50 protein-coding genes, 1 tRNA gene and 1 other RNA gene (2 of these 52 only partly in view) are annotated in these 57,671 nt (G+C 45.4%); 35 read left to right on the top strand and 17 right to left on the bottom strand.

The window, feature by feature from the left end:
* Positions 1-1,322, bottom strand: the 5' portion of a protein-coding gene (creC, locus tag ACTXGE_RS02725) for a two-component system sensor histidine kinase CreC (protein ID WP_443541698.1). It extends 406 nt beyond the left edge of the window; only the first 1,322 of its 1,728 coding nucleotides appear in the window; the start codon lies at positions 1,320-1,322; its stop codon lies beyond the left edge, outside the window.
* On the bottom strand, positions 1,322-2,101 hold the full coding sequence (locus ACTXGE_RS02720) for a response regulator (RefSeq protein WP_443541696.1): 780 nt from the start codon (positions 2,099-2,101) through the stop codon (positions 1,322-1,324). Before ACTXGE_RS02720 ends, creC begins: the two co-directional genes overlap by 1 nt.
* 277 nt (positions 2,102-2,378) lie before the next feature.
* Between ACTXGE_RS02720 and ACTXGE_RS02715 the strand changes: the two genes are divergently transcribed.
* The 4 genes from ACTXGE_RS02715 (at position 2,379) to ACTXGE_RS02700 (ending at position 6,863) form a co-directional block, all read left to right on the top strand.
* Positions 2,379-3,050: an alpha/beta hydrolase gene (locus ACTXGE_RS02715; RefSeq protein ID WP_443541695.1), complete on the top strand. Its 672-nt coding sequence runs from the start codon at positions 2,379-2,381 to the stop codon at positions 3,048-3,050.
* A 172-nt stretch (positions 3,051-3,222) separates the two neighbouring features.
* The gene (locus tag ACTXGE_RS02710; RefSeq protein WP_317199767.1) at positions 3,223-3,669 is read left to right on the top strand and encodes a hypothetical protein; all 447 of its coding nucleotides are present in this window, start codon (positions 3,223-3,225) and stop codon (positions 3,667-3,669) included.
* A 104-nt stretch (positions 3,670-3,773) separates the two neighbouring features.
* Positions 3,774-4,152, top strand: a transfer-messenger RNA (tmRNA) gene (ssrA, locus tag ACTXGE_RS02705).
* A 200-nt stretch (positions 4,153-4,352) separates the two neighbouring features.
* Positions 4,353-6,863, top strand: coding sequence for a penicillin acylase family protein (locus ACTXGE_RS02700; protein ID WP_443541693.1), 2,511 nt, complete (start codon positions 4,353-4,355; stop codon positions 6,861-6,863).
* 72 nt (positions 6,864-6,935) lie between these two features.
* Here the strand turns inward: ACTXGE_RS02700 and ACTXGE_RS02695 are convergent, their stop codons facing one another.
* Entirely contained in the window at positions 6,936-8,132 is a 1,197-nt protein-coding gene (locus tag ACTXGE_RS02695) for an amino acid aminotransferase (RefSeq protein WP_443541691.1), read from the bottom strand.
* Between the two features lie 253 nt (positions 8,133-8,385).
* On the opposite strand from ACTXGE_RS02695, the gene ACTXGE_RS02690 reads away from it, so the two are divergent.
* Positions 8,386-8,988, top strand: coding sequence for a class I SAM-dependent methyltransferase (locus ACTXGE_RS02690; protein WP_443541689.1), 603 nt, complete (start codon positions 8,386-8,388; stop codon positions 8,986-8,988).
* A 52-nt stretch (positions 8,989-9,040) separates the two neighbouring features.
* Complete coding sequence (locus ACTXGE_RS02685) at positions 9,041-9,940, top strand: HpcH/HpaI aldolase/citrate lyase family protein (protein ID WP_443541687.1); 900 nt, start codon at positions 9,041-9,043, stop codon at positions 9,938-9,940.
* 46 nt (positions 9,941-9,986) lie between these two features.
* On the opposite strand, the gene ACTXGE_RS02680 is transcribed toward ACTXGE_RS02685, so the two are convergent.
* Positions 9,987-10,997: a GlxA family transcriptional regulator gene (locus ACTXGE_RS02680; RefSeq protein ID WP_443541685.1), complete on the bottom strand. Its 1,011-nt coding sequence runs from the start codon at positions 10,995-10,997 to the stop codon at positions 9,987-9,989.
* 148 nt (positions 10,998-11,145) lie between these two features.
* Here ACTXGE_RS02680 and ACTXGE_RS02675 point away from each other — a divergent pair, with 148 nt between their 5' ends.
* The 3 genes from ACTXGE_RS02675 to ACTXGE_RS02665 all read left to right on the top strand — a co-directional run bounded on the left by ACTXGE_RS02675 (position 11,146) and on the right by ACTXGE_RS02665 (position 14,669).
* Entirely contained in the window at positions 11,146-12,966 is a 1,821-nt protein-coding gene (locus ACTXGE_RS02675) for an acyl-CoA dehydrogenase (protein WP_443541684.1), read from the top strand.
* A gap of 89 nt (positions 12,967-13,055) precedes the next feature.
* Positions 13,056-13,859 carry an SDR family NAD(P)-dependent oxidoreductase gene (locus ACTXGE_RS02670; RefSeq protein WP_443541682.1) on the top strand — a complete coding sequence of 268 codons (804 nt, stop codon included), beginning with the start codon at positions 13,056-13,058 and terminating at the stop codon, positions 13,857-13,859.
* Positions 13,860-13,907: 48 nt separating this feature from the next.
* A complete protein-coding gene (locus ACTXGE_RS02665; protein ID WP_317199822.1) occupies positions 13,908-14,669 on the top strand; it encodes an SDR family oxidoreductase in 762 nt (253 codons plus the stop codon).
* A 152-nt stretch (positions 14,670-14,821) separates the two neighbouring features.
* On the opposite strand, the gene ACTXGE_RS02660 is transcribed toward ACTXGE_RS02665, so the two are convergent.
* A complete protein-coding gene (locus ACTXGE_RS02660) occupies positions 14,822-16,981 on the bottom strand; it encodes an FAD-dependent oxidoreductase (RefSeq protein ID WP_443541680.1) in 2,160 nt (719 codons plus the stop codon).
* Between the two features lie 364 nt (positions 16,982-17,345).
* Between ACTXGE_RS02660 and ACTXGE_RS02655 the strand changes: the two genes are divergently transcribed.
* A complete protein-coding gene (locus tag ACTXGE_RS02655) occupies positions 17,346-17,768 on the top strand; it encodes a tetratricopeptide repeat protein (protein ID WP_443541679.1) in 423 nt (140 codons plus the stop codon).
* 462 nt (positions 17,769-18,230) lie between these two features.
* Positions 18,231-19,757 (top strand): acetyl-CoA hydrolase/transferase family protein, encoded by a 1,527-nt coding sequence (locus ACTXGE_RS02650; RefSeq protein WP_317199825.1) that lies wholly within the window; start codon positions 18,231-18,233, stop codon positions 19,755-19,757.
* A gap of 105 nt (positions 19,758-19,862) precedes the next feature.
* On the opposite strand, the gene ACTXGE_RS02645 is transcribed toward ACTXGE_RS02650, so the two are convergent.
* On the bottom strand, positions 19,863-20,804 hold the full coding sequence (locus ACTXGE_RS02645) for an acyltransferase (RefSeq protein ID WP_435950760.1): 942 nt from the start codon (positions 20,802-20,804) through the stop codon (positions 19,863-19,865).
* Between the two features lie 346 nt (positions 20,805-21,150).
* On the opposite strand from ACTXGE_RS02645, the gene arfB reads away from it, so the two are divergent.
* The 3 genes from arfB to ACTXGE_RS02630 are packed head-to-tail and all read left to right on the top strand — an operon-like array spanning position 21,151 to position 23,529.
* Positions 21,151-21,564, top strand: a complete 414-nt coding sequence (arfB, locus tag ACTXGE_RS02640; RefSeq protein WP_435950761.1) for an alternative ribosome rescue aminoacyl-tRNA hydrolase ArfB — start codon at positions 21,151-21,153, stop codon at positions 21,562-21,564.
* A gap of 36 nt (positions 21,565-21,600) precedes the next feature.
* A complete protein-coding gene (locus ACTXGE_RS02635) occupies positions 21,601-22,329 on the top strand; it encodes a cupin domain-containing protein (protein ID WP_443541677.1) in 729 nt (242 codons plus the stop codon).
* Between the two features lie 54 nt (positions 22,330-22,383).
* On the top strand, positions 22,384-23,529 hold the full coding sequence (locus tag ACTXGE_RS02630; RefSeq protein WP_443541675.1) for a flavin monoamine oxidase family protein: 1,146 nt from the start codon (positions 22,384-22,386) through the stop codon (positions 23,527-23,529).
* 29 nt (positions 23,530-23,558) lie between these two features.
* Here the strand turns inward: ACTXGE_RS02630 and ACTXGE_RS02625 are convergent, their stop codons facing one another.
* Positions 23,559-24,386 carry an enoyl-CoA hydratase gene (locus ACTXGE_RS02625; protein WP_443541673.1) on the bottom strand — a complete coding sequence of 276 codons (828 nt, stop codon included), beginning with the start codon at positions 24,384-24,386 and terminating at the stop codon, positions 23,559-23,561.
* A 222-nt stretch (positions 24,387-24,608) separates the two neighbouring features.
* On the opposite strand from ACTXGE_RS02625, the gene ACTXGE_RS02620 reads away from it, so the two are divergent.
* The 7 genes from ACTXGE_RS02620 to ACTXGE_RS02590 all read left to right on the top strand — a co-directional run bounded on the left by ACTXGE_RS02620 (position 24,609) and on the right by ACTXGE_RS02590 (position 30,950).
* On the top strand, positions 24,609-25,298 hold the full coding sequence (locus ACTXGE_RS02620) for a hypothetical protein (RefSeq protein ID WP_443541671.1): 690 nt from the start codon (positions 24,609-24,611) through the stop codon (positions 25,296-25,298).
* Between the two features lie 228 nt (positions 25,299-25,526).
* Positions 25,527-25,985: a hypothetical protein gene (locus ACTXGE_RS02615; protein ID WP_443541669.1), complete on the top strand. Its 459-nt coding sequence runs from the start codon at positions 25,527-25,529 to the stop codon at positions 25,983-25,985.
* Positions 25,986-26,463: 478 nt separating this feature from the next.
* Positions 26,464-27,783, top strand: coding sequence for a short-chain fatty acid transporter (locus tag ACTXGE_RS02610; RefSeq protein ID WP_443541667.1), 1,320 nt, complete (start codon positions 26,464-26,466; stop codon positions 27,781-27,783).
* Between the two features lie 73 nt (positions 27,784-27,856).
* On the top strand, positions 27,857-28,504 hold the full coding sequence (locus tag ACTXGE_RS02605; RefSeq protein WP_443541665.1) for a glutathione S-transferase: 648 nt from the start codon (positions 27,857-27,859) through the stop codon (positions 28,502-28,504).
* Between the two features lie 80 nt (positions 28,505-28,584).
* Entirely contained in the window at positions 28,585-29,292 is a 708-nt protein-coding gene (locus ACTXGE_RS02600; RefSeq protein ID WP_435950771.1) for a DarT1-associated NADAR antitoxin family protein, read from the top strand.
* Positions 29,293-29,441: 149 nt separating this feature from the next.
* A complete protein-coding gene (gene rluF / locus ACTXGE_RS02595; RefSeq protein ID WP_443541663.1) occupies positions 29,442-30,425 on the top strand; it encodes a 23S rRNA pseudouridine(2604) synthase RluF in 984 nt (327 codons plus the stop codon).
* Between the two features lie 81 nt (positions 30,426-30,506).
* Positions 30,507-30,950 carry an SRPBCC family protein gene (locus ACTXGE_RS02590; RefSeq protein WP_435950773.1) on the top strand — a complete coding sequence of 148 codons (444 nt, stop codon included), beginning with the start codon at positions 30,507-30,509 and terminating at the stop codon, positions 30,948-30,950.
* 71 nt (positions 30,951-31,021) lie between these two features.
* Here ACTXGE_RS02590 and ACTXGE_RS02585 read toward each other — a convergent pair whose 3' ends face one another.
* The gene (locus ACTXGE_RS02585; RefSeq protein WP_435950774.1) at positions 31,022-31,345 is read right to left on the bottom strand and encodes a DUF1244 domain-containing protein; all 324 of its coding nucleotides are present in this window, start codon (positions 31,343-31,345) and stop codon (positions 31,022-31,024) included.
* 260 nt (positions 31,346-31,605) lie between these two features.
* Between ACTXGE_RS02585 and ACTXGE_RS02580 the strand changes: the two genes are divergently transcribed.
* On the top strand, positions 31,606-33,264 hold the full coding sequence (locus ACTXGE_RS02580) for an isovaleryl-CoA dehydrogenase (RefSeq protein ID WP_443541660.1): 1,659 nt from the start codon (positions 31,606-31,608) through the stop codon (positions 33,262-33,264).
* A 281-nt stretch (positions 33,265-33,545) separates the two neighbouring features.
* Positions 33,546-33,824 (top strand): peptidylprolyl isomerase, encoded by a 279-nt coding sequence (locus tag ACTXGE_RS02575; RefSeq protein ID WP_443541658.1) that lies wholly within the window; start codon positions 33,546-33,548, stop codon positions 33,822-33,824.
* A 272-nt stretch (positions 33,825-34,096) separates the two neighbouring features.
* Here the strand turns inward: ACTXGE_RS02575 and ACTXGE_RS02570 are convergent.
* A tRNA-Gly gene (locus tag ACTXGE_RS02570) sits at positions 34,097-34,171 on the bottom strand.
* 254 nt (positions 34,172-34,425) lie between these two features.
* Here ACTXGE_RS02570 and ACTXGE_RS02565 point away from each other — a divergent pair.
* Both ACTXGE_RS02565 and ACTXGE_RS02560 read left to right on the top strand, forming a co-directional pair.
* Positions 34,426-36,084: an alpha-keto acid decarboxylase family protein gene (locus tag ACTXGE_RS02565; RefSeq protein ID WP_443541657.1), complete on the top strand. Its 1,659-nt coding sequence runs from the start codon at positions 34,426-34,428 to the stop codon at positions 36,082-36,084.
* 172 nt (positions 36,085-36,256) lie between these two features.
* Positions 36,257-36,592 carry a GlpM family protein gene (locus ACTXGE_RS02560; RefSeq protein ID WP_443541655.1) on the top strand — a complete coding sequence of 112 codons (336 nt, stop codon included), beginning with the start codon at positions 36,257-36,259 and terminating at the stop codon, positions 36,590-36,592.
* Positions 36,593-36,957: 365 nt separating this feature from the next.
* Here ACTXGE_RS02560 and ACTXGE_RS02555 read toward each other — a convergent pair whose 3' ends face one another.
* Both ACTXGE_RS02555 and ACTXGE_RS02550 read right to left on the bottom strand, forming a co-directional pair.
* Positions 36,958-37,737 carry a sulfite exporter TauE/SafE family protein gene (locus tag ACTXGE_RS02555; protein ID WP_443541654.1) on the bottom strand — a complete coding sequence of 260 codons (780 nt, stop codon included), beginning with the start codon at positions 37,735-37,737 and terminating at the stop codon, positions 36,958-36,960.
* 57 nt (positions 37,738-37,794) lie between these two features.
* On the bottom strand, positions 37,795-38,733 hold the full coding sequence (locus ACTXGE_RS02550; RefSeq protein ID WP_443541652.1) for a LysR family transcriptional regulator: 939 nt from the start codon (positions 38,731-38,733) through the stop codon (positions 37,795-37,797).
* Positions 38,734-38,959: 226 nt separating this feature from the next.
* On the opposite strand from ACTXGE_RS02550, the gene ACTXGE_RS02545 reads away from it, so the two are divergent.
* The 8 genes from ACTXGE_RS02545 to ACTXGE_RS02510 all read left to right on the top strand — a co-directional run bounded on the left by ACTXGE_RS02545 (position 38,960) and on the right by ACTXGE_RS02510 (position 49,104).
* Positions 38,960-39,349 (top strand): RidA family protein, encoded by a 390-nt coding sequence (locus ACTXGE_RS02545; protein ID WP_443541650.1) that lies wholly within the window; start codon positions 38,960-38,962, stop codon positions 39,347-39,349.
* 65 nt (positions 39,350-39,414) lie between these two features.
* A complete protein-coding gene (locus ACTXGE_RS02540; RefSeq protein WP_443541649.1) occupies positions 39,415-40,890 on the top strand; it encodes an aldehyde dehydrogenase family protein in 1,476 nt (491 codons plus the stop codon).
* Positions 40,891-41,057: 167 nt separating this feature from the next.
* Entirely contained in the window at positions 41,058-42,047 is a 990-nt protein-coding gene (locus tag ACTXGE_RS02535; RefSeq protein WP_443541647.1) for a membrane dipeptidase, read from the top strand.
* A 183-nt stretch (positions 42,048-42,230) separates the two neighbouring features.
* Positions 42,231-43,901 (top strand): BCCT family transporter, encoded by a 1,671-nt coding sequence (locus ACTXGE_RS02530; RefSeq protein ID WP_443541645.1) that lies wholly within the window; start codon positions 42,231-42,233, stop codon positions 43,899-43,901.
* A gap of 161 nt (positions 43,902-44,062) precedes the next feature.
* Positions 44,063-45,826, top strand: coding sequence for a hypothetical protein (locus ACTXGE_RS02525; protein WP_443541643.1), 1,764 nt, complete (start codon positions 44,063-44,065; stop codon positions 45,824-45,826).
* A complete protein-coding gene (locus ACTXGE_RS02520; RefSeq protein WP_443541641.1) occupies positions 45,823-46,548 on the top strand; it encodes a DUF3726 domain-containing protein in 726 nt (241 codons plus the stop codon). Before ACTXGE_RS02525 ends, ACTXGE_RS02520 begins: the two co-directional genes overlap by 4 nt.
* A gap of 117 nt (positions 46,549-46,665) precedes the next feature.
* Positions 46,666-47,865, top strand: a complete 1,200-nt coding sequence (locus ACTXGE_RS02515; protein WP_443541639.1) for a low temperature requirement protein A — start codon at positions 46,666-46,668, stop codon at positions 47,863-47,865.
* A gap of 252 nt (positions 47,866-48,117) precedes the next feature.
* Complete coding sequence (locus tag ACTXGE_RS02510) at positions 48,118-49,104, top strand: energy transducer TonB (protein ID WP_443541637.1); 987 nt, start codon at positions 48,118-48,120, stop codon at positions 49,102-49,104.
* Between the two features lie 137 nt (positions 49,105-49,241).
* Here ACTXGE_RS02510 and ACTXGE_RS02505 read toward each other — a convergent pair whose 3' ends face one another.
* The 6 genes from ACTXGE_RS02505 to ACTXGE_RS02480 form a co-directional block, all read right to left on the bottom strand.
* Positions 49,242-50,390 (bottom strand): HupE/UreJ family protein, encoded by a 1,149-nt coding sequence (locus tag ACTXGE_RS02505; RefSeq protein WP_443541636.1) that lies wholly within the window; start codon positions 50,388-50,390, stop codon positions 49,242-49,244.
* Positions 50,387-51,577, bottom strand: coding sequence for a tetratricopeptide repeat protein (locus tag ACTXGE_RS02500; protein ID WP_443541635.1), 1,191 nt, complete (start codon positions 51,575-51,577; stop codon positions 50,387-50,389). The genes ACTXGE_RS02505 and ACTXGE_RS02500 overlap by 4 nt, the downstream gene beginning before the upstream one ends.
* A 75-nt stretch (positions 51,578-51,652) precedes the next feature.
* On the bottom strand, positions 51,653-51,934 hold the full coding sequence (locus tag ACTXGE_RS02495; RefSeq protein ID WP_443541633.1) for a hypothetical protein: 282 nt from the start codon (positions 51,932-51,934) through the stop codon (positions 51,653-51,655).
* Positions 51,935-51,961: 27 nt separating this feature from the next.
* The gene (locus ACTXGE_RS02490) at positions 51,962-53,494 is read right to left on the bottom strand and encodes a DUF4331 domain-containing protein (RefSeq protein ID WP_443541631.1); all 1,533 of its coding nucleotides are present in this window, start codon (positions 53,492-53,494) and stop codon (positions 51,962-51,964) included.
* A gap of 339 nt (positions 53,495-53,833) precedes the next feature.
* Entirely contained in the window at positions 53,834-54,661 is an 828-nt protein-coding gene (locus tag ACTXGE_RS02485; RefSeq protein ID WP_443541629.1) for an IclR family transcriptional regulator, read from the bottom strand.
* A 36-nt stretch (positions 54,662-54,697) separates the two neighbouring features.
* A complete protein-coding gene (locus tag ACTXGE_RS02480; RefSeq protein ID WP_435950832.1) occupies positions 54,698-55,852 on the bottom strand; it encodes an acyl-CoA dehydrogenase family protein in 1,155 nt (384 codons plus the stop codon).
* Between the two features lie 254 nt (positions 55,853-56,106).
* Here ACTXGE_RS02480 and ACTXGE_RS02475 point away from each other — a divergent pair, with 254 nt between their 5' ends.
* Both ACTXGE_RS02475 and ACTXGE_RS02470 read left to right on the top strand, forming a co-directional pair.
* The gene (locus ACTXGE_RS02475) at positions 56,107-56,883 is read left to right on the top strand and encodes an enoyl-CoA hydratase (protein ID WP_435950833.1); all 777 of its coding nucleotides are present in this window, start codon (positions 56,107-56,109) and stop codon (positions 56,881-56,883) included.
* Positions 56,884-56,928: 45 nt separating this feature from the next.
* On the top strand, positions 56,929-57,671 hold the 5' end (the start) of the coding sequence (locus tag ACTXGE_RS02470; RefSeq protein ID WP_435950834.1) for a 3-hydroxyacyl-CoA dehydrogenase. Its footprint extends 844 nt past the window's final position; the window shows 743 of its 1,587 coding nt (coding positions 1-743); the start codon lies at positions 56,929-56,931; the stop codon falls past the right edge of the window.

Genomic DNA, 57,671 nt, shown 5'->3' with positions numbered 1-57,671 from the left:
AAAGATTGCACCAGCCAAAACCGATCGGCATATACGGTCGTTTGTGCAAGCATATCAGCAGATAACTTTGTACCACCATCCAAATTCTTATCGTTTATATAAAGGTTAATAGCCGCTAATTGCTGCTGTTGCACCTTAACGGTGTTATCTTTCATTAGGCTTTGCAACATAGGAAGCAAGGCTATCGGTTGCCGGCTCAGCTTAAAGGTAGGTTGCTGGACTTTGGCCAGTAGCAGTAACCTATCAATCAGTAGCTGCATCTTGATACTTTGCTCACCGACGGTTTGAATAAGCATCTGCTTATCTTCGGCGTCAAGTCCGTCGTCTTCTAATAGCTCGCCGCTGGCACGAATAGCGGTCAATGGGCTTTTTAGCTCATGAGTCAAGGTATGGACATAGTCGCTGACATAGGCCTTGTTCTCTAAGCGATGCTTCATGGTTTCGATAGTATCGGTCAAGGTATTAAGCTCATGCCCCAGATAAAAATACGGCTTTTGCGTGTCCTCTGCCAGCGTTCCTGTGTATCTAGTGACCAGAGTAATGCTTTGTTTGAGCCACCATGCCACTAATCCTGCGAGCATAAGCGCGACGATACTGACCAGCAAAGCGGTAATGAGCATACGCTCACGAGTATTATCTAAATAGGGTAATACGCTAGCGACAGGCTTACCCACGCTGACCACGCCAATAGTTTGACCTGTATCATCGGTTATGGGCTGCGCGACATACATGACAGAGCTATCGCGCTTGCGGTTATCGCGTACCGTACTTCTAACGCCGTACTGTCCGCGCAAGGTTAAGTAGATATCATTCCAGCGACTGTAGTCTTCGCCCTCAGCATTGTCAGGCGCCGGTAGCGAGTCATATATGACCCTGCCGTTATTGTCCGTGACATAAATACGAAAGCTGCTATAGGTTTTTTTATCGTAAGTCTTGCTGATATTACTGTCGAGTGGCTGACCTACAAAAGCCTTGTCAAGATCAGCTTGATAAGCCTTATCGTATAGCGCTCCTGACTGTAGCGGCTCTTGTAAGCTTGCTGCCATAAGCTTACTGGTATCGAGCAGTGTGTCTTCGATGACTTGCTTAACAGTAGGTTTGACGTAGCTAAAGAGCTGCGTAAAGACGACAATGCCGCAGATAATAAGCACCAGTGCGACCGCCAACCAAATGCGAAAAAATATACTTAAATTAAGCGGACGCTTGGGATCTTCAATCTGTTGATCGGTACCGATAGGATGCAATTTGGCATACCAATTACTTTGGTTGATTTTGGTATTTTTTGAGTGGGTATGATGTGACTTGTGCTTCAACTTAGACATTAGGCAGGAAACAATCCATAACCAAGGCCGCGATGGGTATAGATGACATCGAGGCTCTCATCAACTTGCGCTAACTGCTTACGAATCGATTTGACATGGCTGTCTATCGTACGTGCTAGGCGATGATCGGGATAATCACTGACCGCATTAAGCAGCTGCTCGCGACTAAAGACCTGATTGGGTGCTTGCAATAGGGTCAGAAGGATTTTGCGCTCGGTATTACTCAACTCCAACTTTTGCTCTTGCCACGTTAATGAGTAATTGAGCGGCTGATAGTGCCAAATTCCTGACTGGCACTCAAAGCTCAAGGCCTGCTCTGATAAAGGATTGATTGCTAGGTTATCTGAGTTATCTGCTAGGTTCGCTTTTTGAGCCGTTTGTTCTAACAATAGCTGCTCACGTCGCCAAATGGATTTGAGCCGAGCGACTAATTCGCGCGGGCTAAAGGGCTTGGCACAATAGTCATCGCCGCCCATCTCAAGGCCCAAAATACGATCGACCTCATCGCTGCGAGCGGTCAGAAATACGATAGGCGTATTCTTTAACTGTTTGATGTCAGGCGTATGGCGAATCTGCTGACACAGGCTGAGTCCATCGCCATCAGGCAAGCCGACATCTAAGATAATAGCGGATAAATCCTTTGCCGCATCGCTACGCAGCATCGGCAAGACGCTACTGGCGTTATCGAGCCAAGTTATCTGCCAGCCTTCGCGCTTGCAAGTTACCTTGAGCGACATGGCAATAGCGGGATCGTCTTCTACTAGTAAAATATGAGTCATAAGGTATACAGCGTCAGGTAATAGAGGAAGGATCATTAAGCTCAGTGTTGAAAAAAACAGATTGAGCATCATAAAGCAGGCAGCGGCAAAGGCTATAATGTCGCTAAATATATACCTTTATGATAAAACTATCCTAGCATGTAAGGTTTGTAAAATGATGCAAAACCTAAGCAAAGGGTATGAAAAATTGATGAATAATAACAACCCAAGGTATTTTACTAAAACGTATAAACTAGCCAGAATGCATAAACTTTACTTTTAATTTGAGGCAAATCCTATGAGTACTTATTTAGATGTCGTCACCGTAGAGCATAATCCGTCAAGCAAACCTATAGACCGTGCGGTTATTTGGTTGCATGGTCTAGGCGCTAGCGGTCATGACTTTGAACCTGTGGTTCCGCAATTGGGCCTAAGTCAAGATATGGCAGTGCGCTTTATTTTCCCGCATGCGCCGCAGATTCCAGTAACTATCAACGGCGGTATGGTGATGCCTGCTTGGTATGACATTTTAGAGATGAGTCTGGATCGTAAAATTGATGTCACCCAAATTGAGTCCTCCTCTCAAAGCATCCGTGATCTAATCGCGCGTGAGATTGAGCGCGGTGTCAAACCTGAACATATCGTTATCGCAGGGTTCTCGCAGGGCGGGGCAGTGGCTTATCATGTCGCACTCGGTCATCCTGAGCGTTTGGCAGGGCTGATGACGTTATCTACTTATCTTGCGACCAATGATATCCTTGACTATAGCGAAGCCAACAAAGATATTCCGATCTTGATTGAACATGGCACCCAAGACCCTGTCGTCCCCGTAATCTTGGGACAACAAGCGCAGCAGGTCTTAGCGAATAAAGGCTATAACGTGGATTATAATACTTATCCAATGGCGCACCAAGTCTGTATGCCGCAGATTCAAAACATCGGTCAATGGTTAAATAAAGTACTAAGCTAAGCCGTCTAACATTAAAAGTTGAATGCTATTATTTCCAAAGCCAGTCGTTCGATACGACTGGCTTTTTTATAGGAATGAATTATCAATTATTCAGGCATTGCTGTATATTTATATTAATAGATATAGATTTTGATTCTACTACTCGCTATAAGAAGACATTTGGAGGTTTAAGGTGCAATCTACCTACTTAGCTTTTTATATTGCTGAGCACGGAAAGGCATTAGACAAGATCATTAGTGCTATAGATCGATCGCCTTATAGTCATTGTGAGCTTATTATTAATGAGCTTGGCAACCAGCATTATGACTGTATCAGCTCAAGTCACCGTGATGGCGGACTGCGGCGTAAGGTCATAGATATGACGAGCGGTCACTGGGAGTTAGTATCTGTGCCATGCGATATCGATTATGCCGTGCGTTGGTTCAATAAGCGCCAAAGGTTTAAATATGATTACTTAGCACTCATTAGAACCGTTGTTCCTGGGTTTTATAACCCTGAACATCGAGTATTTTGTTCTGAGGCTTGCGCTGATATGCTAGAGCTAGTAGATCCTGCTAGTTATGGACTTAGAAAACTGTATCGCTGGGCAAAAAATACAGCTGCGCTAGAGAACGAATAAACCCTGTCCATGCTATATACAGCATGAGCTGTAAAGTTGTGTAATACAGAACAGTTATAGGTTGAAGTAGAGCCTACAACTACTATATAATAGACAGTCTTCTTGGGGATGTTCTGGCTTCGACGCTGGTGATGAAACTCAATGATGCATGTCGAGAGTATATGTCCTCTCGTTAATCCAACATATATTGTTATAGTCGCAAACGACGAAACTTACGCTCTAGCAGCTTAAACCCAGTTTACTTGGTTTAAACCCTGCTTACTTGGTTGCTGATCACCTACAGTTGGTCAACTAAGTTGAAGCGTCCGCATGTAGGCTCGCCACAAGGGATTGTCTCAATCGCTTGGGTTCAAAAGTAGAGAATCGTCCAATCCATCCTGACTGTCGGATCGGTGCGGATTAAAGCCAAAGACAGAAACTAAACATGTAGATTCATGAGCGTAATGCTGGCGGACGCGGGTTCAACTCCCGCCATCTCCACCAAATATTAAAAAACCGATCACTTTAAGTGGTCGGTTTTTTTGTTTTATTAAGTTGTACTGATTATATCACTAGCAAATAGATCTCATAATGTTATATGATGAATATATGCTCCCAAAGCATTGTTGATAAAAGGAATTTATCTCAGACTAAAGCTGTTTTCAGTTTTAGTTAAACATAATCAACCATGGATGGTGAATATTATGACAACTCAAGCAGCAGGAAAAAGTGTAGCTAGACTTACGCTGATAACTATAGCGGTGTCATTGGGATTATCTGGTTGTTCAGATAATGATGTTAATTTTGATAGTAATGCTAAACCTGAGCCTAAGCCTGAATTTTCGGCTACTATCCAGCGTACTGAGTTCGGTATCCCTCATATAACAGCTGATGACTACAAAGGTTTAGGTTATGGTGTCGGCTATGCTTTTGCTGAGGATAATTTCTGCTCACTTGCGCGTGAAGTTGTCGTCGCTAGAGGGGAGAGCATGCTTTATTTAGGCGATCAAGGGAATGAAGCAAGCGATGTTTTTTATACCTGGTATAACTCCCCTGAGAGACGCGCTGAGTTTTTAGCGGCTCAAGACCCAGAAACTATCGATGCGGTGACAGGCTATGCGGCAGGGTTTAGCCGTTATCTACGCGATACAGGGGCAGCTAATATTGATCCTGCTTGTGCTAACGCTGAATGGGTACGTGAGATTACCCTTGATGATTTGTTGACTGTTTACGGTAAGGCCAACCTACGCGGCGGACTCTCCAACTTTGTTAGAGCGATTGTTGCGGCCGCCCCTCCTGCTGATCCTGATTCTGCAACTATTGGTATTCAAGATAGCTCGAGAGCCAGTAGTTTAGCGCCTGTCGACCCTGTGGTAGAGTCAGCCCCTGAATTTAACATGGAAACTATCAATGTCTTAAACGGTGGTAGTAATGCCTATGCCTTTGGTAGTGACTATACAGGGACTGATAGCGGTGTTATGTATGGCAATCCACACGAACCATGGGAGGGCGTACAGCGCTTTTATGAATTTCATACTACGATACCAGGTGAGCTTGATGTGATGGGCTCCGCTCAGCAAGGACAACCTTTTATTAACATCGGCTTTAACAAAGACGTGGCTTGGAGTCATACCGTATCGACTGCTAAACGCTTTACGCTTTATCAGGTGAGCCTAGTCAATAATAATCCTCTAAAATACAACTATATCAATAGCGCAGGCGCAGTTGAACAGCTTGATATAGAAGAAGTTGAAGTCATGGTTCAAATGCCAGATGGTCAAGACCCATTGGTTCGCAGTATCTACGTTTCAAAATATGGACCGATGATAAATGCTAAAGCGCTCAATCCTGGCTTACCAGCATGGGGTGATGCCAACAACGTAGCTTATACTATTCGTGACGCTGCTTCCGAAAATCCGCGCGCTCTTAACCAGTGGCGCAGTATGAACATGGCTACTAGTGTTGAAGATCTCGTTGATAGAATGCAGACTATTTTAGGTCTAGGGTTCGTCAATACGATTGCGACAGATCGTAATGGTAAAGCACTATACGCTGATATCTCGACCGTACCTAATGTCACAGCTGAAAAGCTAGCGGCTTGTAGTGCTAACGCAGGCGCCGCTCTTCCTCTTTTGATAGAAAGAAACTTACCCGCACTCAACGGCAGTACTGCTGCCTGTGAATGGGGTAATGATGCCGATTCACCGCAAGCGGGTATCTTTGGGGGTTCAAACTTACCTTTTATCATTCGTGATGATTATGCGCTCAACTCTAACGATAGCTATTGGCTTAGTAATGCAGAACAGCCGTTAACCAGGTTTTCACCTTTGTTAAGACGCGAGTTGTTACCTTTCTCTGAGGATGCTGCGCCGTTATCTCTACGTACTCGTATGGCCTTTACACAAATATTTGACCGAGTAAGCAATGACGACGGTTTAGGAGGCAATACCTTTAATCTTGATAAAATGGAGAAAGTAGTCTACAGCAATCGCAGTTATGGCGCTGAACTCGTACTTGATGACGTTCTAGCAAACTGTCAAGCTAACCCGACATTGCCTTTAACTAGTGGCAGCACTATTGATGGCACTCAGGCTTGTAATGTTTTAAGTAACTGGGATCGTCGTAATAATCTTGATAGTAAAGGCGCTCATGTCTTTAGAAAATTCTGGACTAATCTTAATGTCAATAATTATGCAAGATTTAGTACTCCTTTCGATAAGACCAACCCTATTAATACGCCGCGTGACCTAATTATCAATGACAGTACTCGTAGAGCTTTGGGTGATTCCATTGCTTATTACAATAGTAAGAACATTGCACTCGATGCGCCTTTGGGTAGCTTGCAATTCGTTTTTGACGCGAGTAAAAATAACGACAAAATCTCTATGCATGGCGGCTTTGGTGGTGAAGGGGTATTCAACGTTGCAAGCTCAAGTCAAAACGACGATGGCACCTATGGTCCAGTAACTAATGGTCCAACGTACATGCAAGCGGTGACATTCGATAGAAATGGCCCTGTTGTAGATGCGCTACTAGCGTTCTCGCAAGCGGGTGATACGACTCGTCCATTCCATCGTGATCAGACCCGTCGCTACTCAGATAAAGAGTGGATTCGTCTGCCATTTAGTGCCAGCGAGATTCAAAATAAAGCAATAGGTAGCAAGCTTGAGCTTCAAGAAGACTCAGATCAATCTCAAGAAAGCTTAAATCAGTAATGTTAAAGGCACGAAAAAGCTGAGCGATCGCTCAGCTTTTTCGTGTCTATCCGTTGTAAAAACTACCAGCAATTAGTCTTTTAGAACCTCAGCCATAGCATTGGCAACATAGTCGATATTGCTAGTATTTAGACCAGCAACGCACATACGCGAATTGGATACCATGTATATACCAAACTCGCTTTGCAAACGCTCAACCTGCTCGGGCGTAAGTCCTGTAAAGCTAAACATGCCGTTTTGATCCGTTAAGTAGTCAAAATTGCGGCTAGGGACGTTGGTCTCTAGTACTGATTTAAGCTTTAGGCGCATAGATTTGATACGGTCGCGCATGGCATACACTTCGCCAACCCACTGCTCATGCAACTCATCATCGTTCATCACGATATCGACGACGTGTCCACCGTGTGATGGTGGGCTTGAATAGATACGGCGTACAGTGAAGGCCAGCTGACCAAAGACACGTTCAGTCTCGTCAGGTGTCGGGCAAACGACCGATAGACCACCGACGCGCTCACCGTATAATGATAAGTTTTTAGAGAACGAGTTACTAACAAATAATGTCAGACCCATATCAACTGCCTTACGAATCGCATAGGCATCGCTATCCATGTCTTCACCAAAGCCTTGATAAGCGATATCCATAAATGGAATCAGCTCCTGCTCTTGAATCACATTGAGTAGCGTATCCCACTGCTTACGTGTCAAATCGACACCAGTAGGGTTGTGGCAGCATGGATGCAACAGCACAACGTCGTTTTTGTTCAACGTCTTAAACAGTGCAATCATCTCATCGAACTTGAGACCGCCCGTGGCTTTATCGTAGTATGGGTACTTTGCCACTTCGACATCACTGCCTTCAAAGATGGCAATGTGGTTGCCCCATGTTGGATCGCTGACATAGCATTTTGATTGCGGGAACCACTCATTGATAAATTCAGCGCCGACTTTTAGCGCCCCAGAACCACCGATAGTGGCGATAGTAGCGACCAGACCGTCTTTTAGTACTTGCGCGTCCTTGCCAAATAACAAATCTTGACACGCTTTACGGTGCCCAGGTAAACCTTCCATAGGCAAATAAGGGCGCGGAGAGACCGAGTCTGCTATGCGTTTTTCAGCAATTTTTACGCACTCAAGTACGGGCAGTTTACCATTCTCGTCATAATAAACACCAACGCCTAGATTGACTTTGTTTGGGTTGTTGTCAGCAACGAATTTGTCTTTTAGCCCTAAGATAGGATCGCCTGCGTAATAGTCGACACGTTCAAACATATTTTTTCCTTTAAAATAAAACCGCTAAAAGCATAAACCAGATTGGCACTGAACTCAACATGATCGTTGAGGTTCATATAAAGAGATTGAGGTAAACATACAGATGGAGCAATTATACTATAGTGGCAAAATTTTCTGAGGGTAATATAAGTTTGCTTACAATAAGATGATGGCAATAACTCTATTCTATGTTAAATATCAAGCTATCAACATTTGCTAATCCATCTTTAATTTACAAGCAAGGAGACTAACTGTGTGGGATCAACGTTATAGCGAGCCAGGGTTTGCTTATGGAACCGAGCCTAATGATTTTTTGCTGGAGACTTATCAGCATATTCCAGCAGGCGGGCGTGTCTTATGCTTAGCTGAAGGCGAGGGTAGAAATGCAGTTTTCTTAGCTCAAATGGGCTATGAGGTCACGGCTATGGACTTATCTGAGGTCGGACTAAAAAAGGCGCAGCAGTTTGCTTGTGATAAAGGCGTGACAATAACGACACAACTGGCAGATCTGGCAGATTATCCATTTGGCGAGCAGCAGTGGGACGGCATTGTCTCCATTTGGGCACATACGCCTAAAGAAATACGCCAACATGTCCATGCTCAAATAAGTACAGCGCTAAAGACCAACGGAGCGTTCATTCTTGAAGCTTATACCCCTGAGCAACCTTCAATGTCAGGCGTGGGTGGTCCATCTGCCACGCAGACAGGCATGTTTATGTCGCTAGATTTACTACGCTCTGAGCTTAGCTCCCTAGACGAGATCGTTGCTATCGAAAAACACCGTAACGTTATGGAAGGATCAAGTCATCAAGGTATGAGCGCCGTCGTTCAGTATGTCGCGCGCAAAAAGGACTGATTTTATACTGCTATGATTATCTTGAATATTTTTTAAACAAAAGGGTAAGACCATGCTGCCATCCTCAACCTCTGCTGATACGCTCCCATCTAATAATGAAAATCCAAGTAAACAAAACAAGCGTACTAGGCTAGCAAGCAAAAAAGCATGGCTATTCGTTCCAGCCACAAGAATGGATCGCGTGCCCAAAGCCTTTGCTAGCAGCGCCGATGCGGTCATTGTGGATCTAGAGGATACCGTAGCTGTAGTGGACAAAGTCAAAGCTCGTAATGATCTACAGACCTACCATGACAGCGCTGATTATCAACCCGTGTGGGTGCGTATCAATAGTGCAAACAGTCATGAATTTACCAAGGACTTGGCATGCTGTCAGCAATTGCCAAACCTAGCCGGTATCCTCTTATCAAAGGCAGAAAACGCTGCAGATATAGAGCAGGTATACAAGGTCACTGGACTATCAGTCATTGCGCTGATAGAGACGGCAAAGGGCCTACATAATCTCGATGCTATGGCAAAAGCATCAGGCCTATTAGCGTTAAGCTATGGATTTTTGGATCTTTGTAATGACCTACAAGTGCAAGTGGGCACGCAGGCCGCTGATATTGTCGCTAATCAGATTCGCTATAATCTGCTACTAGCGTCCGCCGTGCATCAGCTAGCTGCGCCTATCGATACTATATATCCAGATTTTAACGATGATAATGGTCTACGCGATCGTGTCCAGCTTTGGTCACACATGGGGCTATCCGGAATGCTCTGTATTCATCCCAAACAAGTCGCTGTCGTCAAACAAGCCTTGCAGCCCAGCGCTGATGACATTGCGTTTGCTAAAAAGGTCGTTGAGGCGTACGAGCATAGCGGACAAGCGGTATTTAAGGTAGATGGCAATATGATCGACGCTCCTGTCATTAAGCGTTGTCAGCAACTGCTTATGCAAATCAACGTAGAGTAGGGCTATGTTTTATCAAATAATACATAGTGTTAAGTAAGAGAAAATTTCAGATCACCATACGCGAAAACTTGTTTTGATATTCTTTTGGCGTCAGCTGGGTCGCTCGTTTAAACAAACGGGTAAAGGAGGAGATATCGCTATAGCCCACTTGGTAAGCGAGCGATTTGATCGTCACTTGCCCAGACTCCAACAGACGCTTGGCCTGCTCAATCCTGACTGCCTGAATGTATTCAATAGGGCGCATCGCTATGCAAGCCTGAAAACGCCTATTCAAGGTGCGCGGCGTGACGTTAACCATCGCTGCCAAATCGCTCACCTGTAGCGGCTCATTAAAGCTGCTTTCGATAAATTCCTGTACGTGCTTGACGAGCGTATCGGCATGCGACTTGTGAACCGTCACATTGGTATAGCTATTTTGACTACCGCGTTTACTATCGATAATTTGCGTCTTTGCCACTTGCGTTGAGACCTCGCGCCCGCAGTAGCGCTCGATCAGTAGCAGCGCCAAATCATAAAAGGCACTGCCGCCTGCCGCGCAAAATATATTGCCTGATTGAGTGACAAATTGGTTTTCTTGTAAATCAACGCGTGGGTATTCGCTTTTAAACTTACTAGCATAACCCCAATGCGTTGTGGCGGTTTTGCCATCTAGTAGTCCAGCCGCCGCTAGAAAAAAAGCGCCACTACAGTTACTGGCGATATCGGCCTCAGTGCTGGCAAGGCGTTGTAGGTGCGGCAACAAGGCGCTATTTTGTTTTAATACTTTATCAATAGAATCGCCAATGGTTGGAATAAGTAGTAAATCACACTCACTCACGTGAGTGATATCGCAGTGCGCTTGCATGATAAGGCGGTTGCTACATTTGATATCGTTTTTGCCAAGACTTGCGATCTGCACTCTAAATTTTGGCTCTACTTCCAAATCCAAAAAGCGCTGCCAACTGACTCCAGTGAACGAAAATAAGTCTAACGCCCCTGCCAATACGCTACCAAGCACACCATCAAATCCAAGAATGACGACTTCAAAAGGTTTTTGACTTGGTATCTGGCTGGGCATGGTAGTTAACCTCTCTGCACTTATAGCTAAGCGGATGTCTTTTTTCACCTTAATTATGTCATGAATGACAATACGGTACGAGGTTAAATTAGATTACTATTGATCAACCACTTATTTAATCTATTCGTTTTACTACAGAGAGAAGACTATGGCGACCGATACTTTAATTAATACTTACGAGCTACCGTTTCAATTGTACGATGTGCTGGATGTCGAGAGTTTAATCAAGCATCCTAAGTTCGCTGAGCATAACCGAGAGACTTTTGATGCGGTTCTTGAGACTGCGGATAAAATTGCGACTAATTTATTCTTACCACACAATCATCTCGCGGACAAAGATGAGCCACAGTTCGATGGCAAAACAGTCTCTATGATTGATGATGTCAAAGTGGCTTTTGATGCGTTTCGTGACTCAGGCTTTATCGCGGGTCGCTATAGTTTTGAAGATGGCGGCATGCAATTGCCAGAGACGGTAATGACGGCGGTAGCGGGTTATTTTATGGCGGCTAACCCTTCAACGACGGCGTATCCTTTTTTGACGTCAGCGGCGATCAATGTCCTCTCGCATTTCGCTAGCGACGAGGTCAAAGACGCCTTTATGCCGCGTATGCTTACAGGTGAGTTCACCGGCACGATGGCACTTACTGAGCCGCATGCAGGCTCGTCATTGTCTGATATTAGAACCACGGCAACGCTGCAAGAAGACGGCTCATATCGCATCAAAGGCAGCAAAATCTACATCTCAGGCGGCGATCATGAGTTATCTGACAATATTGTGCATTTGGTATTAGCCAAAATCCCAGGCGGTCCTGGCGGGGTAAAAGGAATCTCCTTATTTGTTGTGCCAAAATATCGTCTAAAGGATGACGGGTCAATCGGTGAGCGCAATGACGTCCATTTAACAGGGCTACTCCATAAGCTTGGCTATCGCGGCACCACATCTACGGCGCTAAGTTTCGGCGATAAAGGCGAATGTTATGGTTACCTAGTCGGCGAGCCGCACTTTGGTCTACGCTATATGTTTAAGATGATGAATGAGGCGCGTATCGGTGTTGGCTTTGGCGCGGCGATGATCGGCTATCGCGGTTATCAGTACTCGCTCGATTACGCCAAAGACCGTACCCAAGGTCGCATCGCTCCTAACAACAAGCCTGAACATGATGCCACGGCTATCATCAATCACGGTGATGTTAAGCGCATGCTTCTTGCGCAAAAAGCCTATAGTGAGGGCGGTATGGCGCTGTGTCTCTACGGCTCAAACTTGATTGATCGTATCAATACCACTGATGATGACACGCATCAAGCCGAGCTATCAGAATTGTTAGATCTGCTTACGCCAGTGATTAAAGCCTGGCCTTCTGAATATGGACCCAAAGCCAACGACTTGGGCATCCAAGTCTTGGGCGGCGCAGGTTACACCCGTGAATATCATGCCGAGCAGTTCTGGCGTGATAATCGCTTGAATCCTATTCATGAAGGCACAAATGGCGTACAAGCGCTCGATTTGTCATTTCGTAAGTTATGGCAAAAGGGCGGTTTGGGTATTCAAATCCTCAAACGTGAAATCACGCAAGATTTGCAAAGTATTACTACGCCTGAGAGCGCAAAACTGGCGGGTAAGCTCGTGCCCTACATGGAGCATTTGCATGAGGTGTTAGTACATTTGAGCAAAATACTACCGACTGAAAAAGCCATTACGCTTACGGGCAATGCGCAGGCTTTGATGAATATTTTTGCTTCCATCGTGGTCAGCTGGATATGGATTCGCCAAGCGAGTAAAGCGGAGCAACTGCTCGCTGTTGAACAAGATGCTACTACTCAGGATCAGGACAAACAAAACTTCTATCACGGCAAAATACAAGCAGCAAAATACTTTATCGATTGGGAGCTACCGACGATTCAGCGTGATATTGACCTGTTAAATAACGACAATGCAGTATGTACAGACATGCAAGCGGAGTGGTTTTAAACCATTATTTAAAAACCTAGGGTCTGTTGAACATTCGACGGTGACACTGACTGGCCCTAATCATGAACTAGACATTAAAGGAATAAAGTATGAGTACAAATGGAGTTGAAGCAAGTCATCTATCTGATTTGCCCGCATCAAACGTTATAGGCAAACGTATTTTAATCACAGGCGGTGCCTCCGGTATTGGCGCAGCTAGCGCATTATTGCTTGCTAGTCGCGGCGCAAAAATCGTCATCGGCGATATGAACGAGAAAGGCGGTGATAGCATAGCTAGGCAGGCGTTAGAAGCCAAGAATAGTGTCACTTTTAGACGAGTAGATGTGACTGATGGTGATGACGTCCGTGCGCTATTTCAATTTGCCATGCAAGAGCTTGGTGGCCTCGATGTCGTCATTAATAACGCCGGTATCGATCATAAGCCGGCGCCTATGCATGAGCTGAGTGATGATGACTTTGATCGCAATATCGCGGTGAATCTCAAAGGCGTTTGGCACTGTATGCGTGCAGCGGTTACTTGTATGGCACCAAACGGCGGTGGTCATGTCATCAATGTGGCCTCTATCGCAGGACTTCGTTCAGCGCCACTACTTTCGGCTTATAGTGCGGCTAAGCACGGCGTTATGGGACTGACTAAATCTGCAGCTCACGAGTATGCGCGCGTTAATATTCGCTTCAATGCGGTGTGTCCCAGCTTTATCGATACGCCAATGGTGCAGAACACCATGGCGAAAATGGATGAACGCGCCCAAAAAGCCACGATCAATGCCAGCCCACTGCGCCGCTTAGGCCGTGTTGAGGAAGTCTCAGGCGCTATCGCTTGGCTGGCAAGCGACGAGAGCAGCTTTATGAATGGTCATGCCTTTACCTTAGATGGCGGTATGTTGGCTTAAGGTGTTGCATATACAGTACTTCTCACTTATAAAATACAAGGAAACTCTATGAAAAATTTATTTGATTTAACAGGCAAGATTGCACTGGTCACTGGCGCAAGTCGCGGTATTGGCGAGTCCATTGCACGTCTGCTAGCAGCACATGGCGCGCATGTCATTGTCTCAAGCCGTAAGATTGACGCCTGCCAAGCGGTCGCTGATAGCATAGTCGAGAACGGTGACAAGGCTAGTGCTTTTGCTTGTCATGTCGGTGAGATGGATCAAATCGAAGCTATCTTTGCGCATATCAAAGACGAGTTTGGTCGCATTGATATCTTAGTTAATAATGCCGCTGCCAATCCTTATTATGGTCATATTCTAAATACGGATTTAGCCGCGTTTGAGAAGACTGTCGATGTTAATATTCGCGGTTACTTCTTTATGTCAACCACAGCAGGCCAGATGATGGCTGAGCAGGGCGGCGGGGTCATTCTTAACACCGCGTCCGTCAATGGTATCGTCGCAGGCGACAAGCAAGGCATCTACTCGATTACCAAAGCCGCGGTCATTAGTATGACCAAGTCCTTTGCTAAAGAGTGCGGCCCGCTCAACATCCGTGTTAATGCGTTATTGCCGGGTTTAACGGATACCAAGTTTGCTTCAGCACTAACCACTAATGATAAAGTCTTAAAAATGGCACTACACGCCATTCCGCTAGGACGCGTCGCTGATCCTGATGAGATGGCAGGCACGGTGCTGTATCTCGTCTCTGATGCCTCCAGCTATACGACAGGCGCTTGTGTGCTGGTCGATGGCGGTATGCTCAGCTAATCGCAGTTGTTTTATGTCAATCAAAAAAGGACACGATATGAGTATCGTGTCCTTTTTTAATACATCGAGTTTAAAGGATCGAGAAAAAGACAAGTATCAGTGACCACTTCTTTTAAAGTTAAACAAGACCTAACCAAACACGCCATATTTCACTAGCCTCGACGCCACGTTTGATATTTCTCAACGATATCCAATAGTTTTTCAGGGGCATTATTACGCTTCCAATTACCTGCCGCGTATTTGTTCCCCTCAGCCCATGTCGGATACATATGTATCGTGCCCAGTATTTTGTTAAGTCCAAGGTTGTGCTTCATCGCTAGGATAAATTCACTCATAAACTCGCCTGCGTTTTCGGCGACGATGGTCACGCCAAGTATTTTGTCTTTACCTTTGGGCGTTATCACCTTAATAAAGCCATAATTAGCACTTTCGGTTACGGCGCGGTCGAGATCGGCAAAATCATAATGCGTCACCTCAAAATCGATGCCTTTTTCGATAGCTTCTTGCTCATTTAATCCCACACGCGCCACTTCTGGATCGATAAAAGTCGTCCACGGAATCACGCGGTAATCGACTTTGAACTTTTTGAGATGACCAAATAGCCCATTGACCGCCGCATACCAAGCTTGATGCGAGGCCACATGAGTAAACTGATATGGTCCAACCACATCACCTGCCGCGTAGATATTAGGATATAACGTTTCCAAATATTCATCAGTATCGATAGTACGATCAGTCTGTATTCCAAGAGCTTCAAGGCCATAACCTTTAAGGCGTGCGCTACGACCGACTGCGCAGATTAACTGATCATACTCAATTGCGATCTCTTTTGAGTCATCCATAGCTTGAGCGATGATGAATTTTTTGTCACCGCGGCGCTCGCAGCGGATAGCTTGATGCGAGGTCATAACGTTTACGCCACTCTGTGTCAGGACTTTTTTGGCAAGTTGTGATACCTCGGTGTCCTCTTTTTTGATTAAGCGCTCGCTACGTTCAATTTGAGTCACACTAGAGCCTAAGCGCGCAAACGCTTGCGCTAATTCTGTGCCGATAGGTCCGCCGCCTAATACCACAAGATTTTTGGGTGTCTCTGTGAGCTGGCTAAACTGCTCCCACATCGTATCGCTAGTCACGTAGCCGGTCTCATCTAACCCTGGTAAATCAGGTACAAAGGGGCGCGCGCCGGTGGCGATAACGATCGCGCGCGCAGTTAGCCGCTGCGTGCCACCGTCGTTAAGCGCAATCTCTACCGTCCACGGATCGATAAAGGTTGCATAACCTTTGAGCACCTCAACGCCAAGCTCGGTATAGCGCTCAACACTATCATTAGGCGCGATATCAGCAATAACTTTGTTGATGCGAGCCATAATATTCTTGAAGTCAAATTGCGGCTCAGTATTATCAAGACCATAGCGCTCGGCGTGGCGCATGTGTTCAGCGACTTTGGCGCTTTTAATCAGTGCTTTGCTCGGCACGCAGCCGTAGTTCAGACAGTCGCCGCCCATCTCGCCCGCTTCAATCAAGGTTACCTTTGCTCTTACTGTCGCCGCGATATAGCTGGTTACTAAGCCGCCAGCCCCTGCACCTATCACAATCATATTGCGATCGAATTTTTTGGGTTTACTGTAGTTTTTATAGACGCGGCGTTTTTTTATTAGGTTGATAATGGATTTGGCTATTAAGGGAAACACCCCTAGTAGCACAAAGGATAAAATCAAATTAAAAGAGAGTATGCCAGATAGGCTCTCAATCTGTGCCAGTTGCGTCCCAGCGTTGACGTAGACAAAGGTGCCAGCGAGCATACCGATTTGACTGACCCAATAAAACGTCCACGTCTTAATCGCAGTGAGACCCATTAATAAGTTGATAATAAAAAAGGGAAAAATAGGCACTAAGCGCAGGGTAAACAGGTAAAACGCGCCTTCTTTTTTGACCCCATTATCTATAGACTCCAGGCGGTCAGGAAAACGCTGCTTGATGGTATCGCGAAGCAAATAGCGCGAAACTAAAAACGCCAAAGTTGCACCAATACTTGAGGCAAAAGAAGCGATCAAAACGCCTTGTACCAACCCAAACAGTGCCCCTGCAGCTAGCGTCAAAATAGCAGCGCCGGGTAATGATAGGGCGGTGACTAACACATAGAGTAAGAAAAACCCGCCGATGATCAAGAGTGGCGACTGCGCTTTGTACTCATCAAACTGATCCATCGAGCCCTTTAAACCTTCAAGGGTCAACAGATCGTTAAGACCAAAATAAAAAAATCCAATAACTAAAATCACTACAAGGAGTACGAGCGCTATTTTTTTTATCATGGGTTGTCCAGTGAAAGGCAAGAAAAAGGGGTGTCCGCTTTAGGATGATAGCGATTGTAAGAGTACGCTTCACCTTTTATAAAAGCAGTTTGATAACCGTTACTTTTAAAACTTTTATATATTTGAGTGATTGTTCAAATAAAATCAGAGCACAGCAATAAAAAGATCGGACATTAGCATTGTAGTCGTTATTGAGCGTTTGTTCAAGTTTACATAAGAGGGCAATTTCAGTGCTTTAAAAGGGTAAATCAGTGCTTAAAAAGATTAAATAGTAACCCTTTGATGTCGAATCAGGTAGCATATGCACTTAAGATGTAAGCGCTATCAGTATTATTATCTGTAGACTAAAAAAAGGGCAATAAGCATGATCAATACCAAAATTTATAAAGCCATTTATGCCTTAGCAGAGGACTTAATTGAGGCTGATCGCATAGGAGATCAGCTGCAATTTGATACACTCTATCGCGAGCTTAACGCCCTTTGCATAGATAACGAGGACACGCCAAAGAATCATCCTGAGCAGTGGGAGACGCTGGCTGACTTTACCGCAGATTTGGATGAAGCGCTGGTCATTTATGACAAAGCGCTAGCTAAGGCGACAGCGATGAATTCAAAAGATCATCTAGCCTCTATCGCTTACTCTATGGCAGTACTGCAGATCGAAAAAGAGGATAAAGCGGCGGCGATACAAAGCCTTCAAAATGCTAAAGTCGCTGCGAACAAGATTGAAGATAAAGAGTTTAAGGTTGAGATTGATGAGTTGCTTGCTACTTTATTAGCTCATTAGGGCGTGTTTGATATTCGATCATGGCACTGACAGAGACTATTTTTTAGTCGATTCAAAGATAAAAATAGTAAGTTTAGTCATTCTAAGCGTCTATTTTTATTAAAGGAACGGCAAAAAAGAGTCCTGTCCTTTTAGGCTGATGCCAAAATTGCTCCCCAGCTCTATATAAGCAGTGTGTTGCAAGTCTAGCTAAGGTCTAGACATTATCTTCAACTTGCGCCGTGTCTGGAACCATTTTAGCGATCAGCAGTGCTCATTTATGAATTATCAAACACGCCCTAATATTAATCATCGAAATTTTACCGACTTAAGTGTCCTTAAAAATGCCAAAATCGAGTATACTTATGCCACTGCGCTTGTATTTTGGCGCAAAGTTGTTCAAGATATTGCATTAACAAATCTTTCAGACGCCCTCCCTTAGTTGAGGGTTACTTTTAATATGGACGTTATTAGGATACTAGTATGAGCTCAAACAATCATGAAGACCGCGTACAACACGAAGGCTTACGCGATAAGATTATGTCGGCCCAAGAGGCTGCCTCATTTGTAAAAAACGGTATGACCTTGGGTATCGCAGGATTCACAGGCGCAGGCTACCCTAAGTTTGTACCAACGGCGATCGCTAACCGTGCCAAAGAAGCTCATGCCAATGGCGAAGAGTTCGGTATCGGTATGCTAACGGGTGCATCTACCGCTCACGACTGCGATGGTGTTTTGGCAGAAGCTAACTGTGTTAACTTTCGCGCGCCGTTTCAATCTGATCCTGCTATGCGCAACAATATCAACGCGGGCAACACGCATTACGTCGATATGCATTTGTCACACTTTGAGCAGCAAGTACGTTTTGGCTTTTATGGCGATATGGACATTGCGCTAATCGAAGCGACTGCTATTACGCCTGAAGGCAAGATTATTCCATCGATGGGTATCGGTACCAATAATCAATGGCTGAAAACTGCCAAAAAAGTCATCATCGAAGTCAATTCGCGCCAAAGTATGAAATTAGAGGGCATGCATGACATCCCTGATGACATTGGTGCGCCGCCTCATCGTCAGCCGATTCCTATCGTCGATCCTGCCAACCGTATTGGTACACCTTATTTAGAGTGTGATCTGGATAAGATTGTCGGTATTGTCATGACGGATGCGCCTGATCGCAATAGTAAATTTGCTGATCCTGATGAAAACTCTAAAACGATCGCTTCACAGATCATTGAGTTTTTGGATCATGAAGTCAAACAAGGTCGCCTGCCAAAGAACTTACTGCCACTACAGTCAGGCGTCGGTAACGTTGCCAATGCTGTGTTGATGGGTCTACAAGACAGCCCGTTTGATAATTTGATGGGTTATACCGAAGTGTTGCAAGATGGTATGCTAGATCTAGTATTAAGCGGCAAGATGGCATCAGCGTCGGCAACGGCATTATCCTTTAGCCCAGATGCTTTGCAGCGCTTTAATGACAATATTGACTTTTTGCGTAATAAGCTTATTTTACGCCCACAAGAATTTACCAACCATCCTGAGGTCATTCGCCGCCTAGGTATTATCGCTATGAATGCCATGATCGAAGCGGATATCTATGGTAACGTCAACTCGACACACATCATGGGTACCAAGATGATGAATGGTATTGGCGGCTCAGGTGACTTTACCCGTAACTCGCATTTCTCATTCTTTGTGAGTCCATCAACCGCTAAAGGTGGCGCGATCTCTGCTATCGTGCCGATGGTATCGCACCACGACCATACTGAGCATGATGTAATGTTCTTGGTCACTGAGCAAGGATTTGCTGATTTGCGTGGTAAATCGCCGCGTCAACGCGCTAAGCTCATTATCGATAACTGCGCGCATCCAGACTATCGCCCAATGCTTCAAGACTACTATGAGCGCGCTCAGAAGTCAGGTCCACTGCATACGCCGCATATTCTTGATGAGGCACTGTCATGGCATCAGCGTTTTGTTGAGACCGGTGACATGCGTATCAAGTAATTATGATTGTGCAATAAACAAAAGCCCCTTATCGAGAGATAAAGGGCTTTTTTGTGTATAAAACTACTCAATCTAGGTCTAAAAAACTTACTCTGCAAAAAAAATTTACTCTTCAAACTTAGCAAGCATCTCATTAATACGCGCGTCTTTGTCTTGCCATATCTGCTCAACCCAAGCAAACATCTGCGCTTTGACGTCCTCATCCTCCTCGTAACCACCGTTTTGAATAGCAGCGACCAAATTATCAGGCACCTCAAGGTAGCGCACATCGACGCTTAGGCGCTGAATGTTGCCTTGCCATAAATCAGCGTAGGTCGGAATGCCATCAGGATAAACGATAGTCATATCCAGTATTCCGTCTATCTCATCGCCTAAAGCGTTGATAGCAAGAGCGAGGCCGCCTGCGCGCGGTTTGAGCAAATGGGTGTAAGGGGAGTTCTGTTTATCGCGCTTAGCCTGAGTAAAGCGCGTGCCTTCCAAATAGTTGAGCAAGGTAAAAGGCTTGTCTTTGAGCAGTGAGCAGGCACGTTTGGCCTCAATGATGTCTTTGCCTTGTAGCGCAGGGTTTTTGGCGATTTGTTTTTTGGAGTGACGGCGCATCATCGGAAAGTCCAAAAAGTAAAAGGTCTGACCGACGATAGGGATATATATCAGCTCAAATTTGGTAAAAAACCGCGTCAGGGGCAGACGGTCTTGGCTAATGTACTGCACGATACTGGTATCAACCCAAGATTGATGATTGCTCACGAGCAAGTACTTACCGCTGGTATCGACATCCTCTGGCAGCTGGATACGCCAGTCTTTCTTGGGGAGTACCGTATCGATTACCGCATTATTACTTTTAATCCAGTGATTGGCGATTTTGATGACTGCTTTGTCAGCGACATCAGCACCAGTGATGATTTTGGTTGCGCCCATAAGCCAAACAGGAATGCTACCTGCAAAGCTATTGCCCAAAATGACACCAGTCGCCGTCGCCAGTGAGACCGCTTTGCCAAGCTTTGGCGTACGGTCATGCATTTTTTGAAACACTGAGGCCAAGCGCATGTAAAACCCTTCTTGTAGCTAATTTTATTCGCTGAATATTTTAGCAGAAATCGCTACAAAAGTAGTCGGTCAGAGATGACTGGTGATTGCACAAGACAAGCGGCGATATATACCCAATCATCTTTGATAAATGATAATGGATACCAAAAACAATGACAGGTATTAGAGTAACTCTGTAAAATAAGCAGACACAAAAAAGCACCTGATAAGGTGCTTTTTGACTTAGTATAATTCGTTATTTTATTAGTTAAGTTTTACATCTGAAGTTACACAATTGCATAAATAGCGTAGATTATTATCAAATAATGCCCCATATACCAAATATTCAAACCAATAAAAGACAATTATGATTTTTATCAGTAATACCATTAGCCTAAGTGAAAGTGAGGTCGAGATTAGTGCTATTCGCGCACAAGGAGCAGGCGGGCAAAACGTCAATAAAGTCTCGTCTGCTATACATTTACGCTTTGATATTAACGCCTCAAGTCTAAGCGACTCTCAAAAGCAGCGCTTGCTCGCTAGTCAAGATAGCAGAGTGACTAAAGACGGCATTTTTGTGTTAAAAGCTCAGCAGTACCGCACCCAAGAGCGCAACAAAATTGATGCCTTTGAACGTCTTAAAGCCTTTATCTTGCAAGCAACCCAAGTCGCCAAGGCGCGCAGACCGACTAAGCCGAGCAGAAATGCTAAACGTAAACGCGTCGATCAAAAGACCCAGCGCGGCAAAACCAAAGCGCTACGCGGCAAGGTAGACTTCTAAGCTGGCTTCTCTTAACTCAAATTTGGATACTATCCTATGTTAATTAATGCAGATTTTTCGCGTCGTGCTGAGCTACCGTCTGAAGAACACCAGTGGGTAAAGTCCCAGCAAGGCGGCGTTGAGCGCGTGATGCTCGATCGCGTAGGCGCGGAAAAAGCGCGCGCGACGAGTCTTGTGCGTTATGCGCCAAGCTCTCACTTTCCCCGTCATCAGCACCCAGGCGGCGAGGAGATTTTGGTATTGTCAGGGATGTTTTCAGCCGATGACGAGCATTACCCTGCAGGCTGGTACTTGCGTAATCCACCAGCGTCAGGTCACACTCCCTTTAGCGATGAAGGAGCGATTATCTTTGTTAAGCTGCGACAGATGCTAGCATCAGAAAATCGTCATGTCGCTATCGACACGTACGATAACGCTAACTGGCAACGCGTCGGCAGCCGTGAAGTTTGTCCTTTATATTCAAGTGAGCACTCTTTAGACAACAGAGAGCAGGTAAGCTTGCAGCGTTTGGGTGCAGACGAAGTTTTATTCAGCGAGGAGCTGCAGGCTCAATTGACAACAGGCGGCGCAGAGCTATTAGTTGTCAAAGGTGCGCTTTTAGATGGGCATCAAACTTATAATAAAGACAGTTGGATACGTATGCCCACAGCTACCGCAGCTACGTCGTCGTCGATAAAAGCAGGGTCGCAAGGCGCTACCGTCTATCTTAAGACGGGTCATTTAGCACAAGTGATTGGCGCAGATGTCGAAGATTTGGACGTTTAATGAGCTCGATTTTCACATTTACGATTTGAGACCTTTAATACAAGAAAAATAAATATGACAAATATACCTGTAGCTATTATTGGGGGCGGGTTAAGTGGTCTATACGCCGCTTATTTACTAGAGAAACAAAGTATCGATTATGTCTTGATAGAAGCGCGTCCTACTCTGGGTGGTCGTATTTTAGATAATAGACTCTTAAGAGACTCAAACTCTGAGCAGACGACTTCACAACATCTTGGCTCTGATAATGCAAAAGATGTAGATAGCTTCGATTTAGGGCCCTCTTGGTTTTGGCCTGAGTTTCAGCCGCAGCTAAGTGCTCTGGTCGATGAGTTAGAGCTTGAGACTTTTGCACAGTTTGAAGAGGGTGATACATTAATCGAGCGCGCTCCTAACGAGCCTGCTATGCGTACATTAGGGTATAAAAGCTCACCGCCATCTATGCGTATTAAAGGTGGCATGAAGGCCTTGATCGACGCTTTATATCATCGCCTTGATCCTTCAAAAGTAGTCACAGGTCAGAGAGTGAAAAGCCTTGATTATACGGATGGTTTTGCGCGAATAACGAGTGAAGATAAGGTAGGGCAAGTGAAAATATGGCAAGCAGAGCAAGTGTTATTGGCACTGCCACCTCGTTTGGTCGAAGCCAGTATTACCTTTGAACCTGAGTTGCCGACGGACTTGAGGGATGAGTGGCGCAATACCGCGACTTGGATGGCGCCTCATGCCAAATACTTTGCGGTTTATGATAACCCTTTTTGGCGCGGGCACGGTCTCTCTGGCGCTGCTCGTAGCTCGCAAGGACCAATGGTTGAGATTCATGATGCCTCTATCATGGATGGCAGCGGCGCGCTATTTGGCTTTGTAGGCGTACCTGCATCTGTCCGTCAAAGCGTCTCAACTGAGGTACTAAAAGAGCATTGCCGCGCGCAACTGGTACGTTTATTTGGTGAGCAAGCAGGCGCGCCAAAGTCTGAATACCTCAAGGATTGGGCACAAGATTCATTTACCGCGACGCTAGCCGATGCCAGTAGCAACGGTCAGCATCCACAAGCGCCTCAATCTCAGCCAATATCAGGTATATGGGCGGATAGTCTGACAGGGATAGGTAGTGAGTGGTCGCCAAGTTTTTCGGGATATCTCGCAGGTGCTGTCGAGGCGGCAAGCCTTGGGGTACAAAGCTTGCCTAAAGGGCTATAGTTAAAAATATTGTTAATAAAGACAAAGCACTAATGTCCTGTCCACACCGCATGACGCTTTTGAATAAAGGCGTCAATACCTTCGCTAACATCGTTCGCCATCATGTTACCAGTCATCACCTTGCCCGCGTACTCATAGGCGTGCGGCAGATCCATATCTAGCTGCTTGTAGAACATATCTTTGCCCGTTTTGACAGCGACAGAGGATTTGCTAGTGATAGCATCGATCAAGGATTGTAGCGCGGCGTCCAGCTGATCGGCTGTTGCCACGCGATTGACAAGCCCTTGTCTCATAGCAGTATCGGCATCGATAAACTCGCCTGTAATCAGCATCTCAAAGGCTTGCTTGCGAGAGAGGTTACGACTGACTGCAACGGCGGGGGTGGAACAGAACAGTCCAACATTTATCCCAGAAGTCGCAAACTTAGAATCGTCTGAGGCGACTGCCAAATCACAAGCAGCGACCAGCTGACAACCTGCCGCCGTTGCAATGCCTTGTACTTTTGCAATGACGATTTGCGGCATACGGTTTAGAGTTAGCATCATCTGACTACACTGCTTAAACAGCGCACTATGAAAGGCCTCATCGCTGTGAGCGCGCATCTCTTTGAGATTGTGACCAGCACAAAATGCCTTACCCGTAGCGGCGATGACGACCACGCGAACCTTTTCATCTTGCGCGATATCATCAAGCTCGGTTTGCATAGCGGTGAGCATATCAACCGACAACGCATTGAACTGTTTAGGACGATTAAGCGTTAAAGTGACAACACTATCAGCGCTGTTTTCTCTAATGATAAACGGCTTGTTGGTCTCGTTGGCGCTTTGACTAGTCGCCTCTGTATTTGTAGTATTCATCTATCTTCCTTGATAAGTAGTGTTCGTTATCGTTAATCATAGCATGGCTTGTTTTTTATACAATAGAGTCGAGGCTTACAAGTACACAAGCCTATATTGCCATTACTACAGTCGGTATATCCAAAAGCCGCTAGATAAGCGATAATACCCTCATAAATTTGCATCCAAGCGAATCACCGTTCGAATTAGTAACCATAAACTTTTAGATACAGGCCATCTTACATGTCCAATAATAACCCTTATAATTTTGTACCGCTCAATCCTACGGGCAGAGATGACAAAGACGGCGTCAATACTTACTCACCTGAGGACATGATTAAAATATACGAGCAGCAGTTCCTTATTCCAGTACCCAAGGACGAGCTGACCGAGTTTTTGCCCGCGCTGAAGCGTTTTTATGATATCGATGACAACACTTTAGATGTCAGCGCCGTGATCTTTGATGCCATAGCGGACGCGACGATTATTTATAATCACAAGGTAAAAACAGGCGAGTATCAAATAGTAGGAAGCTTAGTCACAGAGCAGATTGAAGTAGACGAAGAAAGTGATGAAAGCCCAGACAACCAAGCCTACACGATAGACTGTATGCGTACGTTTTTTATCAATGATGTCGAGATACCTTATCACTTTAATTTATTCGTTCAGGGCGATGGATACTCAACATTGACCGAAAGAGACACGGTCCTTGAGAAGATATACTGGCTGGTAAATGCTGGGTTTGAGGAGCATCTATTAGATAACCCTGACAACCTAGATAGTTTAGAGTCCATCAATGAAGACCTTGCCCGCTTAGGCATTACAGAGATGGATCTGGCGACCGTACATCAACTGGTTGATTATATCGAAGACCACATTATTGATGATGACATGATTGATGCGCTAAACGCGCTAATAGATGACGCTGAGTAGGTTTACCTTAGAGTAACTTTTACGCTCTAGACAGTCATAGTTACCCTTGCTACTATGTGCACATCGTGGGTTTAACAGGTTTGCGCCGCTATAAATACGGACAATCCTTGCAACTTCCAGCACGATACAAAACAATTCTGGTAAAGCGCATGAGCCTGTACTCCGACATCCTCATTTGTGCCTGATTTTATTATTTTGCCGGAGTCATAGGATAAGGTATCACCTATCATGAACCACAGCACTTCTCGCGCCAAATACACACGCCAATATCGTTCGCGTCATCCTCTTGCACAGTATGCGATCAGTCAAATAGAGACACTTGAGCTACGCGCGCAGGACATCATCAAAGCCATGGGTTATCCTACCAAACATACCTTGCCAGCGTGCGAGCGCCTGCGTCATGTGTTGTCCAATCAATACCTTGGGCTTGATGGTAGTTATAGAGATGGATACTTCAGTGCCGATGCGTTTTTAGCTAAGCTGTTCACAGTACTCGAGATGCCCTATGAGCTGTTCGCCGAGGATACCGCGCAGATCAAATATGAATTAAATCCCAACTTACACGCCTTGCCTAAGTATAGCTTGCGAGATGACATTAATATTCAATTTGATAATACCAAACTGCTGCTCGATGCGACTAATGACTATAAATTTACTGTCCAGCAAAAAAAGACCGATAGCGCCTAGTGTTTAAGCGGTTGCTCTGTTGACGGTTAACTGTAGTCCTAACAAAAGCCTCGCTACCCAGTGAGGTTTTTTGCTATCAACTGGGTTACCTAACGTTTTATCCAATCCCAAATAGCGTTCTATTCGCATAATTTAAAATTCATATTAAAAGAAAAAAACAAAACAATAGCCTCAAGATTTAAGCACTTTAAGAGTGGCAAAATATGCGAGGCAGGGGCAATCTATCTTTACAGACTTCGCTCGTACTTAACTCAAGCACAGCTTTCATCTTGCAGTCGGACAAAGCAGTGCTTCTTTATCTCCTCACTCACCCTCGACAAAAACTAGTATTTAGCAATCGGGTAGAACAATCCTTTTCCATTTCCTCGCTGAGCTTTACGCAAAAGACTAGATTTTTGCTGAATGACTAGCAACAGGTAGCAACAATGAGATAGCATGGGTAATTATAGGGACGTTTAGATAAACAAGGAGTCTTCAGATGAAAGCAATCACACGATTTTCGAACAGCTTGATGGAGAAGTATCTACCAGATCCGTTTTTATTCGTCGTTATTTTGACGATTGTCATTTTCGTGATGGGGTTAGGTCTCACCGATTCCTCGCCCGTAGAGATGGTCGCTTATTGGGGCGAGGGCTTCTGGGCATTGCTGGCGTTCTCCATGCAGATGGTGCTAGTGCTGGTTACGGGCTTTGTATTGGCCAGCAGCCCTTTATTCAAAAAGGGGCTGGGTAAGCTGGCAGGTTTTGCGCATTCACCAAGTAGCGCGATTATACTTGTCACCTTGGTATCTCTTGCAGCAAGCTGGATCAACTGGGGCTTTGGCTTGGTGATCGGCGCATTATTCGCCAAAGAGCTGGCTAAGCGCGTTCATGGTGTGGACTATCGATTGCTGATTGCCAGTGCTTACTCTGGCTTTATCATTTGGCATGCAGGATTTTCAGGCTCAATTCCACTATCTATCGCTACCGAAGGTCATCCATTCGTTGAGCAGATAGGTATTGTCCCAACCAGTGCTACGATATTTGCCAGTTATAATTTAATCATCGTGGCAGCTTTGGTCATCATTATACCTTTACTCAACCGTTTGATGATGCCAAGCAAAGCGGATACCGTTACTGTCGATCCCAAAGTTTTGATCGATCCAGTCGAGAAGGAGCTGCCAGCTCAATCTGCGATGACCCCAGCAGAGCGCTTGGAGAACAGCTGGATCCTATCCATGCTAATTGGCGCACTAGGGATTGCCTTTATTGTTTATTATTTTGTACAAAACGGCTTTGCGTTAACGCTTGATCTTGTCAATTTTATGTTTTTATTCCTTGGTATTATATTTCATGGCACGCCGCGTAAATACTTAATCGCAGTACAAGAGGCGGTCAAGGGCGCAGGCGCTATCATCGTTCAGTTTCCATTTTATGCAGGTATCATGGGGATGATGACGGCCTCCGGGTTGGCGGGGTTAATGTCTGAGGCTTTTGTCAGTGTCTCAACCGAGCAGACGCTGCCACTTTTTGCCTTTTTGAGCGCAGGGCTGGTCAATTTCTTTGTGCCATCAGGCGGCGGGCAGTGGGCAGTACAAGCACCAATTATGTTAGAGGCGGCCGACATGCTAGGGAGCGATCCTTCGCGCGTTGCGATGGCGGTGGCATGGGGCGATGCTTGGACAAACATGATTCAGCCATTTTGGGCACTGCCAGCATTAGCCATTGCTGGACTCAAAGCCAAAGATATCATGGGCTTTTGTGTCATTGTATTGCTCGTCAGCGGCGTGGTAATCGCTTTAGGACTCTTATTCTTATAAATAACACTCAATAAATAGACCTTGCCTGCTAGACTGGTGAGGTCTTTTTTGTATTTCAACCGTGAGACTGATTATGACTGCTTCCTTGCCACTCTTATATTCCTTTCGCCGCTGCCCTTATGCCATGCGGGCGAGGCTTGGTATTTTGTTCTCAGAGCAGCAAGTTATACTGCGAGAAATCGTACTAAAGGATAAACCCGCGCAGATGCTAGCGATTAGCCCAAAGGGTACAGTCCCTGTATTGCAACTGAGCGATGGTCAAGTGATTGAAGAGAGTAGGGAGATCATGGAGTGGGCGCTTGCGCAAAATGATCCGCAAGACTTGCTTGATGCCCAAGTGTTGCAGCAAGCCAATACGCTGATCGATCAAAATGATCATGAGTTTAAGCACTGGCTGGATCGCTACAAATACGCAGATCGTCATCTTGAAATGACTCAAGAACAATATCGGCAAAAAGGCGAGACGTTTTTGCAAGTTTTAGAGGAGCTACTTACGCAGAACTTGTATTTGCTAGCAGATAAAGTAACGCTTGCTGATATCGCTATTATGCCTTTTGTACGTCAATTCGCTCATGTCGATCGCAATGCTTTTTATGAGTTACCCTATCCAAATGTGCAGCGCTGGCTGAATCATTGGCTGGCACACACTCTATTTTTGCAAGTCATGACCAAGTATCAGCCGTGGGCGGAGGGCGATGAGGTTGTGTTTTTTGGTGTTTAGTGTCTAAAATCATCATATAAGAACACTCAAACCGAACTCTTGCTATAATGCTCAACGCTATAAAATAAAGATTATCAATTATGGAACACAACGCTGTAGAACAAAAACCGGTATTTATGCCAAGAGTCAATAGTGACAATTTGGTCAAAACAGATATGGTGAGAGTAGAGCGCCACGTTGGGTTTGCCAGTCGCCAAAAGAAAAAATCTATCAATGATTTGCATCAAGTCATCCGCAAAAAATATGGCTTTAGCAATGTCTTAGAGATGTCTAGCAAATCAGGTAATAAGCTGAGCTTTTTGCTCAGTCCACTCAGCCTACAGCTCACCGATGAGGATAGCGGCGGGCAGTATAGTGTCGAGAATATCTTTCAGGCGAGTAAAGTATTTGAGCGTGGTGGCCCTTTTACAGATTTGCTCACTACTGCGCCAAGACAAGCTAAAAAGGACGAGCGCTTGCATCACTCAGGTCAGCTTATTGGCTACAATGATTTCGGTATGGAGTGGGGCATAGAGCCACTAACCGTGTTTTATGACTGGTTATACATCAATGCGCTCAAGCAAAATACGCAGCTTCATGATGAGGTTATGCAGTATCAAGCTTTTACCGATATTACGTTTAATCCCAAAAAGTCTATCCACTGCGCCGCTTATTCGCTAGCAATGTTTGTAGCGCTTAGCAAACGAGAGTTGCTCGATAAGGTTGAAGATGCAGGCACGTTTTATGACTTGCATACTGAGTTTACCGTCAGTAATACCGAGCAATTATTAGAAAAAGGCTGGTTTTGATAATCAACCATTCTAGATGCACGTTGAGTGCTACTGGTCTCTGCTGAGGTAAGCACCAAATTTCCTATATAATGCAATCTCCTTTATGATGATTCATTCGATTTAGGCTCTTTAACAAAACAGCTTTTAATTAGACAAAACGGTGCTCTATGTTTAACGCGACCACGACTCGATTAAATAAATATATTAGCGAAAGCGGTATATGTTCTCGGCGCGACGCTGATCGCTTTATCGAACAAGGTAATGTATACGTTAATGGCAAGCGCGCGCAAGTCGGCGCGCAAGTGAGCGCAGGAGATGCGGTAAAGGTGAATGGACAACTCATCGAGCCGCGAGAGCCCGATGATTTTGTGTTTATCGTCTTAAACAAACCCGTTGGCATTGTCAGCACCACTGAAGCTTCAGAGAAAAACAACATTGTCGATTTTGTGAGGCATAGTTTACGTATTTTCCCCATTGGCCGCTTGGACAAAGACTCGCAAGGCTTAATCTTTTTGACCAATAATGGCGATCTGGTCAACAAGGTATTGCGCGCGGGTAATAACCACGAAAAAGAGTATTTGGTGACGGTGAATAAGCCGGTAACCGATAGTTTTATTGAGGGTTTAGCAGGTGGCGTCCCTATACTAGGGCAGATGACCAAGAAGTGCCCCGTGACAAAGGTTGCGCCCACCGTCTTTAATATTACCTTAGTGCAGGGGCTGAACCGTCAAATCCGCCGTATGTGTGAGCATTTTGGCTATGACGTCGTCAAGCTTGAGCGTACGCGAATCATGAATGTCAATCTTAAGGGTTTACCCGTTGGCGACTGGCGAGATTTGACTGAAAAAGAGTTATCTGTATTGCTTAAATCTATTGGAGAGTCGTCTTCAGAAGATAGTAATGCAAGCAAAAAGTCTCGCAACGGCCCACGAAAAAAATCTCGTAGCAATACATCAAGATCGGCTTCTACATCAACAGGCGCCGCAAAAGATAATAAACACTCTAAAGAGAGTGCTAAAAATCCTAAGGGTTCAAAGGGTAGGGATGGGCGTCCTGCTGGTCGCGGTAAGCATTCAGGTGGCAAGGGCAAACCTGCTGGCAATGGCAAACGCCCTGCTAAAGGCCGAGGGTCTAAGCGCTCTTCACGATAATTAATTCTTAAAGTGTGGTTGCTTAATTAAGTTTTGAGATGGCAATAAGCTAAATAATTTTAATCTTAACGAGATAATAGTATGTTTAAAATAAAAGTAGAACGTATCGTCAAAAAACCGATTAACGACGTGTTTGAAGCACTCAGCGACCATGCTAGTTATGGGTCATTTAAAGCGGTTGGGGCTGCTAAGCTAGTAACGGAAGGTAGCGAGGAGCGAAATGGTGTCGGCGCTTTACGCGTGATTCAAACCGGGCCTGTTAAATTTTGGGAGCGAATCAAGGCATTTGAGCGTCCTACTCATATGCAATACAAAATCGAGAAATCTAGACCGATGAAAATGCAACATGATAAAGGTGTCATTGATCTAAAAGACTTAGGGGACGGCACCACACACGTCACTTGGGTATCTGAGGGTCGCTTGATGTTACCATTGCCATTGATCGGTCGCCTATTTGACCGTCAAATGCAAAAACAAGGAACCGTAGGGTTCAGCAGCATACTTAAATCTATAGAAAGCCGCTAAAGTCGCGGCAAGGTTGAGTGATTGGTGTGTCTTAGGGTGCGTGTCAAAATTAGGGTATAGAGTGCGAGTAACTATTGTTTGTCTTCATCAGACTTGTTTTTTGCAGCTTCAATCTCGTTAAAGCGCGCTAATTGCTCGGGTGTTGCTTTTTGCTGATATTTCTCTTTCCACTCAGAATAGGGCATACCGTAGATAAGCTCACGCGCATCTTCATAATCAATATCAATACCGCGCTCCTCCCCAGCCGCTTTGTACCATTTGGATAGACAGTTGCGACAAAAGTCAGCAAGGTTCATCAGCTCAATATTTTGTACATCTTTGCGCTCGTCTAAATGGGCGAGCAAGCGGCGAAATGCCGCGGCTTCTAATTCAGTGTTTGATTCTAGTTTTGCCATAAGATTTACCTGATTATTGATATGTATTTGGGTGTATATTTTCTATTATACAGAACGCTTTAGAGACAATGATAACCTGTTGTTCTAAGGTTAAGCAAAAAAGCCTCACTACATATTGAATACTATATGAATTAGCCTACGCTTATATCGCTATCTAATCATTACTGGATAAAACAGATGCGTTGCATTTTAAGACGAGACTATAATACTGACTACTAAAGCCTAGGATAGGCCATTTAAAACCAAGGAAGATAACCATTATGTCAATTGTAAATCAATTTCATACTCATGAGGTGCAAAATCAGCCTTATGCCTTAGCCAATTATAATGCATGGGAAACAGACATAGCGCTAAAAGAAGCAGTGGCTCGAGAGGGCGCGTCTTGGGCAGAGAATCATTTGAGCGAGTTTGGTGCACTTACTGGTGGTGAGCTGATCACTAGCGGTTTTTTGGCTAACGAGAACAAGCCTAAACTGCGAAACTTTGACAGTTATGGACGGCGTATAGATGAAGTAGAGTTTCATCCAGCCTACCATGATTTGATGAGGGCGGGCATGAAGTATGGCATGAGCAATTTTGCCTGGCGTAATGAAGAGCGCAGTAGCGCGCACGTGGCACGCGCCGCCGTGATGTATTTAGGGTCACAGCCTGAGGCCGGGTTTGGGTGCCCGATGTCTATGAGCTATGCTGCAATTGCTGCACTACGACATGCGCCTACACTGGCCGATAAATGGTTACCTAAGTTGTTATCTTCAGACTATGATCCGCGTAGCTTACCTATGGAGGAGAAGCTAGGCTGTACTATGGGCATGGGAATGACAGAAAAACAAGGCGGCTCAGACTTACGTCGTAATACGACGAAAGCTACGCTACAAGAGGACGGCTCATATAAAATTATCGGTCATAAATGGTTTTTCTCAGCGCCAATGTGTGACGCTCACCTTGTTTTGGCCCAGTCAGAAAATGGTCTTAGCTGCTTCTTAGTACCGCGTTTTTGTCCTGATGGCACGCGCAATGCTATCCAAGTACAGCGCCTAAAAGACAAATTAGGCGACTGGTCAAATGCCTCATCAGAAGTAGAGTTTCAAGAAGCGTTTGGCGAGTTAGTGGGCATAGAAGGTCGCGGTATCCCGACAATTATTGAAATGGTAGCGCTAACCCGACTCGACTGTATGATTGGCTCATCAGCACAAATGCGTCAAGCTATCGTTCAAGCTATTCATCACACCAGCCAGCGCGAGGCATTTGGTAAGCTACTCATTGATCAGCCTATTATGCGTAATGTGTTGGCAGATTTAGCCTTAGAGTCAGAAGCTGCGATTGCCCTAACTATGCGTATTGCTCGCGCGGTTGATAGCATCGACCACGACCCTCATGAAGCCGCCCTTGCGCGTATCGCCACGGCCATTGGCAAATATTGGATATGCAAACGCACTCCTGTCCTTGTCAATGAGGCGCAAGAATGTCTAGGAGGTAATGGCTATGTGGAAGAGACCATAATGCCGCGTCTCTACAGACAAGCACCGCTCAATTCAATTTGGGAAGGCAGTGGTAATGTACAATGTCTAGATGTGCTTCGAGCATTAAAAAAGGAGCCCGAAACTCGCGATGCACTATTCACAGAGCTAAAAAAAGCAGCAGGCAAAAACCCCGATTATGATGCTGAACTCAAGCGTCTGACAGGGCGTTTTGAGGATACTCAAACCTTGGAGTTTCGTAGCCGTTACGTGATTGAGCGCCTAGCATTAATGCTACAAGCGTCTATCTTGCTACTCACTGACAATACTGAAATCGCAACGATATTCTGTCGCTCTAGGCTTGCAAATGAGCATGGCTTAGCCTTTGGCACTTTGAGTCCTGACGCCCCAGTGGATCTATTAATTGAGCGGGCTGCGGGTGCTACGCAAGCGGTTTTATGAGCTATTAAGTGTTTTAGACGAGCTATCTTCGTAGAGGCATTGATACATAATTATATTAGAGAATTATTAAAAAATGTCCTTTGTAAATAGCTTTTTAAAGGTACAACATATCGTTTAAGCTATGGGTGACCCTAAAATAGAGTACATAGTTGACTCACTATAAAACTGATAATATTAGCGTATCGATTTTATTTCGAATCGACCATACCAGTTAGGTCAGCACCCAAAGTAAGTAGTGATACAATGCTCTGATAATTAATATTTAATAAAAGGTTTACATTATGGCTCGTACCGCTAGCGCATTACATATTTTAGTAAAAGACAAAGAAGTGGCTGAGGGGATTATTGCTAAGCTTAAAAAAGGCGCTCAGTTTGATGTGCTGGCTAAGAAGTATTCAACCTGCCCATCAGGTAAAAAAGGTGGCAGCTTAGGCGAGTTTGAAAAAGGCGATATGGTAGGGCCATTTGATAAAGTCTGCTTCAACGGCGAACTCTTTACCCCGCACTTGGTAAAAACCAAATTTGGCTGGCATGTGGTAAAGGTGCTATATAGGACTTGAGCATTCTTAAACGTTGGAGTCTAGGGCGGCATTGATAAAAGATTTGAGCCTGTTTCTTAATAAATGATGAATACAACAAAGCCAGACAACTTAAGCTGTCTGGCTTAGATATTAGTAGTAATTTATCTATTATAATATTCTCGCTATAAAACCTGCTTACACACCGCAGCGCAATTACTAAATTTCGCTACAACCTTAGAAAATTGAACAAAAAAAAGCCTCACCGCTCGTATAAAGAGTAGTGAGGCTTTTGTGCTTTATCAAAGCAAATTTGGAGCGGGAAAAGAGATTCGAACTCTCGACCCCAACCTTGGCAAGGTTATGCTCTACCACTGAGCTATTCCCGCTAAATCATCATATAAGCCATACCTAAGCATCGCCAGATGATGACAGCATATTATACGTATATTTATTAGTCTGTCAATAATTTTTGTATAAATTATCTCAGTAATCAAACCACGTGTGACTTCAAGATTGTCTTATGGTATAACATATTTTTATAATAAGTATTCCATAATATTTGTGAAGTACAAAACAGCTTTAAAGCTGCAACTACACTTAATAACCCTAATGCTAGAACTATAAAACAAGGACAACAAACATGACTCAACCTTATACCATTGCTGATTATCTATTTGACCGAGTAGCAGAAGCAGGAGCTTCTGAAGTATTTGGCGTGCCAGGCGACTACAACTTATCATTTTTAGATAACATCATAGCCTCGGACAAGCTGCGTTGGGTCGGCAATACCAATGAGCTAAACGCAGGATACGCTGCAGACGGCTACGCTCGTGAGCGTGGCTTTGCAGCGATGGTGACTACTTTTGGCGTGGGCGAGCTGTCGGCGATTAATGCGACCGCAGGCTCGTTTGCAGAGTATGCGCCAGTGCTACATATCGTCGGTGCGCCTGCGACATCACTGCAAAATGCCAAGAGCCGTATTCATCACTCCTTGGGCGATGGCGTTTTCAATCACTTTATCAAGATGGTCGAACCTGTAACTGTCGCGCGCGCGCAGATTACTCCAGAAAATGCGGCATCAGAGATTGACAGAGTGATACGCATGACTCTCAAAAAGCATCGTCCAGGCTACTTAATGCTCTCACCCGATGTGGCAAAGCTACCGATCTATCCACCAACGACTAAGCTAGATGATAGTCAAGAAGACATCACAAGCGCTGCTGCACTGAGCGCCTTCAAGCAAACACTCATTGAGTTCTTACCTAACAAGACAACCACATTGATGGCTGATCTAATGGTGCATCGAATGGGACTACAAGAGGAGCTTAAAGCCTTAATCGCTGATACTGAGGTGCCTTATACCACCTTGTCATGGGGCAAAAGCTTACTTGATGAACAAGGCGAGCGCTGGGTGGGCACCTACTCTGGTGTTGCCTCTAGACCTGTCGCCAAGGATGCGGTCGAGAACTGCGAGTGCTTGATCAAAGTTGGGGTCAATTATACGGATACAACGACCGCAGGATTTAGCCAAAATATCGATGAAAAATCAGTGGTTGATTTGCACTATGAGCGCGCCAGCATCGGCGGGCAAAATTTTGCCCCAATCGCACTAAAGGACAGCTTGCAAGCTGTACACGAGGTGATGACCTCAGGTGTCGATATCATACCTATGCCGCTATGTGAGCCTATGATGCCTCACGAGCAGATTGGCGCAGATAGCGAAGCGATACGTCAAGACGACCTATGGCATATCGTTGCCAAGGGTCTAACCCATAATAATTTGGTGTTTGCCGATCAAGGAACGGCGTATTTTGGTATTAGCGATACGCGTCTGCCTGCTGGAGTGACGTGCTACGGACAACCGATGTGGGGCTCAATTGGCTATACTTTGCCCGCTAGCCTCGGCGCTGGGATTGCTTCCACGCACAAACGCAGCGTACTACTGATAGGCGATGGCTCGGCACTATTAACGATTCAAGATATCGCGGTCATGCTCAAAGAAGGCATCAACCCCTTTATCATACTGGTTAACAATGACGGCTATACCGTTGAGCGTGCGATACATGGTGAGAACCAACCTTATAATGATATTCCGCATTGTGATTGGCAAGTAATGCTGCAAGCCTTTGGTGGTAATGAGACCAATAGCTTAACGTTAAGAGCCCAAACAGCAGGCGAACTAAAGTCTGCACTACAGACAGCAGCAGCAACGACACATAAACTGGTAATGCTAGAGGTGATAACCGATAAGCACGATATCCCGCCGCTACTTGCTGATATCACTAAGGCCCTGCAATAACGAGCAGGTACTTAATGCATCGAACAATTCAAAAACCCTATTTAGTCCTGAGCTATATAGGGTTTATTGTAGATGTTGTCTATCAAGTTCTATATAGAGGCTATTGTGTCATGACAAACTGAGCTATGCTTATGTTAGTGACATATAATGTGATAAGGGGAGGCACCTCATTATGATCTGGGTAAAGATGATTATTGGTGCGCTCATGGTATTGTTGATACAGCTTTTCGCACAGACGCGCTTTTTTTATTTGGCGGCTTTGGCACCGCTTTTTCCAACCTTTACGCTTATTAGTCACTTTATTGTTGGCACTGAGCGTAGCGGTGCAGACTTAAAGATCGCGTTAATATTTAGTATGTTAGGCGTCATACCGCATCTGATTTATACGCTCGTGGTCTTTTTTGGTATTAATTATATGAGCTTGTACAAGGCTCTGCTATTGGGCGTTGTGGCATGGTCTATCGCCGCCGCTATATTAGTCATCGTATGGCAATATATACAAGCCTGAGGTTGTGACAAAAAATACAATGTTTTAGTTATACCCCTAAACAAAAAACCAGCACCTTGAAAGTTAAGATGCTGGCCTTGTCACTACATAATCGATTAGATTACATGTTATGCATATTTTTGCTTATGTCTAACCACACTGACAGCAGTTGCTACAGCAGCTACAGTTTTTGCAGGTGGCCGTACTACTACAATTACACTGGGTGCAATGGCAAGTGTCGTCAGCCATACATACTAGGCTCAGTTTATTCTTGGGCAGAAAAGTCATGATCACTCCTTGTTGATGACAGTCTTATTACTTTAGCAATTATGGCTCTTTAACTGTGCAGTAGTGTTGTTAACTGAGTTTAAGTGGCTTTGAGTACATTAAAACAAATCTTTTACATTCGCGCTAATCATCATTATTCCGCTCACGACCATCAGCGCTATTAGCATAAGTCTAAATTGATAAACACTCATGCCCGCCAAAAATCGCTTGCCGATGACATTGCCAAGCGCCGCACCAAGACCAAGTGCCAAACCATAGATCCAAAGCTGCGCGGTGAGCACGCCAAAAAAGGCATAACTACCAATTTGCGCCAGTCCAACAAAAAACGAGTTTGCGGTTTTGGTGGCGATTAAGCGCTCTTTTTGCAGACCTGTATTCATATAAAACGGATTGAGTACGGGGCCAAGGCCGCCGACCAACGTACTGATAAAAGCGGTGACAAACCCTAATGGGATAAACCCTAACTTTGGCATATCAAAGCTCTTATCGATCTTGCCAAAGCGATACTGAAGCACGGTAGAGACCAAAAACCCGCCAACCAATAGCTGAATCCAGCTCCCATCTAGCCGACTAAATAAAAATGCTGCCAGCCACGCCCCAACGACCGCACTCGGCACATAGTATTTGATGAGTGACCAGTCAATATCTTGCCAAAATAGATATAAGCGCACAGGACGACTAATAAAAGTTCCTAAGTTGATGACTGGCGGCGCAGCTGATGCTCCTAGCATCCAAGAGGTTATAGGTATCAGTAACAAAGCGCCGCCGCCACCTGATATGGTGGAGACAATAAAAGCAATCATGCCTATAGCAAAAAGACCCGCTAAATGCCAAGCAGGTATGGTTTGCACAAGGTTAAATATCGTCTCTAAAATCATAATTATTTACTTTATAGTCCTCTACTTTTACTCATTTAGAACCTAATGAAAGCAGACTCATGACAACAGATAATGATCTTCAATATGTTGAATGCACAGCTCATAAAAGGCGGTAGCCGCAGGAGAAATGCTTTTGTCTGCCAGTTTAAAAATACCGACCTGCCGCGTCAAAGTAGGCTCAAGTAGTGGTATCCATATGAGCTCCGACTCATTAGAGGGAAAGGCGAGTTTGGGTAGGGTTGTAATGCCAAGGTCGTGCCGAAGTAGGGAGAATAAAGAGGTAATATTCTCAACCGTATAGCGCGCCTGCCGGTTTAGCACTTGCGCTTGGGTGTTCTCGAGCAAGCGGCAAGTACCATTATAGATAAATGGCTGACCGACTAACTGTTGCCAGGTTAGACCTTGTTGTGCGGTCAATTCCTTTTGCAAGGCTTTAGAAGATGCGCGCTTTGGTTGCATCAACTGCTGGCACAATACATTACTTTTTAAGCACACGACACCTATAGGGTCTGAGATGAGTGCGGTGAAGTCAATATCTGCTTGATCCACTTGCACATCGTTGCCCAAAGCGACATCGACTTCGCCGGCCAACAACCTATTGGCGACGCCGACAGAGTTATCATCTATCAATACAATCTCAATATCAGGGTATCTCTGCGAGTAGGCGGCTAGTACGCTTGGCAATAATTTTGTGACCAAGGATGGCACGCTTGCAATCCTGATCTTGCCCTTGTCTCCTGCCGCAACCGATTTTAAGTCCTCCTCAAGTGTCTGAGCATAACTTACAAACTGCTCAATCTTTGGCAGGCAAGTCTGCCCAAAAGCGCTAAGGGTTGCGGTATTGCCACTCTCAAACAGTCTTTGACCGAGCGACTTTTCTAGCTCTTTAATAGAAGCGGATAACGCAGCTTGCGTGCGATTGGCGCGATCTGCTGCTGCGCGAAAGCCGCCAGCTTCTACCACTAATAAAAAGTGCCTTAGCTGCTGTAACTTCATACCTTGTTATCCGATAAATCCCTAGGTGATAAATTCTTATGTATTGAGACAAGCACAAGCTGTGCTATTTATAAGAACTATAGCACATGATAGATTAAATTTATCATTATTAATATTTAATGAGTTAGATTTGTTAGAGCCAAAAGAGTAGCATAGATGCTAACCCAAGGAACGTCTAAGTATCTGGCTCAATCTAGATACCCACTACTTAAAGGATTAGTGCTTTATGACCACTCACTCACCTAAGCAAGCTGTCAAAACCTCATTATACGCCTCAAAAGCACCCCTTGAGTGGGCAGTCACCAGTAACGGTACGCTTTATACCGCGCAGATTCCAATTGATGATAAAGGGGAAGTCGTTAGCGGCGGTATCGAGGCGCAAACGCGTCAGACATTGGATAACCTCAAGCATACGCTAGAGAGTGCTGGCGTTGGCATGGATGCAGTACTGCAAGTGCTCATTTATGTGACTGATCGCGATTATCTAAAGACGGTCAATCAAGTCTATGCCGAATACTTTGAAGCGCCTTATCCCAACCGCGCAGCTTTAGTGATCGCAGGACTGGCGCGAGAAGAGATGCTCGTTGAGCTAGTCGTTTATGCCGCTGTGACATAAATTTATAATTATAAAAACGTATGTTAATCATTTATCACGCTCTTAACCTTTATTAAGGATTTTTTATGTCAATTCAAACTACCAAACAAGTATTACAACAAGACCCAAGCCAATCACTCTATATCAATGGGGAGTGGCAAGCGGGCACCGATACTATCAACAACATCAATCCCTCAGACACTAGTGAAAGCATTGGCGATTTTGCGCAGGCAAGCGCAGATCAAGTCAAAGACGCTATCTCTGCTGCCCGCCATGCTCAGCCAAAATGGGAAGCGACGCCACTTGAGAAAAAACAATCTATCTTGCAAGCGATCGGCGATGAGATGATCGCCCGCTGTGATGAATTGGGTACATTGCTTTCACGTGAGGAAGGTAAGCCATTTGCGGAAGGTCGCGGCGAGATTTACCGCGCAGGGCAGTTCTTTCATTACTATGCGGCCGAAGTATTACGTCAAATCGGTGATACCGCAGATTCAGTCCGCCCTGGGGTCAAAGTCGAAGTCACTCGTGAAGCGGTTGGCGTGGTCGCGATTATCTCGCCTTGGAACTTCCCGACGGCAACGGCGGTTTGGAAAATCGCGCCGGCGTTAGCCTTTGGTAATAGTGTCATCTGGAAACCTGCAAACTTGACGCCCGCCAGCGCAGTCGCTATGGCTGAGATTATTCATCGTCAAGGACTGCCTGAGGGCACGTTTAATTTGCTATTAGGCGGCGGCTCATCGGTCGGTGATACGCTTATTCACTCAAAAGATATCGACGCGGTCAGCTTTACAGGCTCAGTACCGACAGGTCGCAAAGTCGCTGCGGCTACTGCGCCAAACTTTGTGCGTTGCCAGCTTGAAATGGGCAGCAAAAACGCCTTGGTCATCGCTGATGATGCTGATATGCAAGTCGCTGTGGACGCGGCAATCGCTGGTGCGTTCGGTGGTTCAGGTCAAAAATGTACCGCCTCTTCACGCTTGATCGTCATGGACGGCGTACACGACGCTTTTGTCGAGGCCATGATCGAGCGGATGAAAACTCTAAAAGTCGGTCACGCGCTTGATGACGGTATCTTTATGGGCCCGGTCGTTGATGATAAGCAATTAACATCAAACATGGATTGGATTGAAAAAGCCAAACAGTCTGGTGCCAACCTAGCTTATGGTGGCGAGCGCCTAGAGATGGCCCACGACGGTTATTACATGGCACCAACCTTGTTTACTGAGACCGAAAACAGCTGGGATATTAACCAAGAAGAGGTCTTTGCACCATTAGCTTGCGTGATGCGCGCCAAAGATTTAGAAGAAGCAATTACCATGACTAACGATACGCGTTTTGGTTTGACAGGCGGCATCATTACTCAAAGCCTACGTAATAGTGCGATGTTTAAAGAGCAAGTGCAAGCGGGCTGCGTCATGGTCAATCTAGCAACAGCGGGTACCGACTATCATGTGCCCTTTGGTGGCCGTAAAGAGTCGAGCTTTGGCCCGCGTGAGCAAGGTCAGTACGCCAAAGAGTTTTATACCATCGTTAAGACCGCTTATCAAAAAGCGTATTAGTTTTTGATGAAGGATAAAGGCGTAGGGTGGGTTAGTTTTTCAAACTCTCGCAGAGAGTGCAGATAAAAGGTAACCCACCATTTCAAACATAAGTTGTTGAATAAAGGCGGGTTACGCTATCGCTAACCCACCCTACGCTCAAGACGAGTAATAAAAAGGATAGCAAAATGTACCAAGATCATATCGTCATCGACGGCTTGCAATATAGCAACTGGGATCGTGATTATTTCAAGATGCTACAAAATAGCGGTATCAACGCGGTACATGCCACTTTGGTCTATCACGAAAACGCACGCCAAACGATGACCCGCTTTGCTGAATGGCATGCGCGCTTTGAGCAAAATAGCGATTTGATTATGCCTGTATATTCTACCAGCGATATCAAAACCGCTAAAGAGCAAGGCAAAGTCGGTATTTTCTTTGGCGCGCAAAACTGCTCGCCTATCGATGATGAGATAGGTCTGATCAGCGTTATGCGCCGTTTGGGGTTACTCATTATGCAGCTGACATATAACAATCAGAGCCTGCTGGCAACGGGCTGTTATGAGTCAAAAGATAGTGGGGTGACACGCTTTGGTCAGCAAGCGATAGCGGAGATGAACCGCGTCGGAATGATTGTTGATATGTCACACAGTGCCGAGCAGTCCACGCTTGAGGCGATAGAGGTATCGTCGCGTCCGATCTGTATTAGCCATGCCAATCCGACTACCGCGCATGATGCGCTACGTAACAAGTCAGATACGGTGATTAGCGCCTTAACCCAAGCAGGTGGGCTATTAGGCTTTAGCTTATACCCGTTTCATTTGCCGAACGGTAGCGACTGCAGCCTTGATGATTTTTGTACCATGATTGCCAACTGCGCTGATAAATACGGCGTCGAGCATTTAGCGATTGGTAGTGACTTGTGCCTCAATCAGCCCAAATCAGTGCTGGAGTGGATGCGTAACGGGCGCTGGTCAAAGGCAATGGACTATGGCGAAGGCAGCGCGAGTAACTCAGGCTGGCCGGATAACTTGCCTTGGTTTGCAGGTGAGAAAGGTATGGAGAATATTTATAACGGTCTGCTTAAGCATGGCTTTAATAAGGTTGATGCTGGCAAGATCATCGGACAAAACTGGTTTGACTTTTTGGAGCAGGGACTTAAGCCTGTGCCTTAGTACGAAAAGCGTGTAAGCATAGATATTTATTACCGTCAAAAGTCACTTCGCTATAAAACACCTGCTGTTCTATAGCGCTCATTGCCATTTAAAGATACAGATTTTAAGGATGATTATCCTATTTTGTCTCTCATTGAATTTGTACCTTAGTTAATTTTGATGCAACAGGACTGGAGCCATATCATGGCAGATTTAAAAGGATTTAACGATAAAGAGCAAGGACGCTCACATAATCTAAGCGCAGCTACGGGTCATCTAACGCGCACGGAGGTGTCAACAGATACTTTGGGTCTTAAAAACCCCGCCTTTTGGTATAGCGGCGGTTTTATCACTCTCTTTGTCTTGATGGCAATATTTGCAGAAGAGCAGCTGGGTATAATTGTAAATACTGCTTTTGCATGGTCAGCCAACATCTTTGGCCCCTTTTGGCAGATACTACTGTTAGCAACTTTTGTCATTGCCTTAGCCGTTGGGGCAGGGCGCACGGGACGAGTTATTCTAGGCAACCTGCCTAAGCCTGAGATGGATAATTTTAAGTGGATGGCGATCTTGTTTTGTACGCTGCTGGCAGGCGGCGGGGTGTTTTGGGCAGCGGCTGAACCTATCGCGCATTTTGTCTCAGCGCCGCCTTTGTATGGTGAGTCGCCAGATTTGCAGCAGCGTGCTTTTAATGCGTTATCTCAGTCTTTTATGCATTGGGGCTTTTTGGCATGGTCGATCGTCGGTAGCTTAACCGCCATCGTTGTCATGCACTTGCATTATGACAAAGGTCTACCGCTCAAGCCGCGTACGCTGTTATATCCTGTATTCGGCGAGCGCGTGCTCACCGGTCAGACCGGCGCTATTATTGACGCCTGTTGTATTATTGCAGTAGCAGCGGGCACGATTGGGCCTATTGGATTTTTGGGATTACAGACGAGCTATGCGCTAAATGAGCTGTTTGGTATTCCTGATACTTTTGTGACTCAGCTGATTATTATTGTCTTTGCGATTATTCTATATACGATTTCGGCTATTAGTGGTCTGGCTCGCGGTATGCAGCTATTGAGCCGTTTTAACGTCATATTAGCTGTGGCGCTAATGGTGTTTATCTTAATCTTTGGCCCAACTAATTTCATCACAAATGGCTATATTCAAGGCGTAGGCACGATGGTCCAAAACTTCATTCCGATGGCGACGTTTCGCGGTGATGAGGACTGGCTTGGCTGGTGGACGGTATTCTTTTGGGGTTGGTTTTTGGGTTATGGCCCAATGATGGCGATCTTTATCGCTCGTATCTCGCGCGGTCGTACCATTCGCCAGCTGATCACAACGGTTTGTATTATCGCACCACTCGTGACTTGTTTTTGGTTCACCGTCGTTGGCGGTTCAGGTCTGGCTTTTGAGATTGCCAATCCAGGTAGTGTGAGCGCCGCTTTTGAAGGCTTTAACTTACCAGGCGCGCTCCTTGCGGTCACGCAGCAATTACCGTTTCCTCTGATTACCTCGATACTGTTCTTGATTTTGACGACTGTCTTTATTGTGACTACCGGGGATTCGATGACTTATACCATTAGTGTTGTCATTAGCGGCGAGCATGAACCAAACGCTATGATACGTACCTTTTGGGGTGTGATGATGGGGATTACTGCTATCGTCCTAATCTCTTTGGGTGCAGGCGGCGTCAGCGCATTGCAGTCCTTTATCGTCATTACTGCAGTGCCCGTGTCCTTTATTTTGCTACCCTCACTTTGGAACGGGCCACAAATTGCGCAGCAAATGGCGCGTGAGCAAGACCTGTACCGCCCGAACCGAGTTGAGACTGATCATAAAATCGCTGAGGAGCAGCTTGCTAAGGATAGACAAGGACGCTAAGAAAAAGAGACTGGCTCACTAGTAAATTATCAATAAAATCAGTAATTTATAGGGTATGTATTCGTTTTGAATGACAACATACCCTAAACAGATAAAAGAGGTTGTTTGTCGTAACGGTTGAGCCTGTTTAGGTTCAACTCTTTAGGTAAGGTAGTGGCATTATGAATTTGATTGATACAAGTACAAATAGTCTTAACGAAGCGGTATTGCCTTTACGTAGCCCTGATGTAGTGATGAACGCTCAAAGGCTTGGGGCGATGCATCAAACGCGCATCAGCTTTGTGCGCACGTTACTACGCAAAATCGATAAGGAGCAATGGACACTCTCAACCCATCTTTGGGATTTGGATGATAGCGGCTATGGGCAAGTGATTTATCGCTTGCAAACGCCCGAGCATACTTATCACTTGGTGGTGTTTTGCCAAGAGCTTGCCGATGATGAGCGTAATGATCGGGTTATCGCACAAAAGTGGGATGTCACCTTTGGTCTAGTCTTTGGCGAGATCGGTCAAGAGCTACTCGATAACCTAAAAGCTAACGTGCCGCTACAAGAAGCCGGACGCAATTCCAACATGGTGATGGTGCTGGCGCGCGCTAACAAAAGCGTACGCGTCTTTGATCATATCGTCACCTCCTTAGCTAAAGGCGCGCAGCCTGATCTTGATATTTTGGCGCAAGTCGGTTATATCTTGCGTACCACGGCGGTCTATGGCAATGGTAAGTTTGGTATCTATGACTTCAAACCACTCGATCACAGCGAGGACTTTAATCAGTCGTTTCGCGCGCAGATGTGCGCTGTTTATTTGCTGCGCGAATTTAGCCTAGATTGGGTGGATTTTTTGGCGAAGAAAAAAGGCGGCACCAAATCGGTCACCTTGCATCCAGAGATTAAGCGCTATCTAGGTATCGGTAATGCGACAGGTCTGGGTATGGCGCCGTATCTGATTAATCATCCCTGTGTCGTTGATCAATGGCTCACAACGCGTGAAGAGGCGCTACAATCTGTTTTAGTGCACACTATTGAACCTGATAAAGTGGCTTATTTTTCGACTCTGCTAAGCCGCGCCATTCAGCATTTCACTGAGATTGTCACTATCGATGCGCAGCAAGTGACGTTGAACAATACTGTCGTCGCAGAGCTCACCCTATTACAGAACAATCTGCTGACAGCAATGAAGGGCTATAAGCGTTGGGGTGATTTTCTACAAGATCATGAGCATCTCAGTTACGAGAGCCAAGAGGTAATAATCTCTTGCTTAATTGAGCTGTATCCTGAGCGCGTGGATAGCTTTCAAGAAAAGGTGAATGCCGATGAGACGCTATCGCTGCCTAAAGGCAAAACCGTTCAGGACTTAATCTTGGTGCTTGAGACTCACTATCAGTGGGCAATTGAAATAGATTTCAGTGCACCTGATAACAGCTACTGGTTTTGGTATCGCTCAGTGGACAAAGAGGAGCCGCGTATGGGCGTACGCGGACAAGAGCCTGGCGATGATCGAGAGCTGTTCTTGGATATTGCCCGCCAAACCAATAAGCTATATTTGGCACTAAAACAGGTCGACCCCAAACAGCTTATCTCGCAGTTTGTCTTAGGTGCGCCCAAACATCGCGCTATCGCCAGACGCGTTTGGACAATGGGACACAAGCCTATGGGCGACATCCAGATCAACGTGCTCCAAAAAGACACTTTACCTATTCATTTACTTCGCTGTAAGCTCTCTATGTTTGGCGCCACCAAGTTTGATCCCAGATCCGATCGCTGGGTACGCGTTACCTTGTTTCAGGGCGCGCCTTTATTTGTTGATGTGCATAGTGATGAGTGGTTGTTTCCGCTATTACCTAAGCTTGACGAGTCTGAGACAGACCCCAAGCACGACGCAGCTGTGCTAAAGGTATCGTCGTCTGATCAGGAGGCGGCGCTATGATCGTCTCGCGTAACGAGATCGTCTCTATGGTATACAAGGCGTTTTCAGGCTTACACCGAGAAGTCGGGGAAGCCGATCTGGTCGCCACTATGGTCGCAGAATTGCAGATGGCAGGACTCGATGGCGTAGGGCAATTTAACAACGCCACGCCCTATATTTTGACTGAACAAGATACGCTCATAGAGATTATGCATCAAGATATAGGTGAGGTGAGTTTAAATCTACATGATAGTAGTCTGGCTTGTCATCTGCCTGCGGTGATGGACTATGCGCTTGAGCTGATGGACAATCGCGATCATTTTAAGGTGACCCTGCACAACTGCCACAATCGCTGGCTGGCCTATAGCGAGCTTTTAAGCTTGGCTGCCAAAGGCTTAGCTTGCCTTGCAAAATGGGACAACGGCACTGCGCCTAAACATACTTTATTCACTTTGAATCAAGGCTTTGTTTATCCTGATATCTATTTCTTTGATGAGAGGCAAACGCGCCACGATACCAACGATATGGTCATCGAGCTTGCCACGAGTAATTTTGATATCGAGCAGGAGATTGAGCACTTTAGACATAAGATATCGACTGATGAGCTATATGAAACCCATCAGCGTGCATGGAAACAAGGCATCTATGTCGATGATGAGCAGTGGGCGATACTCAAACAGACGGCGGCTGCGATACTGGTCGAGAACAGTGAGGCGTCCAGTAAAGGTGCAGGCGGCGTCTAGTAGCTAGGGCGCTTGAGCAAAAACACAATTAATTTATAAAATAAAGAGAGCGGTTTGTTATGATAACAAGCCGCTTTTTTGTGCGGTTTATCTTAGCCCCTAGTTTGGAGCCTGTAAATGTTTGGTAATGTGACCATCAAAAAAATCTATGCCAGAGACCCTAATGAGCCTAACCGGCCCTCAACCACGCTTGAGCTATTGTTTGATTTGGTCTACGTCATAGCCGTGGCAGCAGCGGCAAGTGGTCTACATAATCGCTTGAGTGAACATGATTTGTCAGGCTTTATTACCTTTATCATCGCCTTTTTTATCTTATGGAACGCCTGGACAAGTTTTACGTGGTTTGCTTCAGGTTATGATCCTGATGACTGGTTTTATCGCTTGTCGGTGATGTTTCAGATGTTCGGATCCTTGATGATAGCGGCTAATATTCATCAGTTTTATGAGCAGGGGCTAACTTGGATTGGAGTGACAGGCTATGCCATTATGCGGCTGGCGAGCTGTAGTCAGTGGTGGCGGGTGTACAAAGATGTGCCTGGGCACAAACAAGTCGCTGGGCGTAGCATCGTAGGGCTGCTAACTTTGCAAGCGATGTGGATTGGATGGCTGTTTTTGCCGCCGTCTATGCAAATGCCTGCACTGATTATCTTTATTATCGCGGAGCTCCTCATGCCGTTATGGGCGCGAGTTGAGCAGTTTAACAACTGGCATCCTGGGCATATCGCTGAGCGCTATGGCTTACTCACGATTATCGTCTTGGGTGAAGGCGTCGTTGGTGTCAGCAACAGTATTCAGTATTTTTTGGTCAACTCAGACTCTGCGGCAAGCTCTATTATGTTTTTAGGCTCAAGCCTAGTAGCACTAGTGTTCTCTTTGTGGTGGCTATACTTTATCGTACCCTTTGATAGAATATTGAACAAGGAGCGCGAGCGTCATGATCTATTCTTATTTGGCTATAGTCACTTTTTTATATTTGCCTCCATAGCCGCACTAGGTAGCGCGCTCAATCTCGTCACTGAAGCCACGGCGAGCGGCACAACGAGCGAGAGCATGGTATCAGAGCCGTATGCTATGAGCGTATTGATGGTGATGCTGACCTTGTATCTACTGACGCTCACAATTCTTAGAACGCTGATGTGTCGCAAGTCCAGTCGCAACGCTCAGGCCCTACTGATAGCACTAGTTATCATAGTCTTGAGCTACTTTGCAGTCTCGCAAGGCCTGCCGATTACTTTAGGGATTTGGCTAAGCACTCTTGCGCCCGTTGTGATGATTTGGTTTTTTACTCAAGACAACAAGCATTGGAAAGTAAGTTAGTTTGGAGTGTAAATTGCGCTTGTTACGGCAACATTTTTAGCGCACTATAGAGCATAACTAGGTGATAAGGCTATGATTTTATTGATAGCTTTTGGCGGGTTAAGTCAGATCTCATCTTAAAGTTGGGACAAAAAATCTGCAATCTAAATACTCTATATTGGCACTGTTATGACACAAAACTTGTCATCTTACGCACTAAAAGCATCTATTGTGATACTAGTTTTGGTATTACACGGTGCTACGGTATGGGCAATGATGTCTATACAAACGCCTGCGCGCCCTGAGATAACCCCTGTTATTCAACCCATTCAAATAGAGCTCATCACACTCGATACGTCTAATAAAGCGTTAAGTACAGACACGCAACTGGTCACGCCCAAACCTAAAAAAGTAGAAGCAGTCGAGCCTCAATCAATACTAAAGTCAGCTGCACCTAAACCACCAGAAGTAAAATCCGTCCAAACGCTTACACAAAAAGAGCCTACCCAAAAAATTTCATCTATAGAACCTACTGTGACTGAATCCAAAGATACAAGTCAAACTGTAGCGTCAGATGTTAAAGACTCTAAACCCAATACAAGCCAAGAGTCATCCGTCATATCTGCTCAAAAACTCTCAACTCATGAGTCCAGAACCATAACTCGCGCTACAACTCAAACTGATGACTCCGAATTTGATCTCGCTGCGATGATCAGAGCCATTAATGCGCAGTATAAGCGCGAGCAAGCCAAGCAGCGAAAGTCTTTGGCAAAACAAGCAGATAGAAAGCTTAGACAGCAAGAAGAGTGGCGATTGCAGGCTGAAAACGAAACGATTACTAAAATGCTTGCTTTAGCTGCTGAGCAAGCTGAAGATCAGCAAGCTGACATAGATACATCAGCATCCAAAAATGACGAGAACACATCCTTTACAGCAGACTTTGGTAGCTGGCGTGATGAACGTGAGCCAATCACTAGCATGCCCACGCTTGTATGGCAGAGTGTCGATAGAGACTTGGGCGATGTCTTCATTGTGCTGCTAGAGTTGCAGGTTGATAAAGAGGGTAGTATCACTGAGGTGCAAATTCTTGAGACATCAGGCAGCCCGATTATCGATGCGATAGCCACTACGCAAGTCAGAAGCGGACAACTCAACCCAATACAAAATGGCGGTATCGAAGTTGATGCAGTGGTACCTATGTCTTTAATATACGAGCGACCAACATTTAGAAATAAGCAATTGCAAGCTAGTGGTGATTAAATAGACTACTTGTGAGGATAAAGGTCCCGCCTTTGATCTTAAAGTGTATGTCGTATTTCATAAAATAACCCCCAAAAGCTGTGTCCAACTTATGGGGGGCAGTTCACTTCATTATGAGGGCAGGGCTTTTAAACCTTTTAACTAAACGCCCGCTCAAAAAACCACCATAGAGCAATGATGATACTAATCAGCGACCCTAAATAAAAAATTGCCCACTTGTAAAACTGGGTATGACGCAGCAATAATGCCAACGGAAAAACAACGGCGATAAATACCAGTTGCCCAAGCTCGATACCAATGTTAAAGCTAAGCAGTGCCAGCACGCGCGCACTAGTCGCTAATGGCAAATCGACGAGGACGTTGGCAAAGCCAAAGCCGTGAATGAGACCAAAAATAAAGGCTAAGTACACCGCTCTGACTCGCAGCAAAGGCACGAGGTTATTAAGCGCGGCAAAGGCAATGGACAGCGCAATAATAGATTCGATGATTTGTGCAGGTATACTAACAACTTGCAGAGCCGCTAGGCTTAGCGTGATTGAATGCGCTAGGGTAAATGAAGTGGCAATCCAAAATACCTCAAGTAACGCCGATTTCGGTTTTGTCACCGCGACTAGCTGTTTTTGCTTGCGCACGTATACCGCTGGTATCAAGAGCACAAACAAGAACAGCAGATGATCCCAGCCGATGAGCAAATGATGTATGCCACTTGTTAAGAAGTTAAAGGCCATAGCCAGCATACCGGTATCTGCCTGCGACCCTAGCGGATGCTGTCCTACAGAGAGCACTTGTAGCGAAGTATCATCACTTGCCTTAGTCAATAGCAAGCGATGATTGGCATCGATACCTGAAAGTATCTGATAATCAAGCATGTCAATAGAAGAGGCGCAGTCAAACTTAAAATCTGTATACAGATAGTTAAATCCGCCGCGGGTATTGATCGCTAAAGGCTCAAAAGCAGTGATTTGACAAGGTTGACCACCGCTTTGCAATACCACTTGCGAGGCAATAATCGCCTCTATCAGCGGTGCTTGCGCTTTGATTTCCGCCCAGCTTACATCGCGGTCTTGGTTTGGGTCTATGTCTATAAGTAGCGCTAAATCTCGAAGCGATAACTCATACTGAGCGGCGTACTGGCTTTCAGAATCGACTGAATTTAGGTTTAGATAAGCGGTACTCGACTCATGCGCCTGCGCTACAGTCGCCGTTATAGTTAGCAGTATCGCCAGTAAAGATAGCGTCAAATAATGATAAGCATGACGCCATGAGAGTTTTTTATACGTGCTCATAGAGACTTATCCTTATTCATCGCCTGCGTGACAGTGCAGTTAAGACACTTATCTATTTTGCCTAAGCGCAATGCTTGCTCAAGTGCAGGATACTCAAACTGCGTATCACTGATAAATTGCTGGAGAATATCGATATCTTGTTGACTACTCGCTTTGATAGCGGCGGTTGCATATAGCACAATATCAGCCGTTTCGCGCTGCTGTTGCCAGTTGTCCCGCGCAAGTTTAAGCGCGTCGTCCGTTTGCTCAGCGAGCAGAGCATACATCGCTTGCTCGCGAGTATGGGCGTTTTCGCCGCGCAATTGCCACACGTCAATACGCTCTTTCATAAGTGCTAGGTTTGTATCCGCTTTGGGGTCTCCCGACTGCATTTGCGCATCGATAAGACGCAGTAGCAGTGCATCTTTATCAGTATGATCTTGTAGCAAATCGATTACTTGTTGGTACTCACCGATGCTTAGTAGCCAATCTGCACGCGCCATCAGTGCTGGCACGGTTTGCTCATCCATCACCGCAAAGACTTGCTTGGCAAGTGCGGTATCTTGGCTACGCAGGGCAGCATCAGCTTGCATCAAATATATCCAGCGAGCCGTTGATGGATCAAGTCCAGGCGCGATTGCTGCAAGTCCATCTAAGGTCTGGTTAGCTTGACTAAGATCTCCCGTCATACTTTGTATTTGAGCGATACAAGCGGCTTGGTATACACGTAGCGAAGGATCACTTAATCGGTCACAGTACTCCGTAGCCTCATCAAACTGTCCTTGTACAACCAGCAATGAGGAAAGGGTTAATAGGGCATCTGGATACGCGGGGTTTTGACTCAGTATTTGACCGAGTATCTCTTTTGCCTCAGCAAACTTGTGATCCGACTGCAATGCTCGTGCTCGCAGCATTAGAGTCTCTATGCTTTGATCTTCGCTTTGATCCAATTGCGCGCGTGCTTGACCGAGCGCGCGCGGGTCGCCTTCTAAATAAGCGCGTTCTAGTAGCTGCCGAGCATTGTCGTTATTACCAGTATGAGCAGGAGCTGTCAGATCAGAGGCGCTGCTATAACGAGGAGGCGGGGAGTCTGACGGCAGAGTCTCAAGGACTTGCATATCGTCTGTCGGTATAAAGGGCGCGGCATACAATATCTGACTACTAAACAGTAAAATGAGCAAGCCAATCACAGATTTTGTCCATAGCATAAGAGTACTCCTCACAAAACGTAAAGAAACACCTGATCAGAAATCCGATCAGGTGTTAGGGTTTTTTGCAGAACACTATAAAGAGGCGTTAGGATCTTTGATAGCGATAGGCTCTGCTCGATTGGCGTCAGACAACATAATCCTGTCGATGTCTTGCGGCTCATCGGTATTGACATTATTGCTAGCATCAATCACAGCAGAGGTCTTGTTTACTGCATCCTGTGCATTGGCTTGATCTTTGATAAGATCATTATCCACTTGGCTTGGCGGGTCAAAATTGTCGTTATCATTATCACCAAAGCAACCTGTCAGAGCCGCCGAACCTGTAACCAATACTGCTAAAAGTAAATAGCGCATCGTATTTCTCCTTGAGTTAGCGTCAGCTTATCGGCTGTCTGAATCTGAATCTGAATTTCCGCTACCTGCGTTAGGAGTCGTTAGATAAGGAAAGACTGAGTCAAACTCGGTAGCCGTTTTAAGTGCACGATCAGTGAGTAACGCTTTACCCGCTTTTGCATCTGCAGGTGCACATGGAATAACAGTATTTGGCAAACCTGAATGACACAATGCACCCATAGAGACTCTTAAAGCAATATCGGTGACATCATCACCGGGGCGTCGACCATTTGGAAATCCAGCAGTATCAACACCAGTACTAGGACGTCCATCAGTTTGAACGCTTTGAATAAGACTAAGTAGTCCTAGATCGTTCTGATTATTAGCGGCTACAGCAGGAATACTAGTATTTAGGCGCAGCATTTCTGATAGCACTTGGTCTGTATTAGCAGGAATAGCAGGTTTGTTGACCGTTGGTACGCCTGTTAAAAAGGCAGTGACAAGATCCTGACGCGGAAGGTTAGTCGGTGCTGGTGCTGCAAACAAAGTCTCAATGAGTTTTGGAAGCGTAGGGTAGAGGACATAAGGTGCAAAGTTGTTAGCGTCATCTTTTGGCTCTGAGGCGTTAAATTTATCTTTGTCTTTTAAACCGATAATCACTTCATTAACTAGCGGCATACCTAATCTTGACACTTGTGTCCATGCACCGCCTTTTTTGGCTGTAGTGCTAATACCGGAGCCAGGATTTGGATTGACTAAAGTTGCTTGACGCACACTCGCTGTTGTCCATGCACCAATGACAGGGTCAGAACCAGCAGTTAAACAAGCCTTAGGTACTTCCATCGCAATCGAGGTGACGTTCTTGTCTGCTAATATATTAGTTCCACCATCACGCGACAGTGTGGGATCAAGGTTAATTAAATCAAATACTCTGCCTAGATCAATAGCAAAACCTTCAGCGCGCTGACCAACAAACACTTTACCCTTAGTATTACAGCCTGGAATGGTCAAATCGTTAATAAATCCTCGAGCATAATTAGGATAGTCAGCGAAAGACTTGGTACCGATATAATCAAATGGCTTATCAAAAGTACCTAAAGACGTCCGATTGCCACTACGGCGATCGCCTTTCACCATTGTGACTTCATACTTTTCAGTGGTTTGTAGATTTGATTTGTTTGACGCATCACCAATATTAGACAAAGCAACAGCAACGTCTGGCGTTGATGGATCGTTATCAGTGTCAAGCCCGATGCTGTTCAAATTTTGCGTAAAGTTAAACTGAAAGGTAATATCTTCGACCGCATCGCCATTGTTGTCGATATGAATCTCATACAGGGCATCTGGATCAAGGGCAAAATAGTTCGGTCCGCCATAGGCGTCTTGTAATGGCAGATAGTTGGCGATAATCGTGACAAAGTTTGCACGATTATTCTCGTAGCTGTTAAACATATAAAAGTCGGTAGCATCGACTTTAGGAGTCTTAGTAATAGAAGGGGCTTCTCGGTGACTTGAGGCTACTGCGCTTGCACTCATGCACAGAGTTACCGCTGCTATTAACGCTTTGGTCGTGTGTTTCATACGTATCCTTGTAAAGAAACTGAAGTGAGATGGGGTTTAGAACTTTAGTTAAGACATTGAAACTATGATGATTTTAATATATAAGCATCATAGCTGTTATTGAGTATACGCTCAAAAAGTCTTAAATATTTGTATATCTATCGGGTTTATTGCTACGTTCGTCGGATATTACAAATACTTACATTTTGAAAGATTTGCACTTTGACAAAAAAATAGCTTAGATAATCGTTTATTAAAATTTTTAATATAAACAAATATTTAGCGGTTTTATTTTGAATTGAGTGAAGGAAAATAGTGAAGTTATGGACTGTTAACATTGAGTATTATATTAAAGGTCAACTAAACCCCATAAATATTACTCTCAATATTGTGTTTCATATGCAGCAGTCGCGGAGCAATGACTTGCTCAATCTTGGTACGGCTAAGCACAAAGCTTGGCGCGCCGCAATTAAAGGTGAGTAGGCCCTCAGTGGGATGCATGATGGCCGTGGCCACAGCATTGACCTCCTTTTGCCAATCGCCAAATGAAAAGCAATAGCCAAAGTTCTCAAAGTCTTTAAACGCTTGCTCTAGGCTCGACTTGATTTTTGACCAGTCTTTATCGTGCTTACTACGAATCGCATTCATAATAAAGTCTTGCTCGGCAGGTGGCATACTCGCTAAGCAAGCACGTCCCATCGCACTAGAGTGCATAGGCAAGTACGACCCGACATTACGGCGCATGGTTGTGGTGCTAGAGCCTTGCACGACGTTTAGATACACCATCATCAGCCGATCGCGGGTTGCCATGGCAACGGCGCTGTCGGCGTACTCTGCTAGATCCGCCATGTAAGGCGTGACAAGATTATTAATAGAGATATTTGCCATCATGGTATAACCAAAGCCCAACACGCCAGCTGCCAGTTGGTACTTGCTACTGGTAGTAGATTGTTTTAGATAGCCGAGTTTGACTAAGGTATAGGTAAGACGCGTAATTGTGCCTTTAGGCAGCCCTGTTAATTGGCTGAGATCTTGATTGCCAAGCATGGGCTGCTGCGGGGTAAAACATCGTAGCAGCTCAAGCCCGCGAGCGAGTGCGGTGACAAACTGCCGATCGCTTTGATCTTTCATCTCACTTATAGGCTCTAGCAGCTCAAGAGCGCTGCTCGTAGTATTACGAATCGTCATAGGGCGTAGTATTGTAGGTAGTATTCTTGGTTGAGGTTATTCGCTCACTTCTTTAATCATATTGCGAGCGATAATAATTTGCTGAATTTGCGTGGTGCCTTCGTACAGACGATACAGACGCACATCACGATAAAAACGCTCAATACCGTAATCTGCAATGTAACCGGCGCCGCCATGAATCTGTACTGCGCGATCGGCTACGCGTCCACACATCTCAGTGGCAAACATCTTAGCACAGGAGGACTCAGTCACCACATCTTTACCTTCATCACGCAGGCGCGAGGCATCGAGCACCATAGATTTGGCCGCATAAATCTCAGCCTTTGAATCAGCAAGCATCGCCTGAATCAGCTGAAAACTGGCAATCGGTTGACCAAACTGTTTGCGATCGACAGCGTAGCGCAGCGCATCATCTAACATGCGAGAGGCCGCCGCAGTACTGGCCGCTGCAATATGCAAACGACCTTTATCCAGCACTTTCATCGCCGTCTTAAAGCCGACACCCTCGACGCCGCCGATCAAAGCACTTGCTGGCACCACGCAGTTATCAAAGATCACATCACAAGTATGCGCGCCTTTTTGTCCCATTTTTTTATCGATTTTACCTAAAGTAATGCCTGGGGTATCGCTTTCAACGATAAAGGCAGAGATCCCGCCCGCGCGTTTGTTCTGAGGGTCGGTACGCGCCATCACCGTGAAGACGCCTGCTTGTGGTGCGTTGGTGATATAGCGCTTAGTGCCGTTAATGACATAAGTATCGCCGTCTTTGATAGCAGTAGTGCGCAAGGAGGCGGCATCCGAGCCTGCTTCGGGTTCAGTCAGACAAAACGAGCCGATAATCTCGCCGCTGGCAAGTTTGGGTAGATATTTTTGCTTTTGATCTTCGGTGCCGTCGATGACCAGACCTGAGGAGCCAATGCCGTTGTTGGTACCGATAAGCGAGCGAAACGCAGGGGAGGTGCGTCCCATCTCAAAAGCGACGATGACCTCTTCTTCCATCGTGAGTCCAAGACCGCCGTATTCTTCTGGTATGGTCAATCCAAATAGACCCAGCTCGCGCATTTGACTGATGATCTCTTCTGGCAGGCGATCGTTTTCTGCGACCCAGTCTTCATTAGGTATGAGCTGATCGTTGACAAATTGACGAACGGTATTGACGATATGGTCGAGGACTTCTTGATCTCTAATCATGGGACTTCCTTGTCTGGTGTGACTGAATGTGAGAATAGTTTGGATAAGTTTAACGCTTATAACTAATAATATAAAAAACTGATAGTGCAAATAACCGATAGCACAAATAACGGTTTTACATAAAGAGCTTGTATGAGCCAAATAGCATAATCTATACTAAAGCAGATTACAACAATTTCGGTTTTAAGAACCGCAGTGCGGTATTTTAGTAGTGTTGTATTAATATACGCAAGACAACAAATAAGGATAGCATCATGGAAGAGTCCATCATTACCTGTGAGACATTAGATAGTGGCGTAAGTGTAATAACCCTCAATCGTCCTAAAGTTCGCAACGCCCTAAACGCTGAGTTACGCGCGCAGATGGCAGAGATTTTTATTCGATTAAATAATGACTCAAAGACCAAAGCTATCGTACTCACTGGCGGTGATAAAGTATTCGCCGCGGGTGCTGATATCAATGACTTTTTGACTGCAAAGACAGTCGATGTTTATCTGCGTCATAGCGAACAGTATTGGGACGCGATTACCGATTGCCGTAAACCTATTATCGCCGCAGTTAATGGCTATGCGCTTGGCGGCGGCTGTGAGCTTGCGATGCATGCCGATATTATTGTCGCGGGCAAGTCGGCTAAGTTTGGACAGCCAGAGATTAAGATAGGTCTGATGCCAGGGGCAGGAGGTACGCAGCGATTGTTTCGCTTGCTTGGCAAGCATAAAGCTATGAAGCTCATCTTAACGGGCGATATGATAAGCGCTGATCAGGCGGATCAAATGGGACTAGTGTCTGAAGTGGTGGACGATGAGGCGACTATTAAGCGCGCTGTAGAAATCGCTGAGCAGTTGGCAGGCTACTCGCCCATTGCTTTAACCCAAATCAAAGAAGTCGCCAACCTTGGGGTGGACATGCCATTGCAAGCGGCTCTAGCTTTAGAGCGTAAAGCCTTTCAGATTTTATTTGATACCGAAGATCAAAAAGAAGGCGCAAAAGCCTTTTTGGAAAAGCGTGATGCCAACTACAAAGGACAGTAGTCGTTTAAGGGATTAAGACACCACTAAATCATATAAAGGAATACTATGACTATCACATCATCAGATATGCAATCATTAGCCATTATTGGCACGGGCATCATGGGTATGGGTATTGCCCAAATCGCAGCGCAAGCGGGCATTAACGTATTGTTATTTGATGCCAAAACAGGAGCCGCTGAGCAAGGACGTCAAGCGCTTCAAGCGACACTTAAAAAACTTGCGGCTAAGGGGAAGTTTACCGATGAGCAATTGCAAGCGACTTTGGCTAATCTAACGGTGATTGAGGATATCGCACAAATTGCTGAAGTGGATATTGTTGTTGAGGCCATTATTGAAAATTTAGAGATCAAACAGCAGCTGTTTAAGCAATTAGAAGGCCTTGTTCCTACCGATACCATTTTAGCAACTAATACCTCATCGCTATCAGTGACCGCCATTGCCTCGGTTTGTACTTACCCAGAGCGGGTAGCAGGGTTTCACTTCTTTAATCCTGTACCGCTTATGAAAATCGTTGAGGTAATCCCAGGTCTCTCAACCGAGCCTGCAGTAACCCAAACGCTTACCAGTTTAGCCAAACGTATAGGCCATTTAGGCGTCGTCGCAAAGGATACGCCAGGGTTTATCGTCAATCATGGCGGTAGAGCTTTTGGTACAGAGGCGTTAAAAATACTAGGCGAGGACGTTGCCAGTCTTGAGCAGATTGATCGTATTTTGCGCGATGGCGCAGGCTTTCGTATGGGACCGTTTGAGCTGATGGATCTGACAGGCGTCGATGTCTCGCATCCGGT

This window comes from Psychrobacter sp. T6-4, from assembly GCF_052258425.1.
Lineage (GTDB): Bacteria > Pseudomonadota > Gammaproteobacteria > Pseudomonadales > Moraxellaceae > Psychrobacter.
This window is presented reverse-complemented; position numbering and strand designations above follow the sequence as displayed.

Excerpts from the sequence above, each read along its gene's own strand:
- ACTXGE_RS02505 (WP_443541636.1), bottom strand. The coding sequence starts at position 50,390 with ATGAGCACGTATAAAAAACTCTCATGGCGTCATGCTTATCATTATTTG.
- ACTXGE_RS02575 (WP_443541658.1), top strand. The coding sequence starts at position 33,546 with ATGGCTCGTACCGCTAGCGCATTACATATTTTAGTAAAAGACAAAGAA.
- ACTXGE_RS02635 (WP_443541677.1), top strand. The coding sequence starts at position 21,601 with ATGTTAATTAATGCAGATTTTTCGCGTCGTGCTGAGCTACCGTCTGAA.
- ACTXGE_RS02655 (WP_443541679.1), top strand. The coding sequence starts at position 17,346 with ATGATCAATACCAAAATTTATAAAGCCATTTATGCCTTAGCAGAGGAC.
- ACTXGE_RS02720 (WP_443541696.1), bottom strand. The coding sequence starts at position 2,101 with ATGACTCATATTTTACTAGTAGAAGACGATCCCGCTATTGCCATGTCG.
- ACTXGE_RS02585 (WP_435950774.1), bottom strand. The coding sequence starts at position 31,345 with ATGGCAAAACTAGAATCAAACACTGAATTAGAAGCCGCGGCATTTCGC.
- ACTXGE_RS02605 (WP_443541665.1), top strand. The coding sequence starts at position 27,857 with ATGACTGCTTCCTTGCCACTCTTATATTCCTTTCGCCGCTGCCCTTAT.
- ACTXGE_RS02535 (WP_443541647.1), top strand. The coding sequence starts at position 41,058 with ATGTACCAAGATCATATCGTCATCGACGGCTTGCAATATAGCAACTGG.
- ACTXGE_RS02615 (WP_443541669.1), top strand. The coding sequence starts at position 25,527 with ATGAACCACAGCACTTCTCGCGCCAAATACACACGCCAATATCGTTCG.
- ACTXGE_RS02560 (WP_443541655.1), top strand. The coding sequence starts at position 36,257 with ATGATCTGGGTAAAGATGATTATTGGTGCGCTCATGGTATTGTTGATA.
- ACTXGE_RS02680 (WP_443541685.1), bottom strand. The coding sequence starts at position 10,997 with ATGCCCAGCCAGATACCAAGTCAAAAACCTTTTGAAGTCGTCATTCTT.
- arfB (WP_435950761.1), top strand. The coding sequence starts at position 21,151 with ATGATTTTTATCAGTAATACCATTAGCCTAAGTGAAAGTGAGGTCGAG.
- ACTXGE_RS02665 (WP_317199822.1), top strand. The coding sequence starts at position 13,908 with ATGAAAAATTTATTTGATTTAACAGGCAAGATTGCACTGGTCACTGGC.
- ACTXGE_RS02630 (WP_443541675.1), top strand. The coding sequence starts at position 22,384 with ATGACAAATATACCTGTAGCTATTATTGGGGGCGGGTTAAGTGGTCTA.
- ACTXGE_RS02485 (WP_443541629.1), bottom strand. The coding sequence starts at position 54,661 with ATGACGATTCGTAATACTACGAGCAGCGCTCTTGAGCTGCTAGAGCCT.
- ACTXGE_RS02580 (WP_443541660.1), top strand. The coding sequence starts at position 31,606 with ATGTCAATTGTAAATCAATTTCATACTCATGAGGTGCAAAATCAGCCT.
- ACTXGE_RS02530 (WP_443541645.1), top strand. The coding sequence starts at position 42,231 with ATGGCAGATTTAAAAGGATTTAACGATAAAGAGCAAGGACGCTCACAT.
- ACTXGE_RS02700 (WP_443541693.1), top strand. The coding sequence starts at position 4,353 with ATGACAACTCAAGCAGCAGGAAAAAGTGTAGCTAGACTTACGCTGATA.
- ACTXGE_RS02645 (WP_435950760.1), bottom strand. The coding sequence starts at position 20,804 with ATGCGCTTGGCCTCAGTGTTTCAAAAAATGCATGACCGTACGCCAAAG.
- ACTXGE_RS02540 (WP_443541649.1), top strand. The coding sequence starts at position 39,415 with ATGTCAATTCAAACTACCAAACAAGTATTACAACAAGACCCAAGCCAA.
- ACTXGE_RS02550 (WP_443541652.1), bottom strand. The coding sequence starts at position 38,733 with ATGAAGTTACAGCAGCTAAGGCACTTTTTATTAGTGGTAGAAGCTGGC.
- ACTXGE_RS02475 (WP_435950833.1), top strand. The coding sequence starts at position 56,107 with ATGGAAGAGTCCATCATTACCTGTGAGACATTAGATAGTGGCGTAAGT.
- ACTXGE_RS02510 (WP_443541637.1), top strand. The coding sequence starts at position 48,118 with ATGATGTCTATACAAACGCCTGCGCGCCCTGAGATAACCCCTGTTATT.
- ACTXGE_RS02495 (WP_443541633.1), bottom strand. The coding sequence starts at position 51,934 with ATGCGCTATTTACTTTTAGCAGTATTGGTTACAGGTTCGGCGGCTCTG.
- ACTXGE_RS02565 (WP_443541657.1), top strand. The coding sequence starts at position 34,426 with ATGACTCAACCTTATACCATTGCTGATTATCTATTTGACCGAGTAGCA.
- rluF (WP_443541663.1), top strand. The coding sequence starts at position 29,442 with ATGTTTAACGCGACCACGACTCGATTAAATAAATATATTAGCGAAAGC.
- ACTXGE_RS02670 (WP_443541682.1), top strand. The coding sequence starts at position 13,056 with ATGAGTACAAATGGAGTTGAAGCAAGTCATCTATCTGATTTGCCCGCA.
- ACTXGE_RS02650 (WP_317199825.1), top strand. The coding sequence starts at position 18,231 with ATGAGCTCAAACAATCATGAAGACCGCGTACAACACGAAGGCTTACGC.
- ACTXGE_RS02685 (WP_443541687.1), top strand. The coding sequence starts at position 9,041 with ATGCTGCCATCCTCAACCTCTGCTGATACGCTCCCATCTAATAATGAA.
- ACTXGE_RS02480 (WP_435950832.1), bottom strand. The coding sequence starts at position 55,852 with ATGATTAGAGATCAAGAAGTCCTCGACCATATCGTCAATACCGTTCGT.
- ACTXGE_RS02660 (WP_443541680.1), bottom strand. The coding sequence starts at position 16,981 with ATGATAAAAAAAATAGCGCTCGTACTCCTTGTAGTGATTTTAGTTATT.
- ACTXGE_RS02715 (WP_443541695.1), top strand. The coding sequence starts at position 2,379 with ATGAGTACTTATTTAGATGTCGTCACCGTAGAGCATAATCCGTCAAGC.
- ACTXGE_RS02520 (WP_443541641.1), top strand. The coding sequence starts at position 45,823 with ATGATCGTCTCGCGTAACGAGATCGTCTCTATGGTATACAAGGCGTTT.
- ACTXGE_RS02555 (WP_443541654.1), bottom strand. The coding sequence starts at position 37,737 with ATGATTTTAGAGACGATATTTAACCTTGTGCAAACCATACCTGCTTGG.
- ACTXGE_RS02490 (WP_443541631.1), bottom strand. The coding sequence starts at position 53,494 with ATGAAACACACGACCAAAGCGTTAATAGCAGCGGTAACTCTGTGCATG.
- ACTXGE_RS02590 (WP_435950773.1), top strand. The coding sequence starts at position 30,507 with ATGTTTAAAATAAAAGTAGAACGTATCGTCAAAAAACCGATTAACGAC.
- ACTXGE_RS02620 (WP_443541671.1), top strand. The coding sequence starts at position 24,609 with ATGTCCAATAATAACCCTTATAATTTTGTACCGCTCAATCCTACGGGC.
- ACTXGE_RS02600 (WP_435950771.1), top strand. The coding sequence starts at position 28,585 with ATGGAACACAACGCTGTAGAACAAAAACCGGTATTTATGCCAAGAGTC.
- ACTXGE_RS02675 (WP_443541684.1), top strand. The coding sequence starts at position 11,146 with ATGGCGACCGATACTTTAATTAATACTTACGAGCTACCGTTTCAATTG.
- ACTXGE_RS02525 (WP_443541643.1), top strand. The coding sequence starts at position 44,063 with ATGAATTTGATTGATACAAGTACAAATAGTCTTAACGAAGCGGTATTG.
- ACTXGE_RS02545 (WP_443541650.1), top strand. The coding sequence starts at position 38,960 with ATGACCACTCACTCACCTAAGCAAGCTGTCAAAACCTCATTATACGCC.
- ACTXGE_RS02515 (WP_443541639.1), top strand. The coding sequence starts at position 46,666 with ATGTTTGGTAATGTGACCATCAAAAAAATCTATGCCAGAGACCCTAAT.
- ACTXGE_RS02500 (WP_443541635.1), bottom strand. The coding sequence starts at position 51,577 with ATGCTATGGACAAAATCTGTGATTGGCTTGCTCATTTTACTGTTTAGT.
- ACTXGE_RS02695 (WP_443541691.1), bottom strand. The coding sequence starts at position 8,132 with ATGTTTGAACGTGTCGACTATTACGCAGGCGATCCTATCTTAGGGCTA.
- ACTXGE_RS02625 (WP_443541673.1), bottom strand. The coding sequence starts at position 24,386 with ATGAATACTACAAATACAGAGGCGACTAGTCAAAGCGCCAACGAGACC.
- ACTXGE_RS02610 (WP_443541667.1), top strand. The coding sequence starts at position 26,464 with ATGAAAGCAATCACACGATTTTCGAACAGCTTGATGGAGAAGTATCTA.